Below are 56061 nucleotides of genomic sequence, written 5' to 3' on the forward strand. Positions count from 1 at the left end.
GGGATGGCAGCGAATCGCGCCCTGGCCGAAGATCATCAGGTTACGCGAAAGGATATTCGCGCCTTCCACGGTGATGAAGATCGGTGCGCCCTGCCAGTTGCGGCCCAGGTAGTTGTTGGGGCCCATGATGATGCCCTTGCCGCCGTGCACGTCCATGGCGTGGCTGATGCACTCACGGCCGCGCTCGGTCAGGTGGTACTTGAGGATCGCCGACAGCACTGACGGCTTCTCGCCCAGGTCCACGGCGTTGGCGGTGAGCATGCGCGCGCTGTCCATCAGCCAGGCGTTGCCACCGATGCGCGCCAGGGCTTCCTGGATGCCTTCGAAGGCCGACAGCGGTACGTTGAACTGTTCGCGCACCTGGGCGTATTGCCCGGTCACCAGGCTGGTGAACTTGGCGGCGCCGGTGCCGACGGCGGGCAGCGAGATCGAACGGCCGACCGACAGGCAGTTCATCAGCATCATCCAGCCCTTGCCGAGCATTTCCTGGCCACCGATCAGGTATTCCAGGGGGATGAACACATCTTTGCCGGAGTTTGGCCCGTTCATGAAGGCGGCGCCAAGCGGCAGGTGACGACGGCCGATTTCCACGCCAGAGGTATCGGTAGGAATCAACGCGAGGCTGATGCCCAGGTCTTCTTCTTCACCCAGCAGGTGGTCCGGGTCATGGGCCTTGAAGGCCAGGCCGAGCAAGGTCGCGACCGGGCCGAGGGTGATGTAGCGCTTCTCCCAGTTTAGGCGCAGGCCAAGGGTTTCCTTGCCTTGCCATTCGCCTTTGCAGATCACCCCGGTGTCGGGCATGGCGCCCGCATCGGAGCCGGCCAGCGGGCCGGTGAGGGCGAAGCACGGGATGTCGTCGCCACGGGCCAGGCGCGGCAGGTAGTGGTTACGTTGTTCCTCGGTGCCGTAGTGCAGCAGCAGTTCGGCCGGGCCCAGGGAGTTGGGGACCATCACGGTGGAGGCGAGGTCACCGCTGCGGGTCGCGAGCTTCATGGCGACCTGGGAGTGGGCATAGGCAGAGAAGCCCTTGCCGCCATACTCCTTGGGAATGATCAGGGCGAAGAAACCGTGGGTCTTGATGTGTTCCCAGGCTTGCGGCGGCAGGTCCATGGCCTGGCCGATTTCCCAGTCGCTGACCATGGCGCAGAGTTCTTCGGTGGGGCCGTCGATGAACGCCTGTTCTTCCTCGGTCAATTGCGCCTTGGGGTAGGCCAGCAATTTGTCCCAGTCGGGGCGGCCACTGAACAGTTCGCCGTCCCACCACACCGTGCCGGCATCGATCGCATCGCGCTCGGTCTCGGACATCGGCGGCAGCACTTTCTGGAACCAGCTGAACAGCGGCTTGGTGAAGTATTGGCGGCGCAGGTCGGGCAGCAACAAAGGCGCGGCCACCACGGCCAGGAGCACCCAGAAGATCAGCAGCAGCCAACCCGGTGCGTGGCTCCAGGCGCCCATCGCCAGCAGGTAGACGGCGACCACGCCCAGGGCGGGCAGGGGGGCAGTACGGCGGTGTGCCAGGTAGGCAATGCCGACCACCAGCACCAGTATCCACAACAACAGCATATTCAATCCTCCGTGAACCAGGGGCGAAACCACCAGGGAGCTTAGTCGGCATCCGAACAAGCCGGGTGATCAGGGTGTAACAAGGTGTACTGGGCAACCCATCAGCCGGCGCCGGCATTTGGCCGAATCGTCGTTATCTCTCGGGCAGGCCTGGTGGTTAAACTCCAGGCTCCCCTCGGAGATCAAGCTCATGAATACGTACTTGAGTCCCAGCCGCTTCATCGATAGTGACCACCCTGTGGTGGTGGAGTTCGCCGAGAAACATCGCGGAACCCGCCCGGATTTAAGTGACCAGGCAGTCAGTCTTTACTACGCGGTGCGTGAGGCCATTCGCTACAACCCCTATACCTTCAGCCGTGACCCCAACACCTTGAATGCCAGCTTTGCCCTGGCGGCCGGCGAAAGCTACTGCGTGCCCAAGGCCACCTTGCTCGCTGCTTGTGCGCGCCACTGTGGTATCCCTGCGCGCATTGGCCTGGCGGACGTGCGCAACCACCTGTCCACCCCGCGGCTGCTCGCCCTGCTCAAAAGTGACGTGTTCGCCATGCACGGTTATACCGAGCTTTACCTGAACGGCCGCTGGGTCAAGGCCACGCCGGCGTTCAATCAGCAATTGTGCGAGGTGTTCGATGTGCCGCCGCTGGAATTCGATGGCCTGCACGACAGCGTCTTCCACGCGTTCAATCGCCAAGGCCAGCGTTCGATGGAGTACGTGGTGGACCACGGGCAATTTGCTGATGTGCCCGAAGCGTTTTTCTTCGCGCATATCCGCCAGTGCTACCCGCACCTGTTTGGCGACGATGCGCCCACCGTGCTCGGCGATATGCAGGGCGATTTAAGCCGCGGCTGAACCGGCGTATGCTGCTGCCTTCATCAAGCCATGTTCATCAACGATAAGGCGCGGTCATGCTGAAGATCTGGGGGCGTAAAAATTCATCAAACGTCAGGAAAGCACTGTGGTGCGCCGAGGAACTCGGCCTGGACTATGAGGCAATTGATGCGGGCGGGGCTTTTGGTGTGGTCGATACCCCGCAATACCGGGCCATGAACCCCAATGGCCGGGTGCCGGTGATCGAAGATGGCGACTTTGTGCTGTGGGAATCCAACACCATCGTGCGCTACCTGTGCGCCAAGCAGGCATCGGACTTTTACCCCAGCGACCTGCAAGCCCGGGCCAATGCCGAGAAATGGATGGACTGGACCACTTCCACGCTCGCCGACCCGTTCAAGGCGGTGTTCTGGGGCATCGTGCGCACCCCGGCTGACCAGCAAAACTGGGACAGTATCAATGCCGGGCGCCAAGCCTGTATCGACGCGCTCAACACCGTCGAGCAAGCCCTCGCCGAGCAACCCTACCTGTCCGGCCAGGCGTTCGGCATGGGCGATATTCCCTTGGGCTGCTTTATCTACGCCTGGTTCGAAATGCCCATCGAGCGTCCCGCCATGCCCCATCTGGAGGCCTGGTACCAGCGCCTGCAACAGCGCCCGGCCTACCGCAAGGCGGTGATGACCGCGTTGACTTAATACACACTATTAATACGGGTGACTGTACTTGTGCGGCATGGGCACGCACCATGCTCGCACTGCATCGCAGGTTGAACTACCTGGGGTGTGCCTTCATCTATTCTTTCTATTCCCTTCTTTGGTGCGTATTCCCATATGAGTTCCGCTCTGTCCATCCGGCAGCTAACCAAAACCTACGGCAACGGTTTCCAGGCCCTGAGTGGTATCGATCTGGACGTTGCCGAAGGTGACTTCTTCGCCTTGCTCGGCCCCAACGGTGCCGGCAAATCCACCACCATCGGTATTCTCTCGACTCTGGTCAACAAAACCAGCGGCACGGTGAATATCTTCGGGCATGACCTGGACAAATCCCCGGCGGCGCTCAAGCGCTCCATTGGCGTTGTGCCTCAGGAATTCAATTTCAACCAGTTCGAAAAGACCTTCGACATTGTGGTGACCCAGGCTGGCTACTACGGCATTCCGGCGAAAGTCGCCAAGGAACGCGCCGAGCAGTACCTGACCCAACTGGGCCTGTGGGACAAGCGTGACGTGCCTTCGCGCTCGCTGTCCGGTGGCATGAAGCGCCGCCTGATGATCGCCCGTGCCCTGGTGCATGAGCCGCGCCTGTTAATCCTCGACGAACCTACCGCCGGCGTGGACATTGAGCTGCGCCGCTCGATGTGGACCTTCCTCACCGAACTGAACGAGAAGGGCATCACCATCATCCTCACCACCCACTACCTGGAGGAGGCTGAGCAGTTGTGCCGCAACATCGGCATCATCGACCACGGCACCATTGTCGAGAACACCAGCATGCGCAACCTGCTGGGCCAGTTGCATGTGGAAACCTTCCTGCTCGACCTGAAAAACAATCTGTCGGTGGCGCCGCAGTTGCTCGGCTACCCAAGCCGGCTGGTGGACAGCCACACCCTGGAGGTGCAGGTGGATAAGGCCATGGGCATCACCGCGCTGTTCACCCAGTTGGCGACTCAGAACATCGAAGTGCTGAGCCTGCGTAATAAAACCAATCGCCTTGAGGAGTTGTTCGTGTCCCTGGTGGAGAAAAATCTGGCGAAGGTGGCGGTATGAGTTCTGAACTGCAACCCAACCTCGTCGCGCTGCAAACCATCGTCTATCGCGAAGTGAAGCGCTTTACCCGGATCTGGCCGCAGACCCTGCTGCCGCCAGCGATCACCATGGTCCTGTACTTTGTGATCTTCGGTAACCTGATCGGCCGGCAAATCGGCGACATGGGTGGTTTCACCTACATGGAGTACATCGTGCCGGGCCTGATCATGATGTCGGTGATCACCAACTCCTACGGCAACGTGGTGTCGAGTTTCTTTGGCAGCAAGTTCCAGCGCTCCATCGAAGAGCTGATGGTCTCGCCGGTGTCACCGCACACCATCCTGATCGGCTACACCTTGGGCGGCGTGTTGCGTGGCCTGATGGTGGGGGTGATCGTGACGCTGCTGTCGCTGTTCTTTACCCACCTGCAGGTGCATCACCTTGGGGTCACTATTCTGGTGGTCGTGCTGACGGCGACGATCTTCTCGCTGTTGGGCTTTATCAACGCCGTATTTGCACGCAACTTCGATGATATTTCCATCATCCCAACCTTCGTGCTGACGCCGCTGACCTACCTGGGCGGGGTGTTTTACTCCATCACCTTGCTGCCGCCGTTCTGGCAGACGGTGTCTCTGGCCAACCCGGTGCTGCACATGGTCAACGCCTTCCGCTACGGCATTCTGGGCGTGTCGGATATCAAGATCAGCGTGGCGATCACCTTCATGATCGTGGCCACCATCGTCTTGTACATCGGCTGCGCGCGGTTGCTGGTGAGTGGGCGTGGGATGCGTACCTAGCCGCTGACAGCACGCGATAAAAAATGTGGGAGCGGGCTTGCTCGCGAATGCGCAGTGTCAGTCGACAAATTCGTCACTGGACCACCGCCTTCGCGAGCAAGCCCGCACACATTTGCTATGTGCAGGGCTTTAAGCCTTCAGTGCCAGTTCGATCAGGGCGTGCAGTTCTTCTACCGCCAACGGCTGGGCCGAAAACAGAATACGAAACACCGTCGGCGCAGCGAGCAGGTTGATCAAATGGTCAACGCTTGGCGGCTGTTCCTGTCGATAGCGGTCCACGATCACCTGCAACTGCCCACTCAGGATGCTCACGCAATACCCTGGCGTCGGGCTGCTTTGCACGTCGCGCATCATGTTGCGGCCTACGTCCGAACTCATCTCATCCAGGTATTGCTCGGCCCAGGCTTGCAGGTCGCCACGCAGGCTGCCGGTGTTGGCCGGTTCGGTATCGGGGCGCATACGGGCCAGGGCGACGTCGGCGAGCAGTACTGACAGATCGCCCCAGCGCCGATAAATGGTCGACGGCGTGACGCCTGCACATGCCGCAATCATCGGCACGGTGACGCTGGACCGCTCATGGGTTTCCAGCAGTTCGCGCACCGCCTTGTGGACGGATTCTTGTACCCGGGCACTACGGCCCCCCGGGCGGAGGCCTTCTTTGATCGCCATGGGCAAGACCTTAACACAAAGAATTTGCTTTAAGCGTCAGTGAGTAGCACACTCCGCAAAAGCAAAATATTAGCTTTAGCGGAGCGTGCCCATGCCCAGCGTCATCTCTCAACGGTCCAGCCTGGCGTTTCTGGTCATCACCGTGCTGACCTTTCTCGCTGCCTCCAGCGCGCCGACGCCGTTGTACCAGGTGTATCAAGACCACTTGCATTTTTCGGCGGCGATGCTCACGGCCATCTTCGGCGTTTATGCCGTGAGCCTGTTGGCGGCGCTGCTCACCGTGGGCTCGCTTTCGGATTACCTGGGGCGCAAACCGGTGATCTTCGCCGCGTTGCTGCTCAATATCGTGGCGATGTTGCTGTTTATCGTTGCTGACAGCACCAGCTACCTGCTGGCCGCACGGGCGTTGCAGGGTTTCGCGACCGGCACGGCGACTGCGGTGTTGAGTGCGACGCTGCTCGACACCGACCGCGTGCGTGGCCCCATGCTCAACAGCCTTGCACCGATGCTCGGCATGGCCAGTGGTGGCCTGGGCAGTGGGCTGCTGGTGGAGTTCGCGCCCTGGCCAACCCAATTGATCTATTACACCCTGCTGGGCTTGATGGTGTTGCAGGCTCTGTATGTGTGGTGCCTGCCTGAAACAGTCAGCCGCATACCGGGCGCCTTGAAGTCGCTGGCGCCAACCCTGCATGTGCCACCGCAAGCGCGGCGCGCGTTGTGGTTGGCGATGCCATTGAATGTAGCCGTGTGGGCGCTGGGTGGGTTCTTTTCCTCGTTGGCGCCGTCGTTGGTGCGCGTCGCCACCGGGTCGACCTCGCACTTGATCGGCGGCGGGCTGGTGGCGGTGGTGACCTTGAGCGGTGCGGCGATGATCTACAGCCTGCGCAACCACGCGGCTGACAGGGTGATGCGCTTGTCGGCTGCACTGCTGGCCGTGGGCGTGGGGTTGCTGCTGGTTGCCGTAAACACCGCCAGCCTGTGGCTGTTCTTTGTCGCGAGTGTGATCGCAGGCCTGGGCTTCGGCGGCGGTTTCATGGGCAGTGTGCGCAGTATCGTGGGCCTGGCGTTGCCCCATGAGCGGGCGGGCCTGATGTCGGCGTTCTATGTATTGAGCTACCTGGCGTTCTGCGTGCCGGCGCTGTTGGCGGGTAACCTGAGCCGTGTGTTTGGCCTGATCGCGACCACGGACGGCTACGGTGCGGTGCTTATTTTGCTGTCTCTGGGCGCGCTTGTTGGTTTGTTGATGCGCGACTCGGCGCAGGCAAGGGCAAGCGCATGATTATGGTCTATATAGATAAAACAGATAACAGTTAGAGATATTACCCGTTATATAGATATTCGATCAGGTTCTATCATGGCTTCAACCTCAAATGAGGAAGAGGATTAACCCATGACCTGCTCGACCACTCACCGCTACAAACCCTTCAGTCACCTGGCCCGTCCTCGGGAAGTGATTCGCCAGTTCACCCCGAACTGGTTTGCCGCGACCATGGGCACCGGTGTGCTGGCGCTGGCATTGGCCCAGTTGCCAGTCAACCTGCCAGGCTTGCACGCTGTCGCCGAAGGCTTGTGGCTGTTCACCGTCGGCCTGTTTGTACTGTTCAGCATGCTGTACGCCGCCCGTTGGGTGATGTTTTTCCACGAGGCGCGACGCATCTTCGGGCACTCCACCGTCTCGATGTTCTTCGGCACCATCCCCATGGGGCTGGCGACCATTCTCAACGGCTTGCTGCTGTTCGGCCTGCCGCGCTGGGGCGGTGATGTGATCCCGTTGGCCGAAGCCTTGTGGTGGTTGGACGTCGCCCTGTCCCTGGCCTGCGGCGTACTGATCCCGTTCATGATGTTTACCCGCCAGGAGCACAGCATCGACCAGATGACCGCCGTCTGGCTGCTGCCTGTGGTAGCAGCCGAAGTGGCGGCGGCCAGCGGCGGCTTGCTCGCGCCGCACCTGGCCGATGCCCATTCGCAACTGGTGATGCTGGTGACCAGCTACGTGCTGTGGGCGTTTTCTCTGCCGGTAGCGTTCAGCATCCTGACCATCCTGATGCTGCGCATGGCCTTGCATAAGTTGCCTCACGCCAATATGGCAGCGTCGAGCTGGTTGGCGCTGGGCCCCATCGGCACCGGTGCCCTGGGCATGTTATTGCTGGGTACGGACGCCCCTGCGATCTTCGCCGCCAATGGCCTGGCCAGTGTCGGTGAAATGGCTCACGGCCTTGGCCTGATTGCGGGCATCACCCTGTGGGGGTTCGGCTTGTGGTGGATGTTGATTGCGGTGTTGATCACCCTGCGCTATCTGCGCGCCGGTATCCCGTTCAACCTGGGCTGGTGGGGCTTCACCTTCCCATTGGGGGTGTACGCCCTGGCCACGCTGAAATTGGCGAGCCTGTTGCAGCTGGAATTTTTCAGTGTGTTTGGCAGTGTGCTGGTGGTTGCGCTGGCGCTGATGTGGCTGATCGTGGCCAAGCGCACCGTGCAGGGGGCTTATAAAGGTGAGCTTTTTGTTTCGCCTTGTATTGCCGGGCTAGCGAATAAGTAAGCAGGATTAGGTAAAGTCGTGGCCTGATAAATAAAGGCCACGCAGGAACACGGACGACGATGAGCCATCCTTCCCAATTCACCTTGCTGCGCACGCGGCGCTTCTTGCCGTTTTTCATCACCCAATTGCTGGGCGCGTTCAACGACAACATCTTCAAGCAGTCGCTGATCCTGGCCATCCTTTACAAGCTCACCATCGAGGGCGACCGCTCCATCTGGGTCAACCTGTGCGCCTTGTTGTTTATCCTGCCGTTCTTCCTGTTCTCGGCGTTGGCCGGGCAGTTTGGCGAGAAATTCAACAAGGACGCGTTGATCCGCGCGATCAAGATCGGCGAGATCGTGATCATGGCGGTGGGCGCGGCGGGCTTTTTGACCAATCATCTTGAGCTGATGCTGCTGGCGCTGTTTGCCATGGGCACTCACTCGGCACTGTTCGGCCCGGTGAAGTACTCGATCATGCCTCAGGCATTGCACGACGATGAGTTGGTCGGTGGCAACGGCCTGGTAGAGATGGGCACGTTCCTGGCGATTCTGGCCGGCACCATCGGTGCCGGGATCATGATGTCTTCCACCCATTACGCGCCGGTGGTGGCGGTGGCGATTGTGGCCGTGGCGGTGCTGGGCTATTTGGCCAGCCGCAGCATCCCGCGCGCGGCGGCGTCGACACCGCAGCTGCGCCTGGACTGGAATATCTTCACGCAGTCCTGGGCAACGTTGCGCATGGGCCTGGGGCAGACGCCTGCAGTGTCGCGTTCGATTGTCGGCAACTCATGGTTCTGGTTTGTGGGCGCGATCTACCTCACGCAAATCCCGGCCTATGCCAAGGAATGGTTGTACGGCGACGAAACCGTGGTGACCTTGATCCTCACGGTGTTCTCGGTGGGCATCGCCCTGGGCTCGATGCTGTGCGAAAAACTCTCCGGGCGTAAGGTGGAAATCGGCCTGGTGCCGTTTGGCTCGTTTGGCCTGACCGTGTTCGGCCTGCTGCTGTGGTGGCACTCCGGCGGCTTCCCGCAGAACGTGCAAGCCAACGATTGGCTTGCGGTGCTCAGCTACGGCCAGGCGTGGTGGGTGCTGTTCGATATCCTCGGCCTGGGTGTGTTCGGCGGCTTTTACATCGTGCCGCTGTATGCGCTGATCCAATCGCGCACCGCCGAGAACGAACGGGCACGGGTAATCGCGGCCAACAACATTCTCAACGCATTGTTCATGGTGGTCTCGGCCATCGTGTCCATCCTGCTGTTGAGCGTGGTCAAGCTGTCGATCCCCGAGTTGTTCCTGGTGGTGTCGCTGCTCAACATCGCGGTTAACACTTACATCTTCAAAATCGTCCCCGAGTTCACCATGCGCTTCATGATCTGGCTGCTCAGCCATTCCATGTACCGCGTGGAGCATCGCAACCTGCAAGCCATCCCGGATGAAGGCGCGGCGTTGCTGGTGTGCAACCATGTGTCGTTTGTTGATGCGCTGTTGATTGGCGGTGCAGTACGTCGGCCGATTCGCTTTGTCATGTACTACAAGATCTACCGTTTGCCGGTGCTCAACTTTATCTTCCGCACCGCCGGGGCGATTCCGATTGCCGGGCGCCATGAAGACATTCAGATCTACGAACAGGCGTTCGCGCGCATTGCCCAGTACCTCAAGGATGGCGAGTTGGTGTGCATCTTCCCGGAAGGCAAGCTGACAGCCGATGGCGAGATGAATGAGTTTCGCGGTGGGGTGACACGCATCCTGGAGGAGACGCCGGTGCCGGTGATCCCCATGGCATTGCAGGGGTTATGGGGGAGTTTCTTCAGCCGCGATCCGAACAAGGGCTTTTTCCATCGGATCTGGTCGCGGGTGGTGTTGGTCGCGGGTGAGCCGGTGGCTGTGGAGGCGGCGACGCCTGAGCAGTTGCAGGCTGTGGTGGGTGGTTTGCGGGGGAGTGTCAGGTAGTTTGTGTTTGTTTGTCGGGGCCTCATCGCAGGCAAGCCAGCTCCCACCTTTTGAATTGTGAATACAGTCAAAGGTGGGAGCTGGCTTGCCTGCGATAGCGGTAGTGGCTTAAGTGGAAATCTTGAGCCCAATCAGCCCGCAAATAATCAACGCCACACTGGCCAACCGAAACAGCGCCATGGATTCTCCAAACAGGATAATCCCGGCAATCACGGTGCCCACAGCACCGACGCCGGTCCAGATGGCATAGGCGGTGCCCAGCGGCAGCTCTTTCATGGCCAGCCCCAATAGCCCAAGGCTGACGGCCATGGCGGCAATGGTCAGGGCGGTGGGCAGCGGCTTGCTGAACCCGTCGGTGTACTTCAGGCCGACGGCCCAGCCCACTTCAAACAACCCGGCAAAAAACAGAATGATCCAGGACATGATGACCTCGCTTCTATCAAAGTGGGGTCGTCCCCGGGTAAGCGCTTGATAGCGTCGCGAGGTCGTCCCCGCGAAGTTCGGTAGAGTGCCGAAATTGGACCGTGCGATCAAGTTACGGCGTGGTTTCCAGCGCGCGACGGTCTTCCTTCTCGCTCATGCGGCGGAAGTAGGTCGACAGCAACGCCCCGGAAATATTGTGCCAGACGCTGAAGAGCGCACTGGGCACTGCCGCCAGTGGCGAAAAGTGGGCACTGGCCAATGCGGCGCCCAGCCCGGAGTTCTGCATGCCCACTTCCAGGGCCAGCGACTTGCGTTGCGCCAGCGGCAACTTGAACAGGCGCCCGGTGAAGTAGCCCAGCAGGTAACCGAAGCTGTTGTGCAGCATCACCACGGCCATGATCAGCAGGCCCGACTCGGCAATCTTGCCTTGGCTTGCGGCGACCACGGCCGCGACGATGATCACAATGCTGACCACCGACACCAGTGGCAGCACGTCCACCGCGTGCCGTACTCGATCACCGAGTAAACGCTGGGCGACCACACCCAGTACGATGGGCAGCAGCACCACTTGCAGGATCGACCAGAACAGCTCCATGAACGATACCGGCAGCCAGGCCGAGGCCAGCAGCCAGATCAATGCCGGTGTGAGCAGCGGCGCGAGGAGGGTGGTGACCGCGGCAATCGCCACCGATAACGCCAGGTCACCCCGTGCCAACCAGGTCATCACGTTGGACGACGTGCCGCTTGGGCAGCAGCCGACCAGGATCACGCCGACGGCAATTTCCGCCGGCAGATGGAACGCCTGGCACAGCAACCATGCCACGCCCGGCATGATCACGAAATGCGCGACCACACCCAAGGCCACGCGCCACGGGTGGCGAGCGACTTCGGCGAAGTCTTCCAGTTTCAAGGTCAACCCCATGCCGAACATCACCAGGCCCAGCAGTGGGACGATGGCGCTTTTCAGGCCGATGAACCAGCTGGGTTGGAGAAAGGCGACGACGGCGAAGATCAACACCCAGTAGGCGAAGGTGTTGCCGACGAAGCGGCTCAAGGCGGCGAGTGCGCGCATGGGGAGGTCCTTGTTATTAGAGTGGTGGATAGGGCGATGCAGTCCAATGTGGGAGCGGGCTTGCCTGCGATGGCGGTGTATCAGTCGGCACTACTCTGGCTGACACTCCGCTATCGCAGGCAAGCCAGCTCCCACACTGACCGTGCCCACAGTGGATCGGTGTTGTTTAGATGCCCTGTGGTGTCTCTTCGCCGCCCAGTGCCTCAACCAACGCCGGCAGGAAATCGCCGAAGGTCAGCATCATCAAGGTAAAGCTGGCATCCAGTTGGCCCAAGGCCTCATCGCCGCCGTCCTGTTCCGCCTGGTCTTGCAGCAGGTCTTCGAACTTCAGGCGCTTGACGGTCATCTTGTCGTCGAGCATGAAGGACAACTTGTCCTGCCACGCCAGGGACAGTTGGGTCACGACCTTGCCGGTGGTCAGGTGCAGCTGGATCTCTTCGCTGGTCAGGTCCTGGCGCTTGCAGCGCACGATGCCGCCGTCTTCGTGGGTGTCGCGCAGTTCGCATTCGTCGAGGACGAAGAAGTCATCGGCCGGTTTCTGGGTGGTGACCCAGTCGGTCATGATTGCAGTCGGAGCGGTTTTTACCGTCAGCGGGCGGACGGGCAGGGTGCCGATCACTTCGCGCAGGGTGGAAAGCAGGTCTTCGGCGCGCTTGGGGCTGGCCGAGTTGACCAGGATCAGGCCCTGTTTCGGCGCGATCGCAGCGAAGGTCGACGAGCGACGGATAAAGGCGCGCGGCAGGAAGGCCTGGATGATTTCATCCTTGATCTGGTCGCGCTCCTTCTTATAGACCTTGCGCATCTGCTCGGCTTCGATCTCTTCGACTTTCTCTTTAAGTGCATCACGCACCACGCTACCCGGCAGGATGCGTTCTTCCTTGCGGGCGGCGATCAGAAGGAAATCGCCGCTGACGTGAACCAGGGGAGCATCTTCACCTTTACCGAAAGGTGCGACGAAACCGTAAGTGGTCAACTCCTGGCTTGCACAAGGGCGCGCCAGTTTGGTGGCCATGGCCGCTTCCAACGCCTCGGCATCAACAGGCAGATCTTGGGTCAGGCGATAGATAAGCAGGTTCTTGAACCACATGGGGTGAGTCTCTCCTCTATACAAAGGGGGGCATTATTCTCTTGATCACGCCGCAGGCCAACCCTGCCTAAGCCATTGGAAGGGCTGAAAAAAAAGATTTAAGAAAGTGCTTGCCAGACTTAAGGCCGCTCCGTAGAATGCGCGCCACACCGAAACGAAGGGTGATTAGCTCAGCTGGGAGAGCGTCTGCCTTACAAGCAGAATGTCGGCGGTTCGATCCCGTCATCACCCACCATTCGCTTCATGTGTTACGCGCAGCGGTAGTTCAGTCGGTTAGAATACCGGCCTGTCACGCCGGGGGTCGCGGGTTCGAGTCCCGTCCGCTGCGCCATATTCGGTCACCTGGAACGCTGAACGCCAGGTAACCAAAGAAAGCCCGCTCATTGAGCGGGCTTTTTTCTGTCCGAAATATGGCAAAAAATCGTGGGCTAAACTTTTTTTAAATAAATTGCATTTAAATCAAGACATTACGATTTTTTGGTGTATGATGCGCCCACACCGAAACGAAGGGTGATTAGCTCAGCTGGGAGAGCGTCTGCCTTACAAGCAGAATGTCGGCGGTTCGATCCCGTCATCACCCACCATTCGCTTCAAGTGTTACGCGCAGCGGTAGTTCAGTCGGTTAGAATACCGGCCTGTCACGCCGGGGGTCGCGGGTTCGAGTCCCGTCCGCTGCGCCATATTCGGCAACCTGGAATACTGAACGCCAGGTAGCCACAAGAAACCCGCTCATTGAGCGGGTTTTTTTTCGCCTGCGATTTAACGCACCTTACGGTGCGTTGCGGCTGTGGCGGTAGTCGCTGACGGCTTCGTACACCGCTTTGCGCAGGCGATTGATGCCGCCGATGGGGCGGTGCGCTTCCAAACCGAACCAAGGGTTGAACGACTGGTTATCGCACGCCAGGTTCTGCGCCGGCGTGTCGAAGTCCTGGGCGGGAATCCTGACCTTGGCCACCGTTTCATACGGCGCGTCGCTTTCCTTCCACTCGATACTGGTGTCTTCGATGGGCATGAAGGCCTGCGGGTTTTGCCGCTGGATCTGCAGCACAAAACACGCATCTACACGGTCGGTGGACAGTTGCTGGGTGAGCGCGCTGCGCAGGAAGTTGGGCAGGTCCTGGTTCTGTTTGGGCAGTACATAATCCGGGCAGCTTTGCGGGTCGGGCGCGACGCGAAACTTGGCGTTGGCCGCGCCAAACTTATAAGGCGACACTGAAAAGTAAGTCGTCTGCGTCGGGCTGGCCGGGGCGGGCGCCAGGGTTGCCAGGGCGATAAACAAGTGACGCACTTGCCAGCTGCGCGGGTCGAGCTTGGGAAAGAACGCCAGGACCTTCTTGCCATCCGCTTGCGCACCGATGTTCTGCGCGTATTCCGCGACATCGCTGACAAAGAAGTTCGGGTGGCTGAACATCACGAAATCCTGCTCGGTGCGCGCTTGCTGGTCGGCCATCAGTTGCTTGCCCGGCACTTCCAACAGCTTGATCGCCATGCCGCGGGCATCGCGGATGCTGTCGAATTGCGGGTAGGCGTTGCCGTTGGACAGGCGCATCGTCGCCTGCCAGGTCTTGCCCGGCTCGGCGAACACGCCCTGGCGCAAGGCTGGGTCGAGATCCGCCAGAACGCTGACCTCGGCTTTCACGCATCCATGGGCCTTGGCATGGGCATCACGCAGGTAGCGGGTGCCTTCGCGATGCTGGTCAACGATGCGCACGGCGGTCTGGATGATGCCTTGGGTCATCGCCGCTTCACCGGGCGGGATCTGTTCCTTCACCGACACCGGGCCTCTGTGCTGCCAGGCGAACCACGCCATGGCCAACACCCACCCCAGCAGGCCCAGGCCCAGCAGCCACAACAGGGTTTTACCCACAAAGGCGCCAAGGCGCAGCCAGAGACGAGCAAGCATGGAGCGGTCCTTGTTTTGCGATCGGATAATCATGGCAGTTGTTGCTCCAGCGGGCCGCCCAGCACTTTGAGGTATTCGAGCAGCGCCCAGCGTTCCTGCGGCAGCAGGCCACGGCCGATAACGCCATTGCCACGTTCGCCGGCACGGAATTCGTGGCCGCTGTTGTGGTTGCCGGTGATTCTGGTATCGAACAGGAAGGCGTTCTTGAAGGCGGTGGTCTCAAACCCCAGGTGACGCGGGTCGTAGTTGAAGGTGCCTTTATAGAAGGTGGTGCTGCGTTCGTCCTGGGGCGAGAGCAGTTGGTAGATCGTCGGCACCGAACCGTTGTGCAGGAACGGCGGGGTGGCCCATACGCCGGCCAGTGGTCGCGCCTTGTAGGCGCGCAACTCGCGCACGCCGATGGGCAGGCCGAACCCGTCCAGGCCTGGGCGCTCGGCCGGGGTGACGCCGGCCGCACGGTAGGCGTGTTCTTCGACGAAGGCGGTGACATAGGCCAGGCCTTGGGCCACCGACATTTTTGTCAGGTCCAGCGGCGCGGTAGGGGTGGGGTGCAGTTCGACATTGAGCCGGGCCAGTTCGGCCGGGTCCCATTGCAGGGCACTGAGGTCATAGCGTTGGTCGGCAATGTTGTTGGCTGTGCCGGGGTCGGTGCCGATGTAGTCCACCGGCAGCATTTTCAACTGCTGCACCGGGCGGCCGTTTTCTTCAGTAATGGTGGGCAGGTGGCAGCCGGCGCAGTTCTCGGCAAAGAGTGCGCGGCCCTGGGCGGCGAGGGGTTTGTCGATGGCACCGAACAAGTCTTGCGGCCAGGTCGGCGGCTTGAGCCGTTGCAGGGTTTCTTCGATCAGGTGCAGGTCGCGCACCCGTACGCTGGACGGGTAGCGGGCATCGCCCTTGAGCGGTTGCCCGGCTGCGTCGAAGAACGCCAGGGTCGCGCCTACGCCAAGGGCTTCGCCGATGTTGCGCGCCATGGGCTGCTGGGCCGAGCCATTCCACTGCACCCAGTCGAAGGTCCAGATATCCCACAGCTGCGGGTAGTCCACCGGGGCATTGGCGACGCGATAATTGTCGGGGGAAATGGCGTCGCCAAAACTGGCGTTGGCGATGCGCCCAAAGGCGTCAGTACGGCCCGGGCCTTCTTCGGTGGGGTAAAGGCCGCGGTGGGTGTCATTCCAGGCGACTTTGAGGAACTGGTTCAGCGATTGCTTGAAGTCTTTGCGCAGTTGATCGCGCTGGGCATCGTACTGATCCCCCAGCACCTTGTGAGCAAAGCGCTCAAACTTCCATGGGTTGTAATAGGTAGCAGCCAGGCTGGCGACCAGAGCCTGGCCGAAACTGCCGCCGCGCAACGTGGGAACGCTGGAGGGCAGTACGTGCTGCGCCGAGCCGCCGTCGATGCGCAGGGCCTGGCCCTTGAAGTGCAATTCGCCGGTGTGGCAGGCCGCACAGGTGATATCCAGGTACTGAGCCTTGCTATCGGGGTTCTGGTGCCGGGCGAACCCTACTGGCAGGTTGCCAGGGTTTTGCGCGGTGGGCGCCTGCTTGGGGTCGACCAGGAAGCCAAAGCGCGCCAGGTACTCCGGCGCGGCAAAGCGTTGCTCGGAAAACGGCAGTTCCAGGGCGGTGAACCAGTCGTAGTGCAGGCCTTTTACTTGGGTGCCCTGGGGCGTGAAGTAGTAGGTCTGGCGGTCGTCGGCACTCCATTGCTCCTGGTAGTGCACCTGCTTTACTGGAACGTAGTCCGGCAGCTTGGGGTTGAGGGTGTAGTAGAGCACCACGGCCAGAATCAGGCCCAGTGCGATCAGTATCAGGAGTAAAACACGGGAAAAAATGCGCAAGATAACTATCCTTGTCGAATTGTCGCGTTGTTATGCCACTGCGCCACAGGTGCGGCAAGTAGCAATTGGCCCGCTATCAGGCGGTCCCGCGATCCGTCGCGGGGCCCCATGATAAAGGGAAATGCTTTTAAACACGTGAACTTATCAGAAGTTTCCTGCTCACATGCCGGTAGCCATTGGTCGTGGCCGCCTGATAAGCTCGCGACTTTATTCGAATGCCCTTATGGCGCATGAACAAGGAAATAGCATGAAACAGCATCGGTTGGCGGCGGCGGTGGCCCTGGTTAGCCTGGTACTTGCGGGTTGTGATTCGCAGACCAGCGTAGAGCTGAAAACCCCGGCGCAAAAAGCTTCCTACGGCATCGGCCTGAACATGGGCAAGAGCCTTGCCCAAGAAGGCATGGACGACCTGGACTCCAAAGCTGTTGCCCAGGGCATCGAAGATGCCGTCGGCAAGAAAGAGCAGAAGCTCAAAGACGATGAGCTGGTTGAAGCGTTTGCCGCACTGCAAAAGCGTGCTGAAGAACGCATGACCAAAATGAGCGAAGAGTCGGCAGCTGCTGGCAAGAAATTCCTCGAAGACAACGCCAAGAAAGACGGTGTAGTCACTACCGCGTCCGGCCTGCAGTACAAGATCGTGAAGAAGGCCGACGGCGCCCAGCCTAAGCCGACCGACGTGGTGACTGTTCACTACACCGGCAAGCTCACCAACGGCACTACCTTTGACAGCTCCGTAGATCGCGGTAGCCCGATCGACCTGCCGGTCAGCGGCGTGATCCCGGGTTGGGTCGAAGGCCTGCAACTGATGCACGTTGGCGAGAAGGTCGAGCTGTACATCCCGTCCGACCTGGCCTACGGCGCCCAGAGCCCGAGCCCGGCGATCCCGGCCAACTCGGTGCTGGTATTTGACCTGGAGCTGCTGGCCATCAAGGACCCAGCCAAGGCAGAAGCGGCTGACGCACCTGCTGCACCAGCCGCCAAGAAGTAATCGGCGCCTGAACACACAACGCCCCGTCTCGACGGGGCGTTGTTGTTTTCGGCGTTGGTCAAACGACGCAAAATTCCCTGTGGGAGCTGGCTTGCCTGCGATGGCGGCCTGACAGCCGACGCCAATCTAGCTGACACCGCACGATCCAACTGTGGGCTTGCTCGCGAAGGCGGTCTGACAGCCGACACAGTCATACCGAGTACATATCCATTCCTGCGGTAACGGCCACTTAGGGTTCCGCCCTGACGGCGGGTCACTTTGGAAAAGCCCCAAAGTAACCAAAGGGCTCTTGCCCCACCACTCGGCACCTCGCCTAGGCTCGGTGTGCCCGTAATCCGCCAGTGATTTGGGGGGCCGCCGCCACGCGCCATCCATGGCGCGGGGCGGCTAAACCGGCATCCCTGCCGGTTTACCCCCCAAATCCCTGTCGAATTCCGGCCAGCGTGGTTTAACGGGGCGCCTGAGATCAAGATCAAAGCAGATCAAGATCAAATGCGGCTCGCTTCGCATCGTGGTTTGCGTTGGCTGCTACAGCCTGTAGGGTTGTGTAGAGACTTATGGCAATCGCAGGCAAGCCAGCCCCTACGTTGAAGCCTCTGCAAATCCAAACGAACGTCCGCAACCGGACACAGTCTGATATAAGACTCGAGCACGGGTAGCCGCACATACATGCCAAGTCAATGAATTCTTGGGTTTTTTTTATGTGCGCAAAAAATGCCCGATCTGACTGTAGGCCTTGTAGTCCGTGGCTTTCAGCCGATAAAACAGGCTCTGTTCACAAGGTTATCCACAATTTGTGTGGATAACCTTTTATGTCGCCTGGAACTGGAGTGCCCTATGAAACCACCGTTCAATTTCACCCGTTTCTTGCCTATGGCCGCGCGCTTGCTCGGTCGTGGGCGTTTGCCAACCTTGCTGTTTGCCGTCGCTGCCAAAGGCTCAAGCCAAGGCAATCGGCTCGGCCAGCTCAAGGATGATCTCAAGTTGCTGCAGGCCCTGTGCCTGGCTTACTGGCGCGGCGAATACCGTGCGATCAGCCCTAAGGCGTTGATCTCGGTGGTGGCGGGGCTGATGTATTTTCTTAGCCCTATTGATGCGATTCCGGATTTTCTCCCCATGTTCGGCATGCTCGACGACATTGCTGTGCTGGCATGGGTCATGAAGACCCTGAGCGGCGAGCTGAGCGCCTTTCGTACCTGGCGCGATGCGCAACGTCCGGAAAAACTTGCGGTGGTTGAGCGCCTGCCTGCGACGCCTGAGCTGCTGGCCCGGGAAAACCCGCAAAAAAACTAATGTCGCCAGCTATCCCCTGCGACCTCTGTGGCTGTTAGGATTACACTCCTAAGGAAATAACTTACTTAGTAAGTGTTTTTATCCTACGGGGCAGTCATGGATATCCAGATCATTTCACGCGATGGCGAACCCGAATATGCGGTGTTGCCATGGGACCAGTACCAGGCGCTGCTAAAAGCTGCCGGTCAGTTGCAACCGCCACGCGCTTCTCCTTCTGCTGCACCCACCGCCACCGAGCAGGACCTGCGCCCGCTTGCGGCCCTGCGCGGCCTGCGTGAGGCCAAGGGCCTGGCGATCGAGGCCCTGGCGCGTACCGTGGGCATCAGCCCTTCGTATCTTGGATTGATAGAAAGTGGTGAACGCCAGCCGGATGCCGCCATTCGCCGCAGCCTGGCCTGGGAATTGGGCGTTGCAGGTTGGAGGGATGAGTCTTGAGCCTACGTATCAGCCGTCAGCACTGGGATGGGTTAATCAATGAACTGGACCAGGCACGTCGCCAGCGCCACTTGCTGACGTATCGTGCGCTGCTGGAGCGTCTGCAATTTCCCACGCCGGCCATGCAGACCCTGGCTGCGGCCCTGGAGCACCTGGCGGCGCTGGATGCCAAGGCGGAGCAACCGCTGCGCAGTTCCCTGGTGATCAGCCAGGGCGCCAGCCGCCTGCCGCGCACCGGTTTTTTCGAATGTGTGGAGCGTCTGGGGCGGTTCAGCGGGCCGTCCGATGGCGTCGCCGCCGCGTCCTGGCATGCATCCGAAGTGGTGCGGGTGTTCGAGTACGAGTATCCGGAGTCCGCCGAGGCCTAAAGCGCCTGGGGGCAGGTGTCCATGCTGTCGATCACGTGGATGCTGTAGCCCGCCACATCCTTGGCTTGGTGCTTGGCTTGCGAAGCCAGCTCTGCCAATTGGCTGGCATCGAGTTGCGCACAGGCCTGTGGATACAAATGCACCACGCCGATGGACAGCGATAGCAGCGCAAACTCCTGGCGCGCACCTTGGCGGTTGAGGGCCACGAAGCACCCAGCCTCAAGGTGCTCTGCGCGGTAGAAGCGTCGGCATTGGGTGTGGAAATCGTCCAGCAGTTGGTTGAGGCGCTTGCGCCAATCCTGCGGGCCCAGCACCAGCAGAAAATCATCGCCGCCAATGTGCCCGACAAAGTCGCGGCTGGGGTCTACCCGGTCGTTCAGGCACTGCGCCAGGCACAGCAGCACTTCATCCCCGCGCCCGTAGCCGTAGATATCGTTGAACGGCTTGAAACTGTCGATATCCACATAGCAGATCACCGACTCGCGCCGTTGCTGCAGCAGCCGGGTGAGGCACTGCTGGATCGGCACGTTGCCAGGCAGCAAGGTCAGCGGGTTGGCGTAGCGGGCCTGCTGGATTTTCAGCTCCGTGATCAACTTGAGCACGTCGATGACCCGGCCCAGCCCCAGGTAATCACCGTTCAGGGTGATGATGAAATCCTCTTCGATGCGTTGTCGTGCGCGGCTGGTCAATAAGCGGCTGACCTGCTGCAAGGACTGGCTCAGTTCCACCGCCAAAAAGTCATCGCTCATCAAGCGGCTGATGGGTTTGCGCGCGAACAAGTCGGTGGCGAATGGCTTGAGCAACGCGTCCGATAGCGAATGTCGGTGCACAATGCCGACCGGGCGACCGCGGCCGTCCAACACCGCCAGCGAGTTGAGGTTGGCCTGGCGGCGGAACGATTCCAGCACTTGGGCGGTGGCGGTGTCTTGATCCACGGCGGGCTGCTCATTGAGCAGGGCGCTCAGGTCACTGCCTTCGTCGTTGAGGGCCAGCGTGGCGTTATCCGGCTTGGGCAGCATCAGGCGCGCTTCCTGCGGCGGCTGTTCCTGAGGGCGGCAGAGCAGGTAGCCCTGGACCAGGTCGACGCCCATCTCGGTCAACACCGCCAGTTCTTCCGGCAACTCGATGCCCTCGGCAATCACCTGGGCACGGGACGCCCTGGCGATCTGCAGGATCGAGCCGACAAACTCACGCTTGAGGGCATCCTGGTGAATGCCGTCGATAAAGTGCCGGTCGATCTTCACGTAGTCCGGGCGCAGTTCCGACCACAAGCGCAAGCTGGAATAACCGGCGCCCAAGTCATCCAGTGCGATGGCAAAACCCATGTCGCGGTAGTGGTGCAAGGCGGTTTGCAACAGCGCGAAATCGTCGGTGGGTGCCTGCTCGGTGAGTTCGATCACCACGTGGCTGGGAGAAATACCGAAGTCGCGCAACAGTTGCAGGGTGCGCCCTGGCTGATGCGCATGCTCCATCAACGATTCCGGCGAGATATTGAGGAACAGCTTGCCGGGCAGTTTCTGCTCGCTGAAGCGCCGGCATGCGCTCTCTCGACACGCCATGTCCAGCTCGCTCAGGCGCCCGGCATGGCTGGCCACCGAGAACAGCGCGACGGGGGAGTGCAGCGGGCTGTTGGACGGGCCGCGACTGAGGGCTTCGTAACCGAGGATGCGCCGCTCCGACAGGCAGATGATCGGTTGGAACAGGCTGTGCAAACTGCCTTGAGCCAGGATTGAGCCCAATGCATTCAGCTGTTCGGTCATGGTCATGGCGGTCTCGATCAAAAAAAAGGACCGCAGGCGTAAACCTGCGGTCCTTTTATTTCACGACAGAATGATGTCTATATGATGACACTCCGAGGAGCGATCACATTAAATCGCCATCATTTACTGCTTGGCCACCTGCTTGGTGATCTTCAGGTAATCCAGCAGGATCCGGCCAGTCTCGGCCAAGTAGGCGTCGTCTTCCGGCTTGGTTTTATCCGCCTCGGTCGGCAGCGCGTCTTCATCTTCTTTCTTCAGCTCTTTGAGCGGGTCTTCACCCTTGGCCTTGCGGCGGGTGTTTTCCAGCACCAGTTGCTGATTCTCGATGCTGGAGTGCTGTGCACGGCGATCCGCTTCGTTGAGGCTGACGGTCTTCTCTTCCATCAACTTCTTGGCCAGGGCCAGCTTGTCGCGGATAAACACGAACTCGGCGTCCTTGGCGGAGCGGGTGTCGTGGTCAGCCTTCAACTGAGCCAGGAACGGCTTGAACGGATCCGACGCCGGCTTGATCGCAGGGCGGATGGTGTCCCACGGCATGGCTTCAGGCAGGGCGCTTTCGCCGATTTCCTTGGTGTCGATGATCGACGGGAAATCGATATCCGGCAGCACGCCCTGATGCTGGGTGCTCTGCCCGGATACCCGGTAGAACTTGGCCAGTGTCAGCTTAAGCTCGCCATGGTTCAGCGGCTGGATGGTCTGCACGGTGCCTTTGCCGAAGGTCTGGCCGCCGATGATCAGTGCACGGTGGTAGTCCTGCATGGCACCGGCGAAAATCTCCGAGGCCGAAGCCGAGAGGCGGTTGACCAGCAGCGCCATCGGGCCTTTGTAGAAGGCGCCCGGGTTCTCGTCTTCCAGCACGTCGACACGGCCGTCAGCGTTGCGTACCAACACGGTCGGGCCCTTGTCGATAAACAGGCTGGTCAGCTCGGTGGCTTCCTGCAGGGAGCCGCCGCCGTTGTTGCGCAGGTCGATGACCACGCCGTCAACTTTCTCTTTCTGCAGTTCTGTGAGGATTTTCTTCACGTCGCGGGTGGTGGACTTGTAGTCCGGATCACCGGCACGGAACGCCTTGAAGTCCAGGTAGAAGGCCGGGATTTCAATCACGCCCAGCTTGTAGTCCTTGCCATCCTGCTTGAGGTTGAGGACTTTCTTCTGCACGGCCTGGTCTTCGAGCTTCACCGCTTCACGGGTGATGGACACGATCTTGCTGGTCTGGTCGTTCGGTGCATTGGTGTGCGGAATCACTTCCAGGCGCACCACGCTGCCTTTAGGCCCACGGATCAGCTTGACCACTTCGTCCAGGCGCCAGCCGACCACATCGACCATCTCTTTGTCGGCCTGGGCCACGCCGATGATCTTGTCGGCGGGTGCCACTTGCTTGGTTTTGTCAGCAGGGCCTGCCGGCACCAGACGAACGATCTTCACCTGGTCATTGTCGCTTTGCAGGACGGCACCGATGCCTTCCAGGGACAGACTCATATTGATATCGAAATTTTCCGCGTTATCTGGCGACAGATAATTGGTGTGCGGGTCGTAGGACATCGCAAAGGTGTTGATGTAGGCCTGGAAGATATCCTCGGCACGGGTCTGGTCCAGGCGCGCCAGCTGGTTCTTGTAGCGCTTGGTCAACAGCTCTTGAATGGCCTTGGGCTCTTTGCCGGCGATCTTCAAGCGCAGCACTTCGTCCTTGACGCGTTTGCGCCACAGGTCGTCCAGGGCTGCGGTGCTGGTCAGCCAAGGGGCGTCCTTGCGGTCTACCAGCAGGGTTTCTTTCTGGGTGAAGTCGAGCTTGTCGACGCCTTTGTTCAGCTCACCCAGGGCGAAGTCCAGACGCGCTTTGACGCGGTCCAGGTAACGCTTGTAGATGGTGAAGCCGGGCTGCAGGTCGCCGCTCTTGAGGAGGTCGTCGAACTGGGTCTTCCACTTGTCGAACTCAGCGATATCGCTGGCCAGGAAGTAGCTGCGCGACGGGTCCAGCAGCTTGAGGTAGCTGTCGTAGATGATCACCGAGCGAGCGTCGTCCAGCGGCGGCTTGCTGTAGTGATGGCGCTTGAGCAACTCGACGACGTTAAGGCTGGCAATCACCTCATCGCGATCAGGCTGAAGATTGTCCCAGCTATTGGCTGCGAACGTATTGGTCGACATCGACGCGAAGCCGAGACCAATGAAAAAAGCGAGGGCGGTGCTGGGGAACAGATGCTTCATGCTGATTCGACGCGGGGGCAATTGATAACGCATATTAGGCCGTCTTTGAGGGAGCCGGTTCCATATGGTCCGGTCGCATAATGCAAAAAGCCCGGCGCTACAGCACCGGGCTCAGTCCAGACTCACTATGGAGGCACTGTGAAAGCATTGCAAGGCGTTGACGGTGATGTGGAGGGCTAGAACAACCCTGTCCTACGCTCGGTGTAGTCCATATTGCCAATAGCCTGACCGAATCCTAGATTGAAATGCAGTCAGTGTGGGAGCTGGCTTGCCTGCGATGGCGGCCTGGCAGTCAACACAGGTGGACAGTGTACATATCCGTTCCTGCGGTAACGGCCACCTAGGGTTCCGCCCTGACGGCGGCTCACTTTGCAAAAGCGGCAAAGTAAGCAAAGCGCTCTTGCCCCACCACTCGGCACCTCGCTTAGGCTCGGTGTGCCCGTAATCCGCCAGTGATTTGGGGGGCCGCCGCCACGCGCCATCCATGGCGCGGGGCGGCTAAACCGGCATCCCTGCCGGTTTACCCCCCAAATCCCTGTCGAATTCCGGCCAGCGTGGTTTAACGGGGCGCCTGAGATCAAGATCACAAGCAGATCAAGATCAAGAGCGGCTCGCTTCGCATCGTGGTTACCGTTGAGCGCTACAGAGTTGTGTAGATACCGATGGCTATCGCAGGCAAGCCAGCTCCCACAGGTTGATCTCTATTGAGTCAGGTCCAGTGGTGGATCGGCCAGCCGGCCTGTTCGGCATGGGCGCGCAACACCGGGTCCGGGTTCACTACCTGCGGGTGATCCACCTTGAGCAGCAGCGGCAAGTCATTGCGCGAATCCGAGTAGAAATACGCGCCTTCCAGACTTTCACCTTCCTGCTCCAGCCATTCCAGCAAGCGCGTGATCTTGCCCTCACGATAGGTCAGCACGCCTACGGTCTTACCGCTGTACACGCCGTGGCTGACGTCCAGGTTTATGCCCAGCACTTCCTCAATGCCGATACGCGCCGCAATCGGCGTGACCAGGTGAGTGCCCGAAGCGGAAATCACCAGGATCCGGTCGCCGTTCGCGCGGTGGCGGGCGATGGTTTTGGTGGCGTCGCTGTAGATCAGTGGCTCGATCACGTCCTCGACCCACGGCTCCACCAGGTGCTCGATCTCTTCCGGGGTGCGGCCGATCATCGGCTCCAGGCTGAAATCCATGAAATCTTCCATCAACAGCTTGCCCTGGCTGTAGGCATCCATCAGCTCGTTGTTCCTGCGCATGAACGACTCAGGGTCGACCCAGCCGAGGCGGCCCATCTGTTCGCTCCATAGCGTGGCGCAGTCGCCGTGGATCAGGGTGTCGTCCAGATCAAAAATTACCAATGCCATCGGTGATGCTCTCTCTCAATAGGTCGCTGCCTGTCAGGCTACTGCACACAGTGCGCTGGGGTCGATGGAAAGTGCCAGGCGCTGGCCATCCGGGTGCAGGTCGTCTGCCGAACGATTGAGCACGTCCACCACCAGCTCGACGCCACGGGCTTCGATGCGATAGCGAATCACGTTACCCAGCAGGCTGTGGCTACGCACCAACGCATCGAGCTCGCCGCTGCGGCTCAACTCGATGGCCTCGGGGCGAATCGCGATGCGCCCGCTGATCGGCCGTTGCAGCAGCTGGCTGGCCTTGTCGGCATCGAGCAGGTTGTAGTTGCCGATAAACCCGGCCGCGAACGCATCCACCGGCGCGGTATAGAGGGTTTCGGCATCGCCGCTCTGCACGATCTTGCCTTGGTTCATCAAGAAGATGCGGTCGGACATGGTCAGGGCTTCTTCCTGGTCATGGGTCACGAAGATCGTGGTCAACCCCAGTTCGCGCTGGATCTGGCGGATCTGTTCGCGCAAATGCTTGCGAATCCGTGCATCCAATGCCGACAGCGGTTCATCCAGCAGCAGCAGGCGCGGGCGGGTCACCAGTGAGCGGGCGAGGGCGACGCGCTGGCACTGGCCACCGGACATCTGGTGCGGATAGCGGCCGGCCAGGTCCTTGAGCTCCACCAGTTGCAGCACTTCTTGCACGCGCTTGTGGCTGTCGTCGGCGTTGACCTTCTGCATGCGCAGGCCGAAGGCGACGTTCTGCTCTACGGTCATGTTGGGGAACAGCGCGTAGCTCTGGAACACCATGCCGATCTGGCGCTTCTGTGGGCTCAGGGGCACGATGTCCTGGCCATCCAGGAGGATTTGGCCACTGTCCACCGGGGTAAGCCCGGCGATGCAGCGCAGCAGGGTGGATTTGCCGCAACCGGACGGGCCGAGCAGGGTGACGAACTCGCCTTTGGCGACCTCGCAATTGATATCGCTGAACACCGGGGTGCCGGTGTAGCCTTTTTGCAGGTGTTGGACGCTGACGAAGCTCATTGGCTTTTGTCCTTGTTCAAGAGCGTGGCGGCCCAGGTGAGCACCAGCACAAAGAAGAAATAGGAGATCACCACGGCGCTGGTGAAATGGCCGCTGCTGTTGCGCATGTTGTTGAGGTACACCTGCAGGGTTTCGTAGCGGGTGCCGACGAGGATGTTGGCGAACACGAACTCACCGAACAGGAACGAGAACGACAGCAACAGCGCCACCATCAGGCCCTTGCGCAGGTTGGGCAGCACCACCAGGATCGCGGCCTGCCAGGTACTGGCGCCCAGCAGTTGCGAGGCGTCCATCAGGTCGCGCAGGTTGATGGCCTGCAGGTTATTGGTGATCGCGCGGTACATGAACGGCAGCGCGACGGTGAAGTAACAGCCGATCAGAATCCACGGCGTACCCACCATTGCCAGCGGCCCGGACCCGTACAGTTGCAGCAGACCTACCGAGGACACCACCGGCGGCACCGCAAAGGGCAGCAGGATCAGGATGTTCATCAACGCGTCGAGCTTGGGAAAGTGGTAATGCACCACGAACAGCAGCGGCAAAATCAACACCACTGAAAGGATCAGTGCACCCACGCACACCAGCAACGATTGCCCGAAGGCCATCAGAAAGCGCGGGTCGCTCCACAGCTGTACATACCATTTCACGCTGAAACCGGCGGGCAGGATGGTGGCCGACCAACTGCTGGAAATCGAGTAGACAAAGGTGCCCACCAAAGGCAGCACCAGGATCAGGAACAATAGGTACACCACCACCCGGTGGTAGAGGGAGGCCGGGCCGGCTTCAGCGCGAGACATGGTAGCTCCTCTTGAGCAGCAGTTGATGCACCACCGTGACCACGGTCATCAGCGCCACCAGCACCACGGCCAGGGCGCTGGCCATGTTCGGGTCCAGCGATACATCGCCGGACACCAGCCCGGCAATGCGAATTGGCAGCACGTTGAAGTTGCCGGTAGTAAGCGCATAGACCGTGGCATAGGCGCCGAGGGCGTTGGCCAACAGGATCACAAAAGTTCCGAGCAGGGCCGGGGTGAGCACCGGCAGGCCGATATGCCGCCAGAACTGCCAGCCATTCGCACCGAGCAGGGCGGCCGATTCACGCCAGTCTTCGCGCAGTGCGTCAAAGGCCGGGTAGAGCAGCAGTACGCCGAGGGGAATCTGGAAGTAGGTATAGAGGATGATCAAGCCGGTCTTCGAGTACAGGTTGAAGTCTTCTATGATCCCGGCCTGCTTGAGCATGAGGGTGATGCTGCCGTTGAACCCCAGCAGGATGATGAACGCGAAGGCCAGCGGGACGCCGGCGAAGTTGCTGGTCATGTTGGCGAACGCGGTGACGAAGTTGCGCAGCGGCGAATCCACTCGGCGCAATGAGTAGCTGCCCAGGGTGGCGATGATGATGCCGAAGATGCTGGAGTAAAAGCTGATCTCCAGGCTGAACTGGATCGCCTGTCGGTAGAACTTCGAACTGAAAATGCGGGTGAAGTTTTCCAGGCTCCAGCCGGCCTCTTCGGTTTGCAGGCTGCTGATCAGCACCCACACCAGCGGCGCGATTTCGAACACGATAAAGAACAGTGCGAAGGGCAGCAGGCATAGCAGGGCCAGCCATTTGCCGCGGGTCAATGCATTCACTTGAGCAACCCCCGGCACACAGGTTTGTCGTGGGGCACGCCCAGCAGTTCGCAAACCGTGCCGCACAGGTCGGTCTGCTTCGGCGCAGCGTCAGTGTCCAGGCTGAAGGCGTCACCGATGACAAACAAGGGCACTTCCCGTTCTTCGCGCAACAGGCCGTTGTGGGAGCGGTCGTTGTTCATGCCGTGGTCGGCGGTGACCAGTACCTGGTAGCCGGCATCGAGCCAGCCTTGCAGGTAGTCGGCCAGGATGATGTCCGCCGAGCGCGCGCTGTTGCGGTATTGCGCGGTGTCGAGGCCATGCTTGTGGCCGGCGTCATCGATGTTCATCGGATGCACCAGCAAAAAGTTTGGTGCGTGCTTGAGCCGCAGGCTTTCGGCATCGGCGAACAGGTGGGAATCGGGGTAGTGGTCATTCCAGTAGAAATGCCCGTGCTGGATCGCCAGCGCCTTGTCGTCGGTGTGACGATCGCGGGCGGCGAGAAAGGGCGTGCGGTTATACAGCTCGCTGACCCAATGGTAAGCCGCCGCCGCGGTGCTTAAGCCTGCGTCAGTGGCGTAATGGAAAATGCTGCGCTGGTTGGACAGGCGCGAGACGTTGTTATGCACGATACCGCTTTGAATCGGCGGCACGCCGGTGAGGATGCATTCATACAACGGGCGGGACAGGGCAGGCAGTTCACATTCCAGTGTGTAAAGGGCTGCGCGTCCTGCGCCGACATAGGCCTGCAAGTGCCCCATGGCGTGCCGGGCGACCTCGAAGTTGAGGCCGTCGAGCACCACAAGGATGACATTGTGCTTCATGGGGGCTCCGCAACAGAGGGTTGAACCAATTTAACTGGAGGAACAGGGCAAAACTGTGGGAGCGGGCTTGCTCGCGAATGCGGTAGCTCATTCAGTCTATAAGTCACTGGCCCACCGCATTCGCGAGCAAGCCCGCTCCCACATTGGATCTCCACTGGATCTCCAATGTGGGGTAAACCCTTACTTCATTTCTACGATGACCTGCTCGTTCCACATCTGTGGCAGCTTCTTGGACGTCGCTTCCCAGGCATCGGCATCCTTGATCGGCTGCGGGTTGGCCTTGGTGTACTGCTCGCCCGGGATCAGGTTCTTGGCAACGTCTGCCGGCAGTTTCAAGTCGGTTTCAGCCCGGATCGGGCGCGCATTGCCACGTGCCAGGTTGAGCTGGCCGGCATCGCTGAAGATGTATTCGCGGGTCAGCTTGGCGGCGTTCGGGTGCTTGGCGTATTTGTTGATGATGGTGGTGTAGCCGGATTTAACCGAGCCATCCGAGGGGATCAGCACCACGTAGTCATCCGGGTTGGCCATCTTGGCCTTGTAGCTAAGGCCGTTGAAGTCCCAGACGAGGCCCACTTCGACTTCGCCTTTTTCCATGGTGGCGATGGTCGGGTTGGACAGTGAGAGGCGACCCTGCTGAGCGATCTTGGTGAAAAATTGCAGGCCCGGTGCGATGTTTTTCTCGTCGCCTTTGTTGGCGATGGCCGCGGCGAGTACTGCGTTCGAAGCCTGGGCGGCGGTGCTCACGTCACCCACCGATACTTTGTACTTGCCGGTTTGCAGGTCAGCCCAGGTGGTAGGCACTTCGGAGCCGTGCAGCAGCTTCTTGTTGACGATAAAGGCAATGGTGCCGGTGTAGGCCAAGGCCCAGTGACCGTCCTTGTCTTTCGCCCAATCCGGCACCTGGGCCCAGGTGGACGGCTTGTACGGCTGGGTGACTTCCTGCTTCACCGCGATAGGGCCGAAGGCCGCGCCCACGTCACCGATATCGGCGCTGGCGTTGTCTTTTTCGGCTTTGAACTTGGCGATTTCCTGGGCCGAGCTCATGTCGGTGTCGATGTGCTTGAGGCCGTAGGTCTTGGCCAGGTCTTCCCAGGTGCCTTTCCAGTTGGCCCAGTCATCGGGCATGCCGACGCTGTTGACGGCGCCTTCCGCTTTGGCGGCGGCTTCCAAGGTTTTTAGATCGGTATCAGCAGCCATGGCGGCGGTGCACATGGCAATGGTCGAGCCTAACAGTGATGCCAGGAAAAGCTGTTTCATCCGAAGCTCCTTTGGGCGTTTTCAACGCGGCGTTTTATCTGAACGTTAGCGGTGGTTTGGTCTAGGTCAGCAATACCTGAGCCAATCTAGGCCCCCTGGATGACAGTTTCATGTCGATGTCGTTTTTGAAGCGCTGATGTCGCTCAGCTCCGACTTAGCGTAGACCATGCCCAAGTGCCCGCAGGCCCTGGACTTGGCCGATGTATTGCAGGGTGTGGTAGAGGCAGTCGACAGCCTTTGTCATCTGTCGGTCATCTGGAGTGCCTAGGCTGGCACACAGCAGCAAAAGTCCAGATAGAGCGCGTTTTGTGCACCTGAACGGTGCTGGTCTAGTCCAGATAGGTAACGTTGATGCGTGATGAGGCAATCAAGGCGGTAACTTCCATCGGCCTGGCGCTGCAAGAGCAGATCGACCATGGCCTGTTGCCGCCTGCCAGCAAACTGCCCGCCGAACGCAAGCTCAGCGAGTTGTTTGGTACCACTCGGATTACCGTGCGGGAAGCCTTGTTACAACTGGAGGCCCAAGGGCAGATCTACCGCGAAGAGCGTCGCGGCTGGTTTGTCTCGCCACCACGGCTGGCCTATAACCTGATGCAGCGCAGCCACTTTCACGCCATGGTCAGCGACCAGGGGCGCGAGGCTTCCACGCAGGTCATTTCCGCACGCTTGCAACCAGCGTCGGCGGCGGTGTGCGCGTGGTTGCAATTGCCGGCGTTGTCGAGCGTGATCCAGATTTGCCGGGGTCGCAGGATTGACGGGCGCTTGGTGTTGTACGTGGAGCACTACCTGAACCCGCAGTATTTTCCGGGGATCCTGGCGTGTGATTTGAATCAGTCGATGACTGAGCTGTATGCCAGCAAATATGACTTGCACTACGGGCGGGTGCGTTTCGAGATTGTGCCGACCTCACTGCCGGTGGAAGCGGCCGCTGCGCTGCGCGTCTCGGTGGGCAGCCCGGGCCTGCGCATCGCCCGGGTCAACTACGACCAGCATCAACGCCTGATCGACTGTGACCTGGAGTTCTGGCGGCATGATGCGATTCATGTGGGGGTGGATGTGGTGTAGCGGCTGGTGCACCGCGAACCTGTGTGGGAGCTGGCTTGCCTGCGATGGCATCGACTCGGTATGTGCCTGATAAAGCGAGGCGCCCGCATCGCAGGCAAGCCAGCTCCCACATTGAACCGAGTTTATCCCTGACGGATCGGTGGCTTGCCTAGCGCGTAAGTGCCTTGATCACTTGGTCTACATTGGTTTCCAGCTCCGTCACCGGGTCGGCACCGTCTACATTCAATACCAACAGTCTGGAGCCGCCGGCAGTGACGGCGGCTTTGACCGCATCACTGGGTTGACGGTGATGCAGCACCACCGCCACGTCGTTGTTCTTCAACGCGCTGCTGAGTTTTTGCAGCGCCTCAGGCGTCCACTCGGCATCGGGGCGTGCATCGGTGCTGAGCACTTCCAGGTTCAGGCTGCTGACCAGGTACGCGAAGTGATCGCTCAAGCTGAGCACACTCAGGTTGTCGGCCTTGGCCAATCGCGCCTCGCTGTCGGCGGTGAGTTTGAGCAGACGTTGTTTGAGCGCGGCCAGGTTGGCGTCGATCCTGGGTTTGGCAGCCGGCGCCAGGCGGCTCAGGTCGGCGGCCATCACGTCGGCCATGCGCCCCATATTATTGCTCGATTGCCAGGGTTGGCTGTTCAAGCCATCGGTGACTCCCGGCTGTACTGCGATACCCGGCAAGCCGCCGTCCACCGGGCGCGCGGCATCGACTTCGACGATGCGGATATTGCTGCGCCGTGCCACGGGGTACAGCGGGTCATCGGCCCACAGCGAGCGCAGGCCGATGGCCGCGTCGGCGTCCAACGCCAAGGTGTTCAATGCCGCAGCACCGCGGCCGGTGAAGTAGGACACCTGCCGCGAGCCTGGCAGGTTGGCCGGCGCGGCGCGTTCAAGCTGCACGTCGGTGCCTTTGAGCAGCGCCTCGGCCAGACCATAGGTAATCGGCAGCGAGGCCAGCACTTTGACCGGCTGCTTGGCCTTGGTCAGGGCCGCGTGACCGAGACCCTGGTTGACTTTGAAATCCTTGGCGTCGAAACCGTCGACGGCCAGCGCCGACGTACTGATCAGGCAAGCGATGGCCAAGGCCAATGGGCGAAAGACAGGGCGCATTATCCAAGATTCCCTTTGAGGCTGGGCACAACGCCACGGGCGATGGCGGCGAAGGCGAAGGCGATACCGGCAACCAGAATGATGGCGGCGCCGGAGGGGATGGGCAGGTCGAAGATGATCGGCAGCAGGATGCCGCACAGGGTGCTGACGGTAGCGATCAGCACCGAGATCCAGAAAAACCCTTTGAGTGACTGGCTCAACAGGCGCGCCGCAGCGGCAGGAATCACCAGCAAGGCACCGACCAGGATTGCGCCGATGACCTTGACCGCGGCCACGGTGATCAGGGTCACCAGGATCACGAACAGGTAGTCCAGGCTTTTCACCGCCACCCCGCGCACTGCCGCCAATTGCGGGTTGAAACTGGCCAGCATGATGCGGTTGTACAGCGGCAATGCCAGGGCCATCACCAGCGAACCGACAATGGCCAGCACCAGCAGGTCGTTGCCGTTGACCGTCAGCACCGAGCCAAACAGCACGTTCTCGAGAATGTGCACGTTGATCTTGCCGGCCAGGATCAGCAGCAGGCTTGCCCCCAGCGCCAGGGACACCGACAGGAACACGCCGATCAAGGTGTCGGGCGCCAGGCCGGTGCGGTTACGCAGGTAATTGAGCAGGATGCCGAACAGCAGGCAGTAGCCAAACAGGCTGCCATAGGGCCCCGTATAGGGTTCGCCCAGCAGGATGCCCACGGCCACGCCGGTCAGCGCGGCATGGCCGACGGCTTCGGAGAAAAACGCAAAGCGTTTGACCACCACCAGCGTACCCAGGCCGCCGAGTACCGGGCCGATCAACAAGCCGGCGAGCAGGGCGTTGACCACAAACCCATAGGCCAGGGCTTCGGGCAGGTAACCGGAAGAGGCCCAGGCCTGGACCATCAAGCGAAAGGCTTCATAACTCATGGCGCCGGGCTCCGAGGGTGGGTGGAGAACAGAGTGAGCAGGCGGTCCGGGGTCAGCGCCTCTTTCGGTGTGGCGTCGAACAGCACGCGGCGGTTAAGACCGGTGACGCGGTCGGCCAGGCGGCCCACGGCCTCCAGGTCGTGCTCGATCCACAGCACCGTAATCCCGGCCAGACGCCAGTCGTTCAACAGCCGTTCGAACACCTGGATACCCGCCTCGTCGAGGGCCGACATCGGCTCATCCAGCACGAGCAACTGCGGCGCCGGAATCAGCCCCTGGGCCAGCAGTACCCGCTGGCGCTCACCGCCGGACAAGGCACCCATGCGGCGCTTGCGCTTGTCTTGCATGCCAACGCGCTCGAGGGCATGGCCAATCGCTGCTGCGTAATGCCTGGAAAGACCCAGGAACGCCGGGCGACGCTGGCACATGGCAGCCATGAAATCGTCCACGGTCATCGGCAAGCCTCGGTCAAATTCCAGCGCCTGGGGCACGTAACCGATGGTGCCGGGGGTGGTTGGCCACTCCAGGCTCAAGCGCCCCTGATGCGGCGTTTGCCCGAGCAGGGTCTTGATCAGCGAGCTTTTGCCGCCGCCATTGGGGCCAACCAGCGCATGAATGCTGCCCGGTTGTACCTGGAAACTCACGCCGTCGAGGATCACGGTGCGCCCCAGGGTCAGCGAGACCTGGTCGAAGTGCAGAGTGGGGCCGACGCTGACGGCGTTCAGTTGCTGCGCCGCGGTCATGCTCCCGACTCCTGGATCGCGCGGACCACGGTGTTGAGGTTGCCGGTCATCTCCACTTCGTACTTCTCAGCGCTGTATTCGCCGTAGGAAATATGCGACAGCGGGTACAGCTTGACCCCGGATTCACGCTGGATGGTATCGACGTAGGTGGACGGGAAGTCCATCTCCGAGAAGATTACTTTCACATCCAGGGCGCGAAGTTCATCGATGGTCTTTTTCAGCTGGCTGGGGCTTGGCTCGATACCGTGGGCCGGTTCGACCACGGCGGTGACTTCCAGGCCAAACTCGCGCAACAGGTAGTCGTAGGCCGCGTGCACAGTGGCGACGCGCAGGTCCGGGTTGGGCGCGCTGGTCAGCTTGGCCAGGGCGTCGGCACGCATCTGGCGCAGGCGCTTGCCGTAGGCGCGGGCGTTCTGGGTGTAGGTCTTGGCGTTGTCCGGGTCGAGCTTGCCCAACTCGCGGGCAATGTTATTGACCTGGGCAATCGACGCGCTGATCGACAGGAAGGTGTGCGGGTTGACCACCTTGCCCGCACCGCGTGCCGCGTTACCGGTAGCGGCGAGCAGCGGCACGTTGGCGTTGGCTTCGATCACCTTGATGTCCGGGCGCTCGCTGGTGGCGATCATGCGGTCGGCGAAGTCGTCATGGCCGACGCCGTTGAGCACGATCACATCCAGGGTACCGATGCGCTTGATGTCTTCAGCGCGCGGCTCGTAGGCGTGAGGGTTGAAACCGGCGGGAATCAGCGGCACCACCTCGGCCTTGTCGCCCACGATATTGGCTACATAGCTGTAATAGGGGTGCAAGGTAATGCCGATACGCAGGCGCTTGGCGGCCTCGGCATTGGCAAGGGGGGCGAGCATCAGGCTGAACAGGCCAACCATTAACAGGCGTAACAGGGGCGATGACATAGACATGGGCAATCGGTCTTCTCGTTCAGTGACGGTGCTGGCGGGTGACGCCGGCATCGAATTGCGCGACCACCTGCTGCCAGCCGGCCGCGATCAGCGCCTGGTCAGTGAGGTCGGACGGGGCGGCAAGGTTGGCGCTGCGGTTGAGCCAGATATCCGGCTCACTGCCTTGCACGCGCATCAGCAGCGAACCGCTGGTAGCCGGCGCCTGGCTCAAACCCAGATAGGCGGCGGGTGCCAGCAACTGCCAGCGATGGCCACCACGGCTGACCGAACTGGCGTCCTGGGCAAACGGCGCGAAGCCTTCTTCGGCCAGTTGCTCAGGCGTCGGCAAGGCGCTGTGTTCCTGCTGCAACAGGTGGATTTCATCCAGGGTCACCCGCAGGTCGGCGTAGATGCCTTGCTCGGCCGCGCTCAGGTCGCGGCGGGCGTCCAACTGGTGGCTGGGCACCGCCGCGACTTCCTGGGTTTCCCCGTGCAGCGCCACGACCGTGCCCGCCACCGCGAGGATGATCAGGCACAACAGCAGCACAAAAAGCGTTTCGTGGCCCGCGCCGGCGGGGCGTACAACCTGTGTGGTACTCATTGCGACGGGATATCCGCTTGGTCGATTTCCACCACGTGGCCCGGGCCGGCATCGAACAGCACGTAGAACTCGGCGGCGGGCTTCTTGAAGGTCAGGGTCGAATCCTCGCCAAGCTTGCCCGGCACCAGGATGGTTTCGTCGTAGCCGATCACATCCAGGGTTACGCCGGGGGCGCCACTGCCGTCGGAGAAACCGCCTTTGCATTGGATCTGCTCGCCGGGGATTTCCTTACATTCGCACATCGGGTTGTGGGCGAAGGCGGTAGTGCTCAGGCCGGCGCACAGCAACAGCGCGGCGCGGGTGAGGCGCTTGAACGTCATGGTTTGACTCCTTGCTTGTTCAGCCAGGCAATGGTGGCAGGCGAGGCCTGGCTCAGCGGGATGGAACCCTGGTGCATGCTGCCGTCCCACCCTTCCATGGTCACCCATATTTCGGCGTCCGCCGGGGTGCGTTCTGGTATGGGCAGGGCGGCGCCCATACGGTACGGCGTGCCGAAGAAGATCACTCCGGCAGCGCGCAGGCTGCGGGGTTTGCCGATACGCAGGTAAGTGGCCTTGACCTGCTCGGCACAGGTGTCACACAGGGCAGCGTTGAAAAACTTCATCGGGCCAGCCGGGTTCGGGCTCGGGCCTTCGTTGCGAAACTCAGCCAGCGTCAGGCTCCAGGGGCCGACTTGTACCTGCCCGGCCACGCGCTCGCCGATGCCGGTATCCCCGCGAAACAGCGCGGCGTCGGCAAAGTATTTGGGCATGAACCCCAGCGGCACCAGCAACAGCAGGATGTTGATATGGAAACGCCATTTCAGCCAGAAGGCACGCAGCGGGGACGGCGGTACGGTCGCGACCTTGCTCATCGCTGGGCCTCCGAGGTTTTAGCGTGCATGGTCGGGATGGAAGCGGATTGACGTTGCGTCTTAGTTTCCCGCTTGAGGGCGTTGAGGGTGGCCAGGGCGGTGCGCTTGGTCCAGATCAGCAAGCCGCTCAATACCATCATGCTCAGCACCAGGCCGAAGAATGCCCAGATCAGCTTGATCCACAAGCCGCCGAAGTCACCGGTGTGCAGCGGGCGCATCGACTCGGTGACAAATTCCAGTTTCGAGCGGTCGGACAGCAGGTGGGCGGCGGCGACCTCCCCGTCATAGGGGTTGATCTGCGCAGTCTGGTACATCAACGGATACCAGCCCCGTCCGCCGATCTGCAGGTGGCTGTAAGCATTCATGGGAAGGCTGATGAAACTTGGCTCCAGGCCGGGGATACGCTGCGTGGCGATTTTGATCGCGTCATCGACGGGAATCATCGGCGCCGGTACGCCAGGCGCCGACATTGGCACCTTATCCCGGGCAATCACCGGGATGACGGGCTCGGTGGAAATCGAAATGTGGTTGTCCCCCAGGATGGCGCGGATCAGGAACCAGATGCCGGTGACGGCAATCACAGCAATGAACCAGATCGACCAGATGCCGCTCAACCGGTGGAAGTCGCCCCAGAAAATCCGTGCACCGTGGCGCACACGCAGTGTCGGGCGTAGGAAGCCCTTCCAGAACTTCTTGTAAACCACCAGTCCTGTGACCAGTGAAGCAAGCAACGGAATACCGAGGGCAGAGACCAAATACCAGCCCCAACTGTAGCCGTTGGTGAACGGTACAAGCCACCAACCGTGCAGGGCGCGAGTGAATTCCTGGAAATTGAACGAAGGGCTTATGCCCTGAATTGCTCCGGTATAGGGGTTGACGTAGACCTCGACCGAGCGCCCGTCGGGATAGCTGAGGTCTACGCTCAGAGCGAAATGGGATTCGTCGGGGCGGCTGATTGACTGAACGAACACCCGGGGCTCTTCGCGTTTGATGGCGGCGATCACTTGATCGTAGCTCAGCGGCTGAGCGTCATCCGACGGCTTGCTGGCGCGGATATCCGGATTGGCCAGCCACACGATTTCCTGGCTGACCACCGCCAGCGTGCCGGTGACGCAGACAATCAGTACAAAGAACCAGATGGGCAACGCCAGCCAGCTATGGACGAGAAACCAGAGTTTGGAGCGTGACTTCTTCGACATATGAATGAGGGTCTTGATCGGAGGGGCGATGGAGGCCCGGAAAAGGCCAGTCGTAGCTTTTGCTGACGCGACAGGCTGTATCTAAGTTAAGACGGATGAGAATGAGAAATCCCTAAGGCGGATATGAAAGAAAATGTTTCAGGTTCACATTCAGGCCGCATTTAAGCGCTGATCGAACACGTAATGCACCAGCCCGCGGGCGTTCAGCGGCTTGCGTTAGGCCGGGGCAGACCTCCAAGGACGTGATCATGCCGCTGTGTGATGTCGTCAGCAGCCATGCATTTGAGCGCCACTCCCTCGCGGCCAACCCCTGGCTCAGCTGAAGTGCGGCTACGTAGTTATATAAGTAGAAATAACGCTCTCCATAGTTACTTTCAGTGTTATTTGTTTTTCAAATAGCTTGGCTTGAACGAAAGCGCCCCTTGTCATTACGGGGTGTTGGCGTGGGTGCAGGTTAATTCCAGAGGGATGGCAAGGTTATTGTATTGACACATTGGCGGGCATCGGCTTTAGTGAGTGCGGACTTGGAAGTCGGAATGTTATAAAAAGGAAGTTAATCGCATGACCGTGCTAGTCGTTTATTCGCGCCATCACGTGCTGAACTGTTATATCTCTCTGGTGCCGGTGATCAAGTTAGTTACTTGATCGTGGTCTGTCGTCTGCCCGTCGATTGACATTGCTGCGAATAATACTTTTCCTGCGCTGGAAAAGTACGCGTCCCTATGCCTTAACAGAGAGTTCAAACTCATGTCGATTTTTGATCAAGCCATGCATCGTTCAGTTCAATGGCAAGACTGGCGTTGGCAGCAGAAGAATGCCATCCGCGATGAACCTGCACTGCGCAATGCCTGCGGTGGATGGGACGAGGCCACAACGGCGCACATCGAGCACAACTTGCAAGATCGCAAGATGCAGATCACGCCTTACTACATTGATTTGATCAAGCGTTCACTCACCACCGCAGAGGTGATGGACCACCCCCTGTGGCGCCAGGTAGTACCGTATTGGAGCGAACAGGTGCAGGGCGACTACGACGGCAGTTCCGAAAACTGGGAACTCAATCATGAGATGAAGACGCCCATCTGCCAGCACAAGTACGACAACCGCGTGATCCTGCGCACCACCAACACGTGCAATGCCTATTGCCAGTTCTGTTTCGAGGCGCTGCGCACGCTGCAGGTGGGCACCGACAAAGCTAACGCCAACACCGACTCGTTCAAGGATTCGGTGGAGTACATCCGCGGTAACCCAGCGATTGAAGAAGTGATTCTCAGCGGCGGTGACCCACTGATGCTGGCCGACCGCAAGCTTGAGGAGATGCTGGCCGCATTGCGCGGCATTCGTGATGATCTGCTGATACGCATTCATTCGCGGGCCTTGAGTTTCAACCCGTTTCGCGTGACCGATGAGTTGGTGGCGATGCTGGAGAAGTACAAGGTCAATGCATTTGGTGTGCATGTCTGCCACCCGCTTGAGCTCAGTACTGATTTTGCCGTCGCGGTTAAACGGATTCAGGGTGTGGTACCGATTGTATTCTCTAACATGCCGCTGTTGCGTGGCGTGAATGATGATGAAACGACGTTGCATAAACTATTCATTGATCTTTATCGTCTGGGCGTGAAGCCATATTACTTATATCACTTCATGCCGTTCTCACCCGGTGCTTCAGAGTATAAGGCGTCGATCAGCCACGCCATCGCCATAATGGATCGGCTCAAACGCCGCGTATCGAATATTGCCCTGCCCGAATATGTACTACCTCACGCACAAGGAAAGTTCACCGTGCCGTTGTTGGACTTTGAAAAACCTGAAGACTTACCGCATTTCGAAGTGCGCGATGGGCAGCGGACTTACCGTTTTCGCAACTGGGAGGGCCAATGGTGCAGTTGGCAGGATGCGGTATGAAACAGGCTGCGATTCTGTTTATTGATGTAGATGACAGCGCTTGCGCTCGCTACCGCTACCGGGAACCGCATTTCACGGTGGCCCGAGCCGACGGCTTGGCGTGTTTGACGGCCGCCGTGGCTGGGCACAAGCACCTGCAACGACTCAAGGACGACAGTGACGAAGTGTTCCTGCTCGAAACGCTCAGTGAGCAGTCTATTCTGGAGTTGGTCGGACAGTTAGACGGGCGTTATCAGGTGCGGGGGATTTTCTGCCAGGCCGGGCACCCGTCCGCACAAGGGGAGGTGGGCTGTATCGTTGCGCAGGCGTGTCAGCGGTTGGGCTTGGTCTACAGCCACCCAGAGGCGATTGCCGCGTGCAATAACAAGTTCTTGATGCGCCGCGTGTTGAAACAGCATGAATTGCGTTCGGTACCGTTCATGCTGTGCAACAACGAACAGGAACTCCAGCAAGGCGCCGAGCGCGTGGGTTACCCATTGATCGCCAAACCGCCCTTTGGCGGGGCTTCAGCGTTTATCAAAAAATGCTCGAGCTGGGAGGAGCTACGCAGTCACTATCGGCATTTTGTGAGTGATCATGGCGCCGCCGCGTATGCGGACTTCTACGGCTGTGCGCACGCCCTGCCGCTTGAGGATGGGCTGCGGCGTGAATACCTGCCAGGCCACAGCATTCTGCTGGAAGGTTATATTCCTGGCATCGAAGGCAGTGTGGAATGTGTGATTGTCGGCGAGTGTGCCCATCCGCTGCTGATCAACGAAAAATTGCTGCTGACCGAGCGCAGCGGCACGGTGCTTGAGAACCTGCTGATTTCCCCGCCGACGTCGTTCAGCCAGGCCCAGTGCGAGCAGATCCGCCAGTACGCGGTGGACTGCCTGCACGCAGTGGGCCTGACCAACGCCGTGGTGCATTTCGAGTTTCGCATGACGGACGCAGGGCCGGTGGCTATCGAGATCAACCCGCGCCTGGGCGGACTGTATGTGAACTCGGCGTTCCGCGACTTGGCCGGTATCGATCCTTATCAGTTGTACATGGGGTTGTTGTTGGGCGAGAAGGGCATCAATGCACAGTTAGAGGCTGGCGCACATAAGGTTGCCGATGCGGGGCAACACTACGCGATGCTGGCGATTTATCCGCAGCACAGTGGCCTTTTCAGGGGCATTGACGGTCTGCAGTTTCTGGACCAACACCGCTCGGTGCTGGAATATGCCCCGCAGGACCCCGGCCACTACATTGACGCGGATATCGAGGAGCATTATTTGCTCAAATGCTGGGCCCAGGTTGGCAATGCCGACGACGCCCATGCCTTGCACGATGCGTTGCAGCAACATCTGCGCATCCTCATCGATCCACCGGTGGCAGGATAGCGATATGGACATCCCTCAGATTTCGGCGCTTTTGCGCGAACATCACTTCTGTCATCGCCCGGACTTTCGCGAACTGGTCAACGTTGAACCCGGTGAAGAGCAAAGCTTTCGCGCGTATTGGGACAACCTGGTGCGCGACGAGGCGTTCAGGACTTATACCCACCGCGAACGGCGCATCTTGCGCTATCGTCTGTTACCGTCACGGCAATTGCAGATCGACAGGAATACGGCGTTCAAATCGCCGGTCACCTACGCGGTGAACTATCGCCAGGGCGTGAACCACCTGAGCTATAGCGAGGAAGGCTTTATCGAGCACCCACTCATGCACAAGCTGCTGGCGACGGACCTTGCGGTGATTGCCCCGCACCTGGGCGAACAGACCTATACGATCGATATTCATCAGTTCCGGGTGCGGGCGGATGTGTCATCGCGCAGCCCGACCACATCGGGGATTCACCAGGACGGCCTGGATTGGGTGTTCATGCACTTTATTGGCGAATGCAACACGGTGCCGGTGGTGTCGGAGGTGTTTGCCGACGAAACGGAGCACAGCCGGCTGCTGAAACTGCCGATGGAGAAATTTCTGGAGACTATCGTGATCAACGACCGTGGGTTCTACCATCGGGCCGGGGAGGTGCGACCGCGAGTGGAGACGGCACCGGCCTGGCGCGATGTGCTCTTGGTAAGCCTGCGCTGTGTCGAGGAGGCACAGTTTGCATGAGCCACGATCAACAACTGAATCTGTCGACCCGCAACGCTCGCCTGATCATCTTTGCCCGCGGTGTGTCGGATTTTGGCGCGTTCCTCAACATGGTGGCGTTGTCCACTTATGTGTACTGGCTCAGCCAGAGCGTAGTGTTTGTCAGCATCTTCCTGGCGTGCCGGGTCACCGGCGGGATTGTCGCCAGCCTGTTTGGCATCCCGTTTTTCCGGCGGTTTGCCGGGCGTGGGACGTTGGCGGGGTTGGACCTGGCCCGGGCGCTGTTGCTGACGCCGCTGCTGGTGTTGTTACCGGCTCATCAACTCACCCTTCTTCCCTTTATCGCCTTCGGCATCGGTCTGTGCAATTCGCTGTTTGCCATTGGCCTCAACAGTCAGTTGCCCACCTGGGTCGCGCTTGAACAGCGGGTGAATACCAACGCATGGATCACCTCGGCGGCCGCCACCGGCGCGGTCTTCGGCAGTTTGCTCTCCGGCTTGCTGATCGCCACGGGCGGATTTGAAGCGGTGTTTGCCGTCAACATCGGCACCTATGTGATTGCCGCTTGCCTGGTCTTGCCCTTGCGCGCGTTATATAGCGTTGCTGTTGCCGTCCATCGCGGGCTCGCCGCTGAATGGCACGAGCTGACCAAGGGGTTGCGCGGTGCGCCGGTGCTGGCCGCGATGTTGCTGATCAGTATGCTCGACACCCTCGGCAGTGCGGCCCATAACGTTGGCTGGCCAGTGCTGTCGCAGTATATTTCACCGGACACGGCCAAGACGGTCATGGGCTATCTGCTGGCCGTGTGGGCCTGTGGCAAGTTTGTTGGCGCGCGCATCGCCAGTGCAGTGTTGAAAGGTCGTGGCACCCAAGGCATGGAGCGCTTGTTCATGCTCGGTGTGGCGTTGATGTCCAGCGGCTTTATCCTGACATTCCAGCAGACCGAACTGTGGCTGGCGCTGTTGCTGGTGGTGTGGGCAGGGCTGGGCGATGGATTGTCCGAGGTGGCGTTGATCTCCCGTGCGCAAAGCGAGCCCGATAGCTTGCGCTTGCCGCTGTTCAGCCTCTTGACCCTGATCCAGATGGCCGGTTTTGGCGTGGGCATGCTGGTGGTCGGGCCGTTCTATGTGACGTGGACGCCGGCCCAGGTGATCGTGTTGTTCCATGGGCTGCCATTGACCGCCTTGTTGGTCATGACGATATGGCTGGGGCGCAATGCCTACCGGGGTGTCAGATCGACGAACCCTTGACGTGTTCCAAACGCCACAGAGGCCTTTAGCTTGCCGGAGCAGGGCGGTTGGAACCTGGGGCAAGGTGTGGCGTGTTGCAGGCGCGAGCAAGCTCACGCCCACAGGGTTAATCTTGCTTGAACATCTCCATGGCACGTTGGCGGATTTGCTCCTCGGTCAGGTCCTCCTTATGGGTGGCCAGGAACCACAGGTGCCCGAACGGATCCTTCACACTTGCCGAGCGATCCCCATAGAACTGATCCTGCGGCTTGGACACTACGCTGGCGCCGGCACCAACCGCCTGTTTGAATTGTTCGTCCACGTCATTTACATACAGGTGCAGGCCGACACTGGGATGTGCGTCCGGATTGCGCAGGGCCGTTTCGTCGCAGGGTGTGCCCAGCATGATCACCGCTTCGCCAATACGCAGCTCCGCATGGCCGACCCTGCCGTCAGGCATGTCCAGGCGCATGAACACTGAGGCGCCAAAGGCCTTCTTGTAGAACTCGATCGCCTTTGCGGCCTCGTTGATGCCCAGGTAGGGGGTAATGCCGTGATAACCCTCGGGAATAGGTTTAACGCTCATAACGTTCTCCTTGAGTTGAGGTACGAGCATTTCACTATAGGCCACGTAATGCGTGGTCTGCGGGCAACCGACGAGGTGCTTTTTATCAAGGCTGTGTGGTGGGCTCCAGCAACTGGGCGCCTGGCCCACACTCAGCGAGCTTATCGTCTTGATTGCGCAACGGGCACGCCTCCATCGACAGGCATCCGCACCCGATGCAACCATTGAGCTTGTCGCGCAGCAGCATCAGCTTGTTGATGCGCTCATCCAGGTCTTCACGCCATAACGCCGACAGCCGTTCCCAGTCGTGAGCGTTCGGCGTGCGCCCATCGGGCAGGGCCCGCAATGCCTCGCCAATGGTCGCCAGCGGAATGCCCAGGCGTTGAGCGATTTTGATCAGCACCACCCGGCGCAGTACATCCCGTGGATATCGCCGTTGATTGCCGGCATTGCGATTGCTCTTGATCAGCCCTTTGGATTCGTAGAAGTGCAGGGCGGTCACCGCCACGCCGCTGCGGGCAGCAAGCTGACCGACGCTGAGTTCCTTAGTGAGCATAAACCTCTCCCAAACAGTGCTTGACCTCGACTTAACTAGAGGTTTTACCCTGCGTGGCATCGAATCGCAAGATTCTGCCTACAGCGAAGGGGGAGTTTTCATGCAGGTCTCAGAGAAAAATCACAGCTTCACTCAACTGATCGAATTTCACATCGAACCCCGTCAGCAATCTGCTCTGGTGGCCGCCTTGACCACCCAGAGCGAGCGTCTGGCCGTGCGCCATGGCGGCTTCTTGAGTGCCAGCGTGCAGGTCAGCGATGACGGGCGGAGGGTGCTCAATTATTTGCAATGGCAATCGCGGGAAGAGGGGGAGGCCGCCTTCAAATGTTTTGAACAGGGCGGCGAAGATTTCTGGACGCTGATCCGCGCTCACCGGGCCACGGCCGTGACCTTTGGCGCATTCCGGGTACTGCGCAGTTTTGAGCGCAGTCAGGACGATGCCCTGCACTGCCGGCTAAATGGATAGATGCAGCATCCGTTCGCCTTGCACATGTGCCCCAAGCCTGCGTTTGTTCACGGCCAGTTCGCCGATCTTGATCAGGCGAGCGCGGGTGACGTTGCGACTCAGGCCCAGCAGGTTGGCGGTGTGCACCTGGTTGGAGTGGCTGAAGCGATAGGCAGCGCGCAATAAAGCGTCTTCGACCTTTTCATGCAGGGCACCGGACTGTTCCTCGAAGAGCTTTTGAAACGCCCGCGCCAGCAGGGCTTCTGCAGGGGTATCGGTGTCGCTGTCGTTCTGGCGTTCGATGCGCAGGTTCGACAGGCGCAGGTCGTCGGGTTCGATCACAGCATTGCGGCAGATCAGCAGGGTGTGATGAATCACGTTTTCCAGCTCACGGATATTGCCCGGCCAGCTGTAGCGCTTGAGCTTGTGCTCGGCCTCGTGGCTCACGCTGATCGGGCCGTAGCCCAGGCGCTGGCTGTAGGTTTGGATGAAGTGCCGGCTCAGCGGCAGGATATCGCCGGTACGTTCGCGCAGCGGGCGCAATGCCAGGCTGACTACATTGAGGCGGTAGTAGAGGTCTTCACGGAAACGCCCGGCATTGATGGCCTTTTCCAGTTGTACATTGGTGGCGGCCAGGACTCGTACATTGATAGCAATGCTCTTGCGCGAACCCAGGCGCACCACTTCGCGCTCCTGTAGCACCCGCAGCAGCTTGACCTGGATGGTCATCGGCAAATCGCCGATCTCATCCAGAAACAAGGTGCCGCCGTCAGCCTCTTCGAACCAGCCGGCCTTGGCGCTGAGGGCACCGGTAAAGGCGCCTTTCTCATGGCCGAACAACTCGGCTTCCACCAGGGATTGCGAAAAGGCCCCGCAGTTCACCGCCACGAAGGGCCGGTTTCGCCGCGTACTGAGGTGGTGGATATGCCGCGCAACAAGTTCTTTGCCGGTGCCGGTTTCGCCGATGATCAGCACGCTGGCTTCGCTGGGGGCCACTTGCTGGATATGGTCGAGCAGTGCCTGGGACTTTGGGTCTTCGAAGACCTGGGCTGTGGCGCGGATCGAGGTGGCTAGGGCAGGCGAGGGCGGCAGGGTGAACAGCTGCATGGTGACCTCTCATGGGAGTTCGGGCTTTGTTGAAGGGCTGTTGCCTGGTCGGCAGTGGGCTGCGCGCAAGGTCTTTATAGAGGGATCGTCTTAATTCGTAAATGAAGGTGTTTGTATATTTATAGAACTTAAATGAATATCAGGGCGTTCCCCCCGCGGACGCCGATACGCGTGATAGCGACTATCACGGACGATGATTTTTCTGCGAGAAGGGCCGGGAGTAGCCTGTGTCCATTGACTCGAAACCTCCTTCGCAGGGCCATCGCCATGAACCGTTTCCTCGCTGTTTCCTTTTTACTTGTCACCTCTGTCCTTGCCGGTTGTGCGACCCAGCCTTCCCCGGAGTTGCGTCCCTATACGGCCGAGGAAACCAAGCAGTTGGCCCTGGAGGCCCTGGGCCGTCGCGGCTTGTCGTTTGACGACTATCAACGCCAGCGCGCCGCATTGATTGGTCAGCCACAAAAGCCCTTCGGTTTTGATCGCCAAGGCGAAATGAACGCCGAGCGGAGCGTGGTTTTGCATGGTCGGCCCAGTTGAGCGCGCTTCTTGCGGCAAAAAGCCCGAGGTTTCCCACAAGGAACCTCGGGCTTTTTGTTTGCCATGGGGCTACTTCAGCCTGTTAAGCTCAATTCCAGGAGCGTTCCTACGCACATTTAAATAAAGTTACCTTCTTTAATGGCATTCGATCGGTTAAACCTGACGACCTCTGTTCTGGTCGATGCCCCCGAGACGCTGCTCTTGGGAATACGCTCTGCGAGTTTTAACCTCATGAATAAACGTCCGCTGTATTTCGACTACGCCGCCACCACGCCGGTGGATGAGCGAGTTATCCAGGTGATGGTCGAGTGTCTGGGCTTTAACGCCCATTTCGGCAACCCGGCATCCAGTTCCCATGCATTCGGCCAAGCGGCCCGGCAGAAGGTTGAACAGGCGCGTCGGCAAGTGGCCGAGTTGGTGGGGGCGCAGGCCGAGCAAATCGTCTGGACCTCCGGTGCCACGGAATCCAACAACCTGGCGCTCAAGGGCGTGGCCCAGGCCCGAGGTGTGGCGGGTGGGCATATCATCACCAGCCAGATCGAACACAAGGCCACGCTGGACACCGCCCGGCAATTGCAGGAAGCCGGAGTGGCAGTGACTTACCTGGTACCGGATGCAGACGGCTTGATCAGCGTCGAGGCGGTCAGCGAAGCCTTGCGCGAGGATACCTTTCTGGTCTCGCTGATGCTGGTCAACAACGAACTGGGTACCCTCAACGACATCCCGGCCATTGGCGCACGGGTGCGTGAGCAGGGCGCGTTGTTCCATGTGGACGCGGCGCAAGGGGCAGGCAAAGTGGCCATCGACCTGGCCCAGTGGCCGGTGGACTTGATGTCGTTCTCTGCTCACAAGCTGTATGGGCCCAAGGGTATCGGCGCGTTATATGTCGGGCCGCGGGCGCAGCAGAAGGTATTGGCGCAGATTCACGGCGGTGGCCACGAAGGCGGTTTGCGCTCCGGCACCCTGGCGACTCATCAGATTGCCGGCATGGGCACGGCGTTTGCCCTGGCGGCGGCGTCTTTCGCCGATGAGAAGGCCACGATTGTCGCGCTGCGCCAGCGCTTGCTGGATCAGTTGGCGTCGGTTGCCGGCTTGCGTCTTAATGGCAGCCCAACCCAGCGTATTGCGCACACCTTGAGCCTTACGTTCAGCGAAGGCGAATTCAATTCAGCCGCATTGAGTGCAGGCATTGCCTTTTCCGCGACTTCAGCGTGCAATTCGGCCAGCAATGCGCCGTCCCATGTGCTCCTGGCCTTGGGGCATGACGCTCGCAGTGCCGCTCGCACTATTCGCTTGAGCCTGGGCCGGTTCACCACCGAACAGGATATCGACCAGGCCGCGCAATTGATCAAGGCCGCGTTGGCGAGCGCGCCGGCGTTCTGGGCGGTCTGATTTATCATTCGCAACACATAACAATTATTAGTGGTTAGCAGGAGACACAATGAGTACGCAGCCTTTGACCCATGGAACGGTTCCCCAGCGCCTGGCGCATACCCGTGAACTGATGCGCCGCGAAGGCATTCATGCCCTGCTGGTGCCATCGGCGGACCCGCACCTGTCCGAATATTTGCCGGGTTACTGGCAAGGGCGCCAGTGGTTGTCCGGGTTTCATGGTTCGGTGGGCACCCTGATCGTCACGGCGGAGTTTGCCGGGGTCTGGGCGGACAGCCGTTACTGGGAACAGGCGACCAAGGAACTCAAGGGCAGCGGTATCGAGTTGGTGAAGCTGCAACCGGGTCAGCCTGGGCCGCTGGAGTGGCTGGCCGAGCAAACCCCTGAGGGTGGCGTGGTGGCGGTGGACGGTGCGGTCATGGCCGTGGCCTCGGCACGTACCCTGGGTGGCAAGTTGGCCGAGCGCGGCGCGCGTCTGCGTACCGATATCGATGTGCTCGATGAAGTCTGGCAAGACCGCCCGGCATTGCCGAACCAGCCGATCTATCAGCATCTGCCGCCCCAGGCCACCGTCACTCGTGGCGAGAAACTGGCCGCCCTGCGCGCCAGTTTGAAAGACAAGGGCGCCGACTGGCATTTCATCGCGACGCTGGATGACATCGCCTGGCTATTCAACCTGCGCGGCGCTGATGTGTCGTTCAATCCAGTGTTTGTGTCCTTTGCGTTGATCAATCAACAGCAGGCGACTTTGTTTGTGGCGTTGGGCAAGGTCGATGCGCAACTGCGGGCGGTGCTTGAGCAGGATGGCGTGACCCTGCGTGATTACAGCGAGGTGGCGCAAGCGCTGCGAGCGGTACCGGCGGGCGCAAGCTTGCAAGTAGACCCCGCCCGCGTCACTGCCGGCTTGCTGGAAAACCTCGACGCGGGCGTCAAGCTGGTTGAAAGCCTCAACCCCACCACACTGGCCAAATCCCGTAAGAGCCTGGCAGACGCGGAACATATCCGCCAAGCCATGGAGCAGGATGGTGCGGCGCTGTGCGAATTCTTTGCCTGGCTCGACAGTGCCTTGGGCCGCGAGCGTATTACCGAACTGACGATTGACGAACACCTGACCGCTGCGCGTACCCGCCGCCCAGGCTATGTATCGCTGAGTTTCAACACCATTGCCGCTTTCAACGCCAACGGCGCGATGCCGCATTACCACGCCACCGAAGAAGAACATGCGCTGATCGAAGGTGATGGCTTGCTGTTGATCGACTCGGGCGGCCAGTACCTGGGCGGCACTACGGACATCACGCGGATGGTGCCCATCGGTACACCGAGTGAAGAACAGAAGCGCGATTGCACGCGGGTGCTCAAGGGCGTGATTGCCCTGTCCCGTGCGCAGTTCCCCAAGGGCATTCTTTCACCGTTGCTGGATGCCATCGCCCGTGCGCCGATCTGGGCAGAAGGCGTGGACTACGGTCACGGTACAGGCCACGGCGTAGGTTATTTCCTCAACGTGCATGAGGGCCCGCAAGTGATTGCCTATCAAGCCGCTGCGGCGCCACAAACGGCGATGCAGCCAGGGATGATTACTTCAATTGAGCCGGGTACTTATCGCCCTGGCCGTTGGGGCGTGCGTATTGAGAACCTGGTGTTGAACCGTGAAGCGGGCAAGACCGAGTTTGGCGAATTCCTCAAGTTCGAAACCCTGACCCTGTGCCCGATTGATACCCGGTGCCTGGAGCCGTCGTTGCTGACGGCGGATGAGCGTGAATGGTTCAACGCGTATCACGCCCAGGTGCGTGAGCGTTTGAGCCCGCTGCTCGATGGTGCAGCCCTTGAATGGTTGCAGGTGCGCACTGCGGCGATTTGATCGGATGCAGCCGGGGCATTTCCGGCTGCAATCGACATCTAGCTGAGGGCTTCACGCACAAAGTCCAGACGGTCCTGGCCGAAGAACAGCTGGTTTCCTACAAAGAAACTGGGAGCGCCGAACACGCCGCGCTTAATGGCTTGTTCGGTTTTGTCCTTAAGAGCGTCCTTGACGGCTGCATCATTGGACAGGGCCAGTACCTGCTCGGGATCGAACCCCTGTTCGGTGAGCACATTGGCCACGACTTCTGGGTCGCCCAGGTGATGGCCTCCCACCCAGAGTGCCCGGAACAGGCAGTCGATGAAGTCGAGGAAGCGCTCAGGCTGGTGAATTTGAATGCCGGTGACGGCGCGCATCAGCACCAGGGTATTGATGGGAAAGTGTGGGTTGAACCTGAGCGGCACGTTGTAGCGTTTGGCGTAACGCGCCAGGTCATCGAGCATGTAGCGCCCTTTGGCGGGCACCATGATCGGCGAGGCATTGCCCGTGGCCTTGAATACACCGCCCAATAGCATTGGTTGATACACCACCTGCGCGCCGGTTTGGGCACACAGCGCCGGCAACTGGGTATAGGCCAGGTAAGTGGCGGGGCTGCCGAGATCAAAGAAAAACTCCAGGGTTTTACTCATGGTCTGTACTCACTGCTTATTGTTATAGGGGGCGTCACCAGGTTTCGTTCCAGGGGCGCAGGTCCAGTTCGAACGTCCAGGCGTCCCGTGGCTGCTTGTGCAGGAACCAGTAGTTGTCGGCAATATGGTCAGGGTTGAGGAGGGCGTCCTGATCCTTGAGGGCGTATTTTTGCGGGAAGTTCTCGCGAATGAAGTCGGTATCGATGGCACCGTCGACCACCACATGGGCGACATGGATGTTCATCGGGCCTAGCTCCCGCGCCATGCTTTGTGCCAGGGCGCGTATTCCATGTTTGGCGCCGGCGAAGGCGGCAAACCCTGCGCTCCCGCGCAAGCCGGCGGTGGCGCCGGTGAACAGGATAGTGCCGCGGTTGCGCGTGACCATGCGCTTGGCGACTTCCCGTGCGTTCAAAAAGCCAGAGAAGCACGCCATCTCCCAGATCTTGAAGTACTTGCGCGCGGTTTCTTCCAGAATGCTGCAAGGCACATTGGCGCCGATGTTGAAGACGAACGCTTCAATAGGCCCCAGCTCGGTTTCGATTTGCTCGACCAGTGCGATTACGTCTTCTTCTTTACGTGCATCACAGGCAAAGCCATGGGCTTCACCGCCGGCTGATTGAATGCTGTCTACCAGGGGCTGCAGTTTGTCGGCGCTGCGACGGGTGACGCAGGCGATGTAGCCTTCGCGGGCAAAGCGTTTGGCTATGGCGCCGCCGGTTGCGTCACCGGCGCCCACTACTAATACGATTTTCTTGTTGTGCGGCATAGGAACTCCATTGGCTCGATGGTCGAGCAGGAGTTTAGCCTTCGCGTCGTAACTGGCCGGAATTTAAGATGAGCAGTCAGGAAAGACTGCTCGGGCAACTATTTGCAGATGACGATCATGCTGCGGCTGGTATAGCCGGCAGGGTTCAGGCCGAAGGGGTAGTCCCCAGGCTCTTCGGAGTTGTCGCCAGACTTGGCGATCACCCGGTAGCCCTTGGCGCCGCATGAGTTGGCTGCACTGGTGTAGCACTGGTCCCAGGAGGAGGACAGGCCCGAACAGTTGATATGCAGCCCTTTCTTACCCCGTTTCACTTCTGTTTTTGTGGTTGCAGCACAGCCAGCGATGCCCACAACCAGCAACAGTATCAAAATTCGTTTCATTCCCATCCTTAATAGCCGCCCTGCAAAAGAACAGAGCCGCTTTACTCGCTCTCGAGCGAAGCGTTCATGCTGTCCGTGTCGAAATTCTCCATGAATGACATTCGGTTACGGCCTAAACATGGCCTAAATGAGCGGTAAATACCAGCGCTGGCTTTAAAGATGATCAGTCGGCGGGTACTAGCGGTTTGGATTCGTTGCGCATCGTCAACGTGGCGCCTACAGAAGCCAGGATAATGCAGGTGATGGCCAGCCATTGGGCTAGAGATAAATGCTCATGCAGAAAGAACAGGCCGGAAAGGGCGCCGAACGCCGGTTCGATACTCATCAGCGTGCCGAACGTGCGGGCGGGCAGGCGAGTCAGCGCGACCATCTCCAATGTGTAGGGCAAGGCCGTGGACAGAATCGCGACGCCGATGGCGATAGGGATCAGGGCAGGCGTCAGCAGCGCGGCGCCTGCATGCACGATGCCGATCGGTGCGACGAACAGGGCGGCAATCATCACGCCGAGTGCGGCGGTCTGAACACCATTGTCGTTCCCAGCCTTTTGGCCGAACAAAATATAGAGGGCCCAGCATCCGCCTGCGCCCAGTGCGTAAGCCGCGCCGACCCAGTCGATACCGCTACTGGCCTCGCCCATTGGAATCAACAGCAGCAGGCCGATGATCGCCAGGGCAATCCACAGGAAGTCGACAGCTCGGCGCGAGGCATAGATAGCGACGGCAAGCGGGCCTGTGAATTCCAGCGCTACTGCAATCCCCAGGGGTACGGTGCGTAGGGACATATAGAAGAGGAAATTCATGCCGCCCAGTGCCATTCCGTAAATGACCACTGTACGTAAGGATTTGGCCGTCAGCGTGGCGCGCCATGGGCGTAACAGCACCAGCATGATCACACTGGCGAAAATCAAGCGCAGAGCAGTGGTGCCTTGTGCGCCAACAATAGGAAACATGCTTTTGGCCAATGACGCACCGGATTGGATGGACGCCATGGCGATCAATAGCAGGCCGATCGGAAACAAGGCGGATGCCAGGCTGCGAGGAGGGGTGGTCATTGGGGGAGCTCTTCCGAAGTCATGATCGATAAATACGTGGCGCTATGATGCTCAACTGTCAGCGGATGAGCAATATATTGCGCAAAAACTGACTCGCAGCTATCTATATAGTGGAAGCATCGGGTTTTTTAGGTTTTTGATAGAAAAACCGAATAATGGGGTTGACGGCAGATTCTGGAAGCCTATAATTCGCCCCACTTCCGGCGCAGTCGAAACGGAAAACTCCTTGGTAAACAATGAGTTACGCGGTTCTCGACAGCAAGCTGCTTCAGTCCATCGAAGCCAAAAGGAAGTTGAAAAAGAGGTGTTGACAGCAGCGTGTAACGCTGTAGAATTCGCCTCCCGCTTACGAGAGATCGCAAGCGCAAGTGGTTGAAGTTATTGAAGAAATCTTCGAAAAACTTCTGAAAATAACCACTTGACAGCAAATGAGGCTGCTGTAGAATGCGCGCCTCGGTTGAGACGAAAGATCTTAACCAACCGCTCTTTAACAACTGAATCAAGCAATTCGTGTGGGTGCTTGTGGAGTCAGACTGATAGTCAACAAGATTATCAGCATCACAAGTTACTCCGCGAGAAATCAAAGATGTAACCAACGATTGCTGAGCCAAGTTTAGGGTTTCTTAAAAACCCAAAGATGTTTGAACTGAAGAGTTTGATCATGGCTCAGATTGAACGCTGGCGGCAGGCCTAACACATGCAAGTCGAGCGGTAGAGAGAAGCTTGCTTCTCTTGAGAGCGGCGGACGGGTGAGTAATGCCTAGGAATCTGCCTGGTAGTGGGGGATAACGTTCGGAAACGGACGCTAATACCGCATACGTCCTACGGGAGAAAGCAGGGGACCTTCGGGCCTTGCGCTATCAGATGAGCCTAGGTCGGATTAGCTAGTTGGTGAGGTAATGGCTCACCAAGGCGACGATCCGTAACTGGTCTGAGAGGATGATCAGTCACACTGGAACTGAGACACGGTCCAGACTCCTACGGGAGGCAGCAGTGGGGAATATTGGACAATGGGCGAAAGCCTGATCCAGCCATGCCGCGTGTGTGAAGAAGGTCTTCGGATTGTAAAGCACTTTAAGTTGGGAGGAAGGGTTGTAGATTAATACTCTGCAATTTTGACGTTACCGACAGAATAAGCACCGGCTAACTCTGTGCCAGCAGCCGCGGTAATACAGAGGGTGCAAGCGTTAATCGGAATTACTGGGCGTAAAGCGCGCGTAGGTGGTTTGTTAAGTTGGATGTGAAATCCCCGGGCTCAACCTGGGAACTGCATTCAAAACTGACTGACTAGAGTATGGTAGAGGGTGGTGGAATTTCCTGTGTAGCGGTGAAATGCGTAGATATAGGAAGGAACACCAGTGGCGAAGGCGACCACCTGGACTAATACTGACACTGAGGTGCGAAAGCGTGGGGAGCAAACAGGATTAGATACCCTGGTAGTCCACGCCGTAAACGATGTCAACTAGCCGTTGGAAGCCTTGAGCTTTTAGTGGCGCAGCTAACGCATTAAGTTGACCGCCTGGGGAGTACGGCCGCAAGGTTAAAACTCAAATGAATTGACGGGGGCCCGCACAAGCGGTGGAGCATGTGGTTTAATTCGAAGCAACGCGAAGAACCTTACCAGGCCTTGACATCCAATGAACTTTCTAGAGATAGATTGGTGCCTTCGGGAACATTGAGACAGGTGCTGCATGGCTGTCGTCAGCTCGTGTCGTGAGATGTTGGGTTAAGTCCCGTAACGAGCGCAACCCTTGTCCTTAGTTACCAGCACGTAATGGTGGGCACTCTAAGGAGACTGCCGGTGACAAACCGGAGGAAGGTGGGGATGACGTCAAGTCATCATGGCCCTTACGGCCTGGGCTACACACGTGCTACAATGGTCGGTACAGAGGGTTGCCAAGCCGCGAGGTGGAGCTAATCCCATAAAACCGATCGTAGTCCGGATCGCAGTCTGCAACTCGACTGCGTGAAGTCGGAATCGCTAGTAATCGCGAATCAGAATGTCGCGGTGAATACGTTCCCGGGCCTTGTACACACCGCCCGTCACACCATGGGAGTGGGTTGCACCAGAAGTAGCTAGTCTAACCTTCGGGAGGACGGTTACCACGGTGTGATTCATGACTGGGGTGAAGTCGTAACAAGGTAGCCGTAGGGGAACCTGCGGCTGGATCACCTCCTTAATCGACGACATCAGCTGCTCCATAAGTTCCCACACGAATTGCTTGATTCATTGAAGAAGACGAAAAGAAGCAGCCCGAAATTGGGTCTGTAGCTCAGTTGGTTAGAGCGCACCCCTGATAAGGGTGAGGTCGGCAGTTCGAATCTGCCCAGACCCACCAATTTTGTGTGGGAAACGCCTGTAGAAATACGGGGCCATAGCTCAGCTGGGAGAGCGCCTGCCTTGCACGCAGGAGGTCAACGGTTCGATCCCGTTTGGCTCCACCACTACTGCTTCTGTTTGTATAAAGCTTAGAAATGAGCATTCCATTGTTGTGATGGTGAATGTTGATTTCTAGTCTTTGACTAGTTCGTTCTTTAAAAATTTGGGTATGTGATAGAAAGATAGACTGAACGTTACTTTCACTGGTAACGGATCAGGCTAAGGTAAAATTTGTGAGTTCTCTTAACTGAGAAATTCGAATTTTCGGCGAATGTCGTCTTCACAGTATAACCAGATTGCTTGGGGTTATATGGTCAAGTGAAGAAGCGCATACGGTGGATGCCTTGGCAGTCAGAGGCGATGAAAGACGTGGTAGCCTGCGAAAAGCTTCGGGGAGTCGGCAAACAGACTTTGATCCGGAGATGTCTGAATGGGGGAACCCAGCCATCATAAGATGGTTATCTTGTACTGAATACATAGGTGCAAGAGGCGAACCAGGGGAACTGAAACATCTAAGTACCCTGAGGAAAAGAAATCAACCGAGATTCCCTTAGTAGTGGCGAGCGAACGGGGACTAGCCCTTAAGTGGCTTTGAGATTAGCGGAACGCTCTGGAAAGTGCGGCCATAGTGGGTGATAGCCCTGTACGCGAAAATCTCTTAGTCATGAAATCGAGTAGGACGGAGCACGAGAAACTTTGTCTGAATATGGGGGGACCATCCTCCAAGGCTAAATACTACTGACTGACCGATAGTGAACTAGTACCGTGAGGGAAAGGCGAAAAGAACCCCGGAGAGGGGAGTGAAATAGATCCTGAAACCGTATGCGTACAAGCAGTGGGAGCCCACTTTGTTGGGTGACTGCGTACCTTTTGTATAATGGGTCAGCGACTTATTTTCAGTGGCGAGCTTAACCGAATAGGGGAGGCGTAGCGAAAGCGAGTCTTAATAGGGCGTCTAGTCGCTGGGAATAGACCCGAAACCGGGCGATCTATCCATGGGCAGGTTGAAGGTTGGGTAACACTAACTGGAGGACCGAACCGACTACCGTTGAAAAGTTAGCGGATGACCTGTGGATCGGAGTGAAAGGCTAATCAAGCTCGGAGATAGCTGGTTCTCCTCGAAAGCTATTTAGGTAGCGCCTCATGTATCACTGTAGGGGGTAGAGCACTGTTTCGGCTAGGGGGTCATCCCGACTTACCAAACCGATGCAAACTCCGAATACCTACAAGTGCCGAGCATGGGAGACACACGGCGGGTGCTAACGTCCGTCGTGAAAAGGGAAACAACCCAGACCGTCAGCTAAGGTCCCAAAGTTATGGTTAAGTGGGAAACGATGTGGGAAGGCTTAGACAGCTAGGAGGTTGGCTTAGAAGCAGCCACCCTTTAAAGAAAGCGTAATAGCTCACTAGTCGAGTCGGCCTGCGCGGAAGATGTAACGGGGCTCAAACCATACACCGAAGCTACGGGTATCACGTAAGTGATGCGGTAGAGGAGCGTTCTGTAAGCCTGTGAAGGTGAGTTGAGAAGCTTGCTGGAGGTATCAGAAGTGCGAATGCTGACATGAGTAACGATAATGGGTGTGAAAAACACCCACGCCGAAAGACCAAGGTTTCCTGCGCAACGTTAATCGACGCAGGGTTAGTCGGTCCCTAAGGCGAGGCTGAAAAGCGTAGTCGATGGAAAACAGGTTAATATTCCTGTACTTCTGGTTATTGCGATGGAGGGACGGAGAAGGCTAGGCCAGCTTGGCGTTGGTTGTCCAAGTTTAAGGTGGTAGGCTGGAATCTTAGGTAAATCCGGGATTCTAAGGCCGAGAGCTGATGACGAGTTACCTTTTAGGTAACGAAGTGGTTGATGCCATGCTTCCAAGAAAAGCTTCTAAGCTTCAGGTAACCAGGAACCGTACCCCAAACCGACACAGGTGGTTGGGTAGAGAATACCAAGGCGCTTGAGAGAACTCGGGTGAAGGAACTAGGCAAAATGGCACCGTAACTTCGGGAGAAGGTGCGCCGGTGAGGGTGAAGGACTTGCTCCGTAAGCTCATGCCGGTCGAAGATACCAGGCCGCTGCGACTGTTTATTAAAAACACAGCACTCTGCAAACACGAAAGTGGACGTATAGGGTGTGACGCCTGCCCGGTGCCGGAAGGTTAATTGATGGGGTTAGCTAACGCGAAGCTCTTGATCGAAGCCCCGGTAAACGGCGGCCGTAACTATAACGGTCCTAAGGTAGCGAAATTCCTTGTCGGGTAAGTTCCGACCTGCACGAATGGCGTAACGATGGCGGCGCTGTCTCCACCCGAGACTCAGTGAAATTGA

The 56061-nt window shown here is 59.3% G+C and carries 50 protein-coding genes, 6 tRNA genes and 2 rRNA genes (2 of these 58 only partly in view); 28 read left to right on the top strand and 30 right to left on the bottom strand.

Annotation, left to right across the window (positions count from 1 at the left end):
- Nucleotides 1-1563: the 5' portion of an acyl-CoA dehydrogenase gene (locus HU731_RS25315; protein ID WP_186608398.1), read on the bottom strand. It extends 885 nt beyond the left edge of the window; only the first 1563 of its 2448 coding nucleotides appear in the window; it begins with the start codon at nucleotides 1561-1563; its stop codon lies beyond the left edge, outside the window.
- Between the two features lie 190 nt (nucleotides 1564-1753).
- Here HU731_RS25315 and HU731_RS25320 point away from each other — a divergent pair, with 190 nt between their 5' ends.
- The 4 genes from HU731_RS25320 (at nucleotide 1754) to HU731_RS25335 (ending at nucleotide 4931) form a co-directional block, all read left to right on the top strand.
- Nucleotides 1754-2413, top strand: coding sequence for a transglutaminase-like domain-containing protein (locus tag HU731_RS25320; RefSeq protein ID WP_186608399.1), 660 nt, complete (start codon nucleotides 1754-1756; stop codon nucleotides 2411-2413).
- A gap of 56 nt (nucleotides 2414-2469) precedes the next feature.
- The gene (locus HU731_RS25325; RefSeq protein ID WP_186608400.1) at nucleotides 2470-3087 is read left to right on the top strand and encodes a glutathione S-transferase family protein; all 618 of its coding nucleotides are present in this window, start codon (nucleotides 2470-2472) and stop codon (nucleotides 3085-3087) included.
- Between the two features lie 135 nt (nucleotides 3088-3222).
- Nucleotides 3223-4155, top strand: a complete 933-nt coding sequence (locus HU731_RS25330) for an ABC transporter ATP-binding protein (protein ID WP_014717781.1) — start codon at nucleotides 3223-3225, stop codon at nucleotides 4153-4155.
- A complete protein-coding gene (locus HU731_RS25335; protein WP_003190115.1) occupies nucleotides 4152-4931 on the top strand; it encodes an ABC transporter permease in 780 nt (259 codons plus the stop codon). Before HU731_RS25330 ends, HU731_RS25335 begins: the two co-directional genes overlap by 4 nt.
- Before the next feature lie 129 nt (nucleotides 4932-5060).
- Here the strand turns inward: HU731_RS25335 and HU731_RS25340 are convergent, their stop codons facing one another.
- Complete coding sequence (locus HU731_RS25340) at nucleotides 5061-5600, bottom strand: TetR/AcrR family transcriptional regulator (RefSeq protein WP_186608401.1); 540 nt, start codon at nucleotides 5598-5600, stop codon at nucleotides 5061-5063.
- 91 nt (nucleotides 5601-5691) lie between these two features.
- Here HU731_RS25340 and HU731_RS25345 point away from each other — a divergent pair, with 91 nt between their 5' ends.
- The 3 genes from HU731_RS25345 (at nucleotide 5692) to HU731_RS25355 (ending at nucleotide 10073) form a co-directional block, all read left to right on the top strand.
- Nucleotides 5692-6879, top strand: a complete 1188-nt coding sequence (locus tag HU731_RS25345; RefSeq protein WP_186608402.1) for an MFS transporter — start codon at nucleotides 5692-5694, stop codon at nucleotides 6877-6879.
- A gap of 111 nt (nucleotides 6880-6990) precedes the next feature.
- Nucleotides 6991-8139, top strand: a complete 1149-nt coding sequence (locus HU731_RS25350; RefSeq protein ID WP_186608403.1) for a TDT family transporter — start codon at nucleotides 6991-6993, stop codon at nucleotides 8137-8139.
- A gap of 59 nt (nucleotides 8140-8198) precedes the next feature.
- Nucleotides 8199-10073: an MFS transporter gene (locus HU731_RS25355; protein WP_186608404.1), complete on the top strand. Its 1875-nt coding sequence runs from the start codon at nucleotides 8199-8201 to the stop codon at nucleotides 10071-10073.
- Nucleotides 10074-10181: 108 nt separating this feature from the next.
- On the opposite strand, the gene sugE is transcribed toward HU731_RS25355, so the two are convergent.
- From sugE to rdgC, 3 genes are all read right to left on the bottom strand, one after another.
- Entirely contained in the window at nucleotides 10182-10496 is a 315-nt protein-coding gene (gene sugE, locus HU731_RS25360) for a quaternary ammonium compound efflux SMR transporter SugE (RefSeq protein ID WP_010211634.1), read from the bottom strand.
- A gap of 112 nt (nucleotides 10497-10608) precedes the next feature.
- Complete coding sequence (locus tag HU731_RS25365) at nucleotides 10609-11568, bottom strand: bile acid:sodium symporter family protein (RefSeq protein ID WP_003190129.1); 960 nt, start codon at nucleotides 11566-11568, stop codon at nucleotides 10609-10611.
- Nucleotides 11569-11734: 166 nt separating this feature from the next.
- A complete protein-coding gene (gene rdgC / locus HU731_RS25370; protein WP_020301078.1) occupies nucleotides 11735-12655 on the bottom strand; it encodes a recombination-associated protein RdgC in 921 nt (306 codons plus the stop codon).
- Nucleotides 12656-12814: 159 nt separating this feature from the next.
- On the opposite strand from rdgC, the gene HU731_RS25375 reads away from it, so the two are divergent.
- From HU731_RS25375 to HU731_RS25390, 4 genes are all read left to right on the top strand, one after another.
- Nucleotides 12815-12890 (top strand) — tRNA-Val (locus tag HU731_RS25375).
- 19 nt (nucleotides 12891-12909) lie between these two features.
- Nucleotides 12910-12986, top strand: a tRNA-Asp gene (locus tag HU731_RS25380).
- Nucleotides 12987-13163: 177 nt separating this feature from the next.
- Nucleotides 13164-13239, top strand: a tRNA-Val gene (locus tag HU731_RS25385).
- 19 nt (nucleotides 13240-13258) lie between these two features.
- Nucleotides 13259-13335 (top strand) — tRNA-Asp (locus HU731_RS25390).
- A gap of 89 nt (nucleotides 13336-13424) precedes the next feature.
- Here HU731_RS25390 and HU731_RS25395 read toward each other — a convergent pair.
- The gene (locus tag HU731_RS25395; protein ID WP_186608405.1) at nucleotides 13425-14558 is read right to left on the bottom strand and encodes a catalase family protein; all 1134 of its coding nucleotides are present in this window, start codon (nucleotides 14556-14558) and stop codon (nucleotides 13425-13427) included.
- A gap of 29 nt (nucleotides 14559-14587) precedes the next feature.
- Nucleotides 14588-16396, bottom strand: coding sequence for a di-heme-cytochrome C peroxidase (locus tag HU731_RS25400; protein WP_186608406.1), 1809 nt, complete (start codon nucleotides 16394-16396; stop codon nucleotides 14588-14590).
- Between the two features lie 247 nt (nucleotides 16397-16643).
- On the opposite strand from HU731_RS25400, the gene bamJ reads away from it, so the two are divergent.
- The 4 genes from bamJ to HU731_RS25420 all read left to right on the top strand — a co-directional run bounded on the left by bamJ (nucleotide 16644) and on the right by HU731_RS25420 (nucleotide 19480).
- Nucleotides 16644-17384, top strand: a complete 741-nt coding sequence (gene bamJ, locus HU731_RS25405) for a BamJ family beta-barrel-assembly machinery protein (RefSeq protein WP_003190133.1) — start codon at nucleotides 16644-16646, stop codon at nucleotides 17382-17384.
- Nucleotides 17385-18221: 837 nt separating this feature from the next.
- On the top strand, nucleotides 18222-18677 hold the full coding sequence (locus HU731_RS25410) for a YkvA family protein (RefSeq protein WP_003190134.1): 456 nt from the start codon (nucleotides 18222-18224) through the stop codon (nucleotides 18675-18677).
- Between the two features lie 96 nt (nucleotides 18678-18773).
- A complete protein-coding gene (locus tag HU731_RS25415; RefSeq protein ID WP_032892567.1) occupies nucleotides 18774-19112 on the top strand; it encodes a helix-turn-helix domain-containing protein in 339 nt (112 codons plus the stop codon).
- Nucleotides 19109-19480 carry a hypothetical protein gene (locus tag HU731_RS25420; RefSeq protein WP_003190138.1) on the top strand — a complete coding sequence of 124 codons (372 nt, stop codon included), beginning with the start codon at nucleotides 19109-19111 and terminating at the stop codon, nucleotides 19478-19480. The genes HU731_RS25415 and HU731_RS25420 overlap by 4 nt, the downstream gene beginning before the upstream one ends.
- Here the strand turns inward: HU731_RS25420 and HU731_RS25425 are convergent.
- The 8 genes from HU731_RS25425 to HU731_RS25460 form a co-directional block, all read right to left on the bottom strand.
- Nucleotides 19477-21246 (bottom strand): bifunctional diguanylate cyclase/phosphodiesterase, encoded by a 1770-nt coding sequence (locus HU731_RS25425; RefSeq protein ID WP_186608407.1) that lies wholly within the window; start codon nucleotides 21244-21246, stop codon nucleotides 19477-19479. The two genes, HU731_RS25420 and HU731_RS25425, sit on opposite strands and share 4 nt — an antisense overlap.
- A 117-nt stretch (nucleotides 21247-21363) precedes the next feature.
- Entirely contained in the window at nucleotides 21364-23445 is a 2082-nt protein-coding gene (locus HU731_RS25430; protein ID WP_225931533.1) for a carboxy terminal-processing peptidase, read from the bottom strand.
- Between the two features lie 709 nt (nucleotides 23446-24154).
- Complete coding sequence (locus tag HU731_RS25435) at nucleotides 24155-24808, bottom strand: HAD family hydrolase (protein WP_186608409.1); 654 nt, start codon at nucleotides 24806-24808, stop codon at nucleotides 24155-24157.
- Between the two features lie 33 nt (nucleotides 24809-24841).
- Nucleotides 24842-25831: an ABC transporter ATP-binding protein gene (locus tag HU731_RS25440; RefSeq protein ID WP_186608410.1), complete on the bottom strand. Its 990-nt coding sequence runs from the start codon at nucleotides 25829-25831 to the stop codon at nucleotides 24842-24844.
- Nucleotides 25828-26628, bottom strand: coding sequence for an ABC transporter permease (locus HU731_RS25445; protein WP_003190144.1), 801 nt, complete (start codon nucleotides 26626-26628; stop codon nucleotides 25828-25830). Before HU731_RS25445 ends, HU731_RS25440 begins: the two co-directional genes overlap by 4 nt.
- Nucleotides 26615-27460 carry an ABC transporter permease gene (locus tag HU731_RS25450; RefSeq protein ID WP_032892563.1) on the bottom strand — a complete coding sequence of 282 codons (846 nt, stop codon included), beginning with the start codon at nucleotides 27458-27460 and terminating at the stop codon, nucleotides 26615-26617. The genes HU731_RS25445 and HU731_RS25450 overlap by 14 nt, the downstream gene beginning before the upstream one ends.
- Entirely contained in the window at nucleotides 27457-28263 is an 807-nt protein-coding gene (locus HU731_RS25455) for an alkaline phosphatase family protein (protein WP_186608411.1), read from the bottom strand. Before HU731_RS25455 ends, HU731_RS25450 begins: the two co-directional genes overlap by 4 nt.
- 180 nt (nucleotides 28264-28443) lie before the next feature.
- Complete coding sequence (locus HU731_RS25460; RefSeq protein ID WP_003190150.1) at nucleotides 28444-29520, bottom strand: ABC transporter substrate-binding protein; 1077 nt, start codon at nucleotides 29518-29520, stop codon at nucleotides 28444-28446.
- Between the two features lie 351 nt (nucleotides 29521-29871).
- On the opposite strand from HU731_RS25460, the gene HU731_RS25465 reads away from it, so the two are divergent.
- Nucleotides 29872-30585, top strand: a complete 714-nt coding sequence (locus HU731_RS25465) for a UTRA domain-containing protein (RefSeq protein ID WP_003190151.1) — start codon at nucleotides 29872-29874, stop codon at nucleotides 30583-30585.
- A 148-nt stretch (nucleotides 30586-30733) separates the two neighbouring features.
- Here HU731_RS25465 and HU731_RS25470 read toward each other — a convergent pair whose 3' ends face one another.
- From HU731_RS25470 to HU731_RS25505, 8 genes are read right to left on the bottom strand one after another with little or no spacing between them, the layout of a single operon-like run.
- On the bottom strand, nucleotides 30734-31687 hold the full coding sequence (locus tag HU731_RS25470) for a metal ABC transporter solute-binding protein, Zn/Mn family (protein ID WP_186608412.1): 954 nt from the start codon (nucleotides 31685-31687) through the stop codon (nucleotides 30734-30736).
- A complete protein-coding gene (locus HU731_RS25475) occupies nucleotides 31687-32586 on the bottom strand; it encodes a metal ABC transporter permease (RefSeq protein ID WP_186608413.1) in 900 nt (299 codons plus the stop codon). The genes HU731_RS25470 and HU731_RS25475 overlap by 1 nt, the downstream gene beginning before the upstream one ends.
- Complete coding sequence (locus HU731_RS25480; RefSeq protein WP_186608414.1) at nucleotides 32583-33329, bottom strand: metal ABC transporter ATP-binding protein; 747 nt, start codon at nucleotides 33327-33329, stop codon at nucleotides 32583-32585. The genes HU731_RS25475 and HU731_RS25480 overlap by 4 nt, the downstream gene beginning before the upstream one ends.
- Entirely contained in the window at nucleotides 33326-34246 is a 921-nt protein-coding gene (locus tag HU731_RS25485) for a metal ABC transporter substrate-binding protein (protein WP_003190157.1), read from the bottom strand. Before HU731_RS25485 ends, HU731_RS25480 begins: the two co-directional genes overlap by 4 nt.
- 19 nt (nucleotides 34247-34265) lie before the next feature.
- The gene (locus HU731_RS25490) at nucleotides 34266-34826 is read right to left on the bottom strand and encodes a DUF6162 family protein (protein ID WP_044267921.1); all 561 of its coding nucleotides are present in this window, start codon (nucleotides 34824-34826) and stop codon (nucleotides 34266-34268) included.
- Nucleotides 34823-35146, bottom strand: coding sequence for a hypothetical protein (locus HU731_RS25495; RefSeq protein WP_014717808.1), 324 nt, complete (start codon nucleotides 35144-35146; stop codon nucleotides 34823-34825). Before HU731_RS25495 ends, HU731_RS25490 begins: the two co-directional genes overlap by 4 nt.
- Nucleotides 35143-35679 (bottom strand): PA2404 family protein, encoded by a 537-nt coding sequence (locus HU731_RS25500; protein WP_019817260.1) that lies wholly within the window; start codon nucleotides 35677-35679, stop codon nucleotides 35143-35145. Before HU731_RS25500 ends, HU731_RS25495 begins: the two co-directional genes overlap by 4 nt.
- Nucleotides 35676-36878: a PepSY-associated TM helix domain-containing protein gene (locus tag HU731_RS25505; protein WP_186608415.1), complete on the bottom strand. Its 1203-nt coding sequence runs from the start codon at nucleotides 36876-36878 to the stop codon at nucleotides 35676-35678. Before HU731_RS25505 ends, HU731_RS25500 begins: the two co-directional genes overlap by 4 nt.
- 747 nt (nucleotides 36879-37625) lie before the next feature.
- On the opposite strand from HU731_RS25505, the gene HU731_RS25510 reads away from it, so the two are divergent.
- The 4 genes from HU731_RS25510 to HU731_RS25525 are packed head-to-tail and all read left to right on the top strand — an operon-like array spanning nucleotide 37626 to nucleotide 42097.
- Nucleotides 37626-38783, top strand: a complete 1158-nt coding sequence (locus tag HU731_RS25510) for a KamA family radical SAM protein (RefSeq protein ID WP_186608416.1) — start codon at nucleotides 37626-37628, stop codon at nucleotides 38781-38783.
- Nucleotides 38780-40147 (top strand): ATP-grasp domain-containing protein, encoded by a 1368-nt coding sequence (locus HU731_RS25515; RefSeq protein ID WP_186608417.1) that lies wholly within the window; start codon nucleotides 38780-38782, stop codon nucleotides 40145-40147. The genes HU731_RS25510 and HU731_RS25515 overlap by 4 nt, the downstream gene beginning before the upstream one ends.
- 4 nt (nucleotides 40148-40151) lie before the next feature.
- The gene (locus HU731_RS25520; RefSeq protein WP_186608418.1) at nucleotides 40152-40868 is read left to right on the top strand and encodes a 2OG-Fe dioxygenase family protein; all 717 of its coding nucleotides are present in this window, start codon (nucleotides 40152-40154) and stop codon (nucleotides 40866-40868) included.
- Nucleotides 40865-42097: an MFS transporter gene (locus HU731_RS25525; protein WP_098952160.1), complete on the top strand. Its 1233-nt coding sequence runs from the start codon at nucleotides 40865-40867 to the stop codon at nucleotides 42095-42097. Before HU731_RS25520 ends, HU731_RS25525 begins: the two co-directional genes overlap by 4 nt.
- Nucleotides 42098-42203: 106 nt before the next feature.
- On the opposite strand, the gene HU731_RS25530 is transcribed toward HU731_RS25525, so the two are convergent.
- Both HU731_RS25530 and soxR read right to left on the bottom strand, forming a co-directional pair.
- Entirely contained in the window at nucleotides 42204-42662 is a 459-nt protein-coding gene (locus HU731_RS25530) for a VOC family protein (protein WP_186608419.1), read from the bottom strand.
- 85 nt (nucleotides 42663-42747) lie between these two features.
- The gene (gene soxR, locus HU731_RS25535; RefSeq protein WP_186608420.1) at nucleotides 42748-43197 is read right to left on the bottom strand and encodes a redox-sensitive transcriptional activator SoxR; all 450 of its coding nucleotides are present in this window, start codon (nucleotides 43195-43197) and stop codon (nucleotides 42748-42750) included.
- A 100-nt stretch (nucleotides 43198-43297) separates the two neighbouring features.
- Between soxR and HU731_RS25540 the strand changes: the two genes are divergently transcribed.
- Entirely contained in the window at nucleotides 43298-43663 is a 366-nt protein-coding gene (locus HU731_RS25540) for an antibiotic biosynthesis monooxygenase (protein WP_186608426.1), read from the top strand.
- On the opposite strand, the gene HU731_RS25545 is transcribed toward HU731_RS25540, so the two are convergent.
- Nucleotides 43652-44749, bottom strand: coding sequence for a sigma-54 interaction domain-containing protein (locus tag HU731_RS25545; protein WP_186608421.1), 1098 nt, complete (start codon nucleotides 44747-44749; stop codon nucleotides 43652-43654). The two genes, HU731_RS25540 and HU731_RS25545, sit on opposite strands and share 12 nt — an antisense overlap.
- 267 nt (nucleotides 44750-45016) lie before the next feature.
- Between HU731_RS25545 and HU731_RS25550 the strand changes: the two genes are divergently transcribed.
- The 3 genes from HU731_RS25550 (at nucleotide 45017) to HU731_RS25560 (ending at nucleotide 48536) form a co-directional block, all read left to right on the top strand.
- Nucleotides 45017-45286 carry a hypothetical protein gene (locus HU731_RS25550; RefSeq protein WP_098952151.1) on the top strand — a complete coding sequence of 90 codons (270 nt, stop codon included), beginning with the start codon at nucleotides 45017-45019 and terminating at the stop codon, nucleotides 45284-45286.
- 231 nt (nucleotides 45287-45517) lie between these two features.
- Entirely contained in the window at nucleotides 45518-46678 is a 1161-nt protein-coding gene (locus tag HU731_RS25555; RefSeq protein ID WP_186608422.1) for a cysteine desulfurase family protein, read from the top strand.
- A gap of 49 nt (nucleotides 46679-46727) precedes the next feature.
- Complete coding sequence (locus tag HU731_RS25560) at nucleotides 46728-48536, top strand: aminopeptidase P family protein (RefSeq protein WP_186608423.1); 1809 nt, start codon at nucleotides 46728-46730, stop codon at nucleotides 48534-48536.
- A 38-nt stretch (nucleotides 48537-48574) separates the two neighbouring features.
- Here HU731_RS25560 and HU731_RS25565 read toward each other — a convergent pair whose 3' ends face one another.
- From HU731_RS25565 to rhtA, 4 genes are all read right to left on the bottom strand, one after another.
- A complete protein-coding gene (locus tag HU731_RS25565) occupies nucleotides 48575-49165 on the bottom strand; it encodes a 2-hydroxychromene-2-carboxylate isomerase (protein ID WP_186608424.1) in 591 nt (196 codons plus the stop codon).
- Nucleotides 49166-49199: 34 nt separating this feature from the next.
- Nucleotides 49200-49931, bottom strand: a complete 732-nt coding sequence (locus HU731_RS25570; protein ID WP_032892542.1) for an SDR family oxidoreductase — start codon at nucleotides 49929-49931, stop codon at nucleotides 49200-49202.
- A 98-nt stretch (nucleotides 49932-50029) separates the two neighbouring features.
- Complete coding sequence (locus HU731_RS25575) at nucleotides 50030-50311, bottom strand: hypothetical protein (protein WP_003190182.1); 282 nt, start codon at nucleotides 50309-50311, stop codon at nucleotides 50030-50032.
- A gap of 163 nt (nucleotides 50312-50474) precedes the next feature.
- A complete protein-coding gene (gene rhtA / locus HU731_RS25580; RefSeq protein ID WP_186608425.1) occupies nucleotides 50475-51362 on the bottom strand; it encodes a threonine/homoserine exporter RhtA in 888 nt (295 codons plus the stop codon).
- Nucleotides 51363-52005: 643 nt separating this feature from the next.
- Between rhtA and HU731_RS25585 the strand changes: the two genes are divergently transcribed.
- From HU731_RS25585 to HU731_RS25600, 4 genes are all read left to right on the top strand, one after another.
- A 16S ribosomal RNA gene (locus tag HU731_RS25585) occupies nucleotides 52006-53542 on the top strand.
- An 82-nt stretch (nucleotides 53543-53624) separates the two neighbouring features.
- Nucleotides 53625-53701: transfer RNA gene (locus HU731_RS25590), tRNA-Ile, on the top strand.
- Between the two features lie 30 nt (nucleotides 53702-53731).
- Nucleotides 53732-53807: transfer RNA gene (locus tag HU731_RS25595), tRNA-Ala, on the top strand.
- 247 nt (nucleotides 53808-54054) lie between these two features.
- A 23S ribosomal RNA gene (locus HU731_RS25600) occupies nucleotides 54055-56061 on the top strand; it runs 885 nt beyond the window's last position.
- Together the 16S and 23S rRNA genes with 2 tRNA genes alongside form the textbook arrangement of a ribosomal RNA operon.

Source organism: Pseudomonas salmasensis (genome assembly GCF_014268375.2).
In the GTDB taxonomy this organism is placed as follows: domain Bacteria; phylum Pseudomonadota; class Gammaproteobacteria; order Pseudomonadales; family Pseudomonadaceae; genus Aquipseudomonas; species Aquipseudomonas salmasensis.

Bases quoted from the DNA above. Each gene is read 5' to 3' on its own strand.
- HU731_RS25470 (WP_186608412.1), bottom strand. From the start codon at position 31,687: ATGCGCCCTGTCTTTCGCCCATTGGCCTTGGCCATCGCTTGCCTGATC.
- HU731_RS25325 (WP_186608400.1), top strand. From the start codon at position 2,470: ATGCTGAAGATCTGGGGGCGTAAAAATTCATCAAACGTCAGGAAAGCA.
- HU731_RS25455 (WP_186608411.1), bottom strand. From the start codon at position 28,263: ATGAAGCACAATGTCATCCTTGTGGTGCTCGACGGCCTCAACTTCGAG.
- HU731_RS25475 (WP_186608413.1), bottom strand. From the start codon at position 32,586: ATGAGTTATGAAGCCTTTCGCTTGATGGTCCAGGCCTGGGCCTCTTCC.
- HU731_RS25430 (WP_225931533.1), bottom strand. From the start codon at position 23,445: ATGAAGCATCTGTTCCCCAGCACCGCCCTCGCTTTTTTCATTGGTCTC.
- HU731_RS25460 (WP_003190150.1), bottom strand. From the start codon at position 29,520: ATGAAACAGCTTTTCCTGGCATCACTGTTAGGCTCGACCATTGCCATG.
- HU731_RS25530 (WP_186608419.1), bottom strand. From the start codon at position 42,662: ATGAGCGTTAAACCTATTCCCGAGGGTTATCACGGCATTACCCCCTAC.
- HU731_RS25340 (WP_186608401.1), bottom strand. From the start codon at position 5,600: ATGGCGATCAAAGAAGGCCTCCGCCCGGGGGGCCGTAGTGCCCGGGTA.
- HU731_RS25515 (WP_186608417.1), top strand. From the start codon at position 38,780: ATGAAACAGGCTGCGATTCTGTTTATTGATGTAGATGACAGCGCTTGC.
- HU731_RS25545 (WP_186608421.1), bottom strand. From the start codon at position 44,749: ATGCAGCTGTTCACCCTGCCGCCCTCGCCTGCCCTAGCCACCTCGATC.
- HU731_RS25505 (WP_186608415.1), bottom strand. From the start codon at position 36,878: ATGTCGAAGAAGTCACGCTCCAAACTCTGGTTTCTCGTCCATAGCTGG.
- HU731_RS25345 (WP_186608402.1), top strand. From the start codon at position 5,692: ATGCCCAGCGTCATCTCTCAACGGTCCAGCCTGGCGTTTCTGGTCATC.
- HU731_RS25525 (WP_098952160.1), top strand. From the start codon at position 40,865: ATGAGCCACGATCAACAACTGAATCTGTCGACCCGCAACGCTCGCCTG.
- soxR (WP_186608420.1), bottom strand. From the start codon at position 43,197: ATGCTCACTAAGGAACTCAGCGTCGGTCAGCTTGCTGCCCGCAGCGGC.
- HU731_RS25540 (WP_186608426.1), top strand. From the start codon at position 43,298: ATGCAGGTCTCAGAGAAAAATCACAGCTTCACTCAACTGATCGAATTT.
- HU731_RS25500 (WP_019817260.1), bottom strand. From the start codon at position 35,679: ATGAGCAAGGTCGCGACCGTACCGCCGTCCCCGCTGCGTGCCTTCTGG.
- HU731_RS25575 (WP_003190182.1), bottom strand. From the start codon at position 50,311: ATGAAACGAATTTTGATACTGTTGCTGGTTGTGGGCATCGCTGGCTGT.
- rdgC (WP_020301078.1), bottom strand. From the start codon at position 12,655: ATGTGGTTCAAGAACCTGCTTATCTATCGCCTGACCCAAGATCTGCCT.
- HU731_RS25490 (WP_044267921.1), bottom strand. From the start codon at position 34,826: ATGAGTACCACACAGGTTGTACGCCCCGCCGGCGCGGGCCACGAAACG.
- HU731_RS25440 (WP_186608410.1), bottom strand. From the start codon at position 25,831: ATGAGCTTCGTCAGCGTCCAACACCTGCAAAAAGGCTACACCGGCACC.
- bamJ (WP_003190133.1), top strand. From the start codon at position 16,644: ATGAAACAGCATCGGTTGGCGGCGGCGGTGGCCCTGGTTAGCCTGGTA.
- HU731_RS25320 (WP_186608399.1), top strand. From the start codon at position 1,754: ATGAATACGTACTTGAGTCCCAGCCGCTTCATCGATAGTGACCACCCT.
- HU731_RS25365 (WP_003190129.1), bottom strand. From the start codon at position 11,568: ATGCGCGCACTCGCCGCCTTGAGCCGCTTCGTCGGCAACACCTTCGCC.
- HU731_RS25425 (WP_186608407.1), bottom strand. From the start codon at position 21,246: ATGACCATGACCGAACAGCTGAATGCATTGGGCTCAATCCTGGCTCAA.
- HU731_RS25415 (WP_032892567.1), top strand. From the start codon at position 18,774: ATGGATATCCAGATCATTTCACGCGATGGCGAACCCGAATATGCGGTG.
- HU731_RS25520 (WP_186608418.1), top strand. From the start codon at position 40,152: ATGGACATCCCTCAGATTTCGGCGCTTTTGCGCGAACATCACTTCTGT.
- HU731_RS25410 (WP_003190134.1), top strand. From the start codon at position 18,222: ATGAAACCACCGTTCAATTTCACCCGTTTCTTGCCTATGGCCGCGCGC.
- HU731_RS25465 (WP_003190151.1), top strand. From the start codon at position 29,872: ATGCGTGATGAGGCAATCAAGGCGGTAACTTCCATCGGCCTGGCGCTG.
- HU731_RS25350 (WP_186608403.1), top strand. From the start codon at position 6,991: ATGACCTGCTCGACCACTCACCGCTACAAACCCTTCAGTCACCTGGCC.
- HU731_RS25565 (WP_186608424.1), bottom strand. From the start codon at position 49,165: ATGAGTAAAACCCTGGAGTTTTTCTTTGATCTCGGCAGCCCCGCCACT.
- HU731_RS25335 (WP_003190115.1), top strand. From the start codon at position 4,152: ATGAGTTCTGAACTGCAACCCAACCTCGTCGCGCTGCAAACCATCGTC.
- HU731_RS25355 (WP_186608404.1), top strand. From the start codon at position 8,199: ATGAGCCATCCTTCCCAATTCACCTTGCTGCGCACGCGGCGCTTCTTG.
- HU731_RS25330 (WP_014717781.1), top strand. From the start codon at position 3,223: ATGAGTTCCGCTCTGTCCATCCGGCAGCTAACCAAAACCTACGGCAAC.
- HU731_RS25435 (WP_186608409.1), bottom strand. From the start codon at position 24,808: ATGGCATTGGTAATTTTTGATCTGGACGACACCCTGATCCACGGCGAC.
- rhtA (WP_186608425.1), bottom strand. From the start codon at position 51,362: ATGACCACCCCTCCTCGCAGCCTGGCATCCGCCTTGTTTCCGATCGGC.
- HU731_RS25480 (WP_186608414.1), bottom strand. From the start codon at position 33,329: ATGACCGCGGCGCAGCAACTGAACGCCGTCAGCGTCGGCCCCACTCTG.
- HU731_RS25485 (WP_003190157.1), bottom strand. From the start codon at position 34,246: ATGTCTATGTCATCGCCCCTGTTACGCCTGTTAATGGTTGGCCTGTTC.
- HU731_RS25550 (WP_098952151.1), top strand. From the start codon at position 45,017: ATGAACCGTTTCCTCGCTGTTTCCTTTTTACTTGTCACCTCTGTCCTT.
- HU731_RS25570 (WP_032892542.1), bottom strand. From the start codon at position 49,931: ATGCCGCACAACAAGAAAATCGTATTAGTAGTGGGCGCCGGTGACGCA.
- HU731_RS25555 (WP_186608422.1), top strand. From the start codon at position 45,518: ATGAATAAACGTCCGCTGTATTTCGACTACGCCGCCACCACGCCGGTG.
- HU731_RS25560 (WP_186608423.1), top strand. From the start codon at position 46,728: ATGAGTACGCAGCCTTTGACCCATGGAACGGTTCCCCAGCGCCTGGCG.
- HU731_RS25510 (WP_186608416.1), top strand. From the start codon at position 37,626: ATGTCGATTTTTGATCAAGCCATGCATCGTTCAGTTCAATGGCAAGAC.
- HU731_RS25495 (WP_014717808.1), bottom strand. From the start codon at position 35,146: ATGACGTTCAAGCGCCTCACCCGCGCCGCGCTGTTGCTGTGCGCCGGC.
- sugE (WP_010211634.1), bottom strand. From the start codon at position 10,496: ATGTCCTGGATCATTCTGTTTTTTGCCGGGTTGTTTGAAGTGGGCTGG.
- HU731_RS25445 (WP_003190144.1), bottom strand. From the start codon at position 26,628: ATGTCTCGCGCTGAAGCCGGCCCGGCCTCCCTCTACCACCGGGTGGTG.
- HU731_RS25395 (WP_186608405.1), bottom strand. From the start codon at position 14,558: ATGCTTGCTCGTCTCTGGCTGCGCCTTGGCGCCTTTGTGGGTAAAACC.